Source organism: Neorhizobium sp. T25_27 (assembly GCF_002968565.1).
GTDB lineage: Bacteria > Pseudomonadota > Alphaproteobacteria > Rhizobiales > Rhizobiaceae > Neorhizobium > Neorhizobium tomejilense.
Window position 1 is genome coordinate 279,503 of record NZ_PVBJ01000002.1, and the last position, 55,127, is coordinate 334,629.

Sequence of the window (55,127 nt, forward strand, 5' to 3'; positions counted from 1 at the left end):
TATTCTGAAAGAAATGTTGGCCTGATTACACGATGTATTTCAATCGGATACGTCCCGTGCGGCCATGCGTCCCGCCGGTGTGGCTTGCATCTAATCGTTTGAACGGTAAATATGATCAGGCGCAAGACCCAGAAGTCGAACAGACTTTGATCGGACCTGCGTCGCCTTTGAATTTACTGGGTCCCTGACGCGGCCAACGGTCGCGCGGCGCAGTAACCAAGCCGGGGAGGCACTCGACATGGAACTCCTGAGCCCGCGCGAGGCGGCAGCCTTCGCGCTATCGCTTCTCGACCTGACGAATCTGCGCGACGATTGCGACAATGCAGCGATCGAGAAACTGTGCCTGCGCGCTCAGACGTCTTACGGCAACACGGCGGCGATCTGCATCTGGCCGCGTTTCGTCGTCCATGCGCGCCAGATCTTGGGCCCCGAACATCCGGTCCGCATCGCGACCGTCGTGAATTTTCCGTCGGGCGAACTTGCCGTCGCGGCGGTGGTCGAAGAGACGCGGCAGGCGATCGAGGATGGTGCCGACGAGATCGACATGGTCATTCCCTATCGCAAGCTGCTCGCGGGCGATGAGGCCGCGGTGACCGAAATGGTCGAAGCCGTCCGCGCTGCCTGCCCCGATGCGTGCCTGAAGGTGATCCTGGAGACGGGCGAACTCAAGGACAGCGCGCTGATCCGCCGCGGTTCCGAACTGGCGATTGCCGCCGGCGCCGATTTCATCAAGACGTCGACCGGCAAGGTCGCCGTCAACGCGACGCTCGAAGCTGCCGACATCATGCTGCAGGCGATCCGGGATTCGAAAAAGCGGGTCGGCTTCAAGCCTGCCGGCGGGATATCGACTGTTGCCGACGCCGATCTCTACTTCCGGCTTGCCGAAACGATCATGGCTCCCAACTGGATCATGCCGTCCACCTTCCGCTTCGGCGCATCCAGCCTGCTTGACGATATTCTCGGCGTGCTGAGCGGCGGCACCACTGTCCGCGCATCAAGCGGCTACTGACAGGATGATCCCGCAGGAGATCATCCGTCGCAAACGCGACGGAAAAGTCCTCGCCGCCGAGGAAATCGCAGCCTTCATCGGGGCCCTGACAAGAGAGGAAATCTCCGAGGGCCAGGCGGCTGCCTTCGCCATGGCTGTCTTCTTTCAGGGCATGTCCCGTAATGAGACGGTAGCGCTGACGCTTGCCATGCGTGATTCCGGGACTGTCCTGAATTGGGACGGCCTTGGCCGACCGGTGGCGGACAAGCATTCGACCGGCGGCGTCGGTGACAACGTCTCGCTGATGCTCGCGCCGATCGCTGCCGCCTGCGGCCTTGCAGTTCCGATGATTTCCGGTCGCGGGCTCGGGCATACCGGCGGTACGCTCGACAAGCTGCAGTCGATCCCCGGTTACAACGTGATGCCGGACGAGATTTTGTTCCGCAAAGTGGTAGACGAGGTCGGTTGTGCCATTATCGGGCAGACGAGCGACCTCGCTCCTGCCGACCGCCGGCTCTACGGCATCCGCGACGTGACGGCCACCGTCGAATCCGTGCCGCTGATTACAGCCTCCATCCTCTCCAAGAAACTCGCGGCCGGACTCGGCAGCCTCGTGCTCGACGTGAAGGTCGGCAACGGCGCCTTTATGGAAAGTCTGGAGGAGGCCGAAACGCTGGCCCGCTCACTGGTCGACGTGGCGAACGGTGCCGGCGTGAAGACGGCTGCGCTGCTCACAGACATGAACCAACCGCTCGCCGATGCGGCCGGCAATACGCTCGAAATCGTCAACTGTCTCGATTTCCTGGCTGGACTGAAAGTCGGTACGAGGCTTGAAGCCGTCGTTCTGGCGCAGGCCGCGGAAATGCTGGTTCAGGCAGGTGTGGCGCGTGACCTGTCGGAAGCCGAGGAGAATGCGCGACTGGCCCTGAGTTCCGGCGAAGCGATGGAGCGTTTTGCCCGCATGGTCCATGCGCTCGGCGGACCAGTGGATTTCTGCGAGCGGCCGGATGTCTATCTGCAGCGCGCGCCGGTGCAGTTGCGCGTGCCGGCGCCGCGTGATGGATACCTTGTCGCCTGCGAGACCCGCGCCCTCGGCCTGGCCGTGGTCGAACTCGGCGGAGGCCGCAAGCGGGCGGCGGATCCGATCGATCATCGTGTGGGCTTCAGCGCATTGTTGCCGCTCGGTAGCCCGGTGTCGGAAGGCGAGCCGATCGCCATGGTACATGCCAGAACTGAAGAGGATGCCAGGCGGATCGCCGAGGATGTCGCGCGTTTCTACACGATCGCTGATGCTCCGGTCGCAGCCGCGCCGGTCATCTTGAAGCGCATCGGCTGATCACTGGATCAGCTTCAGGTTCCCGCCTTCCACCTGGAAGGATTTCAGCTTCTTCAAGAAACTCATGCCGACCAGGGTGCCGGTCAGCGCCTTGTCGCGCAGCACGAAGGCATCGACGTCCTTGACGCGCACGCCGCCGATCTCGATCCGGTCGAGGACCACATGCGCCGCCTCGGTGCCGCCATTGGCGGTATTGACGGTGTAGCGGAAATCCAGGCCGTTGGCGCTGTAGCCCAGCTTGCGGGCCGTGCTCTCGTTGATCGCTACCAGGGACGCGCCGGTATCGACGAGGCCGTCGACGGATTTGCCGTTCATCCGGAACGTGCCGTTGAAATGTCCGCGCCCATCCGCTTCCAGCGTCACGCTGCCGGATGTCACGGAGACAGGGGTTGCCTTTGCGGGCGCTTCGACGGCGGCCATCGCCTCCGTCGGATGATCGGCACGCTGGATCATCGCTGGGATCTGTGTCGCCAGCAGCGCCGCAACGGCGGCAAAAATGACGGTGCGCAGGAGCATGAACAATCCTCTCGGCATGAACCGGATATCCGCTTCCTGCATAACCGGAAAACCATAAGAAAACGGCCCGCGAAATCTTCGCAGGCCGTTCATTTCAAAGCTTGGTAAGCGAATTCTAAATTAATTACTTTGTACCGTACATGCGGTCTCCGGCGTCACCGAGACCGGGCACGATATAGCCATTTTCGTCGAGATGGCTGTCGATCGAGGCCGTGTAGATCTTCACGTCCGGATGCGCCGCGCGGAAGTTGGCGATGCCCTCGGGGGCTGCAAGCAGGCAGAGGAAGCGGATGTTGTGCGCTCCGCGTTCCTTCAGCTTGTCGACTGCGGCGATCGAGGAATTGCCGGTCGCCAGCATCGGATCGACAACGATGATCAGCCGCTCTGCGATATCGTCCGGCGCCTTGAAGTAATATTCGACCGGCTGCAGCGTCTCGTGGTCGCGGTAGACGCCGATATGCGAGACTCGGGCCGAGGGCACCAGTTCCAGCATGCCTTCCAGAAGCCCGTTGCCGGCACGCAGGATCGAAGCGAAGACCAGCTTCTTGCCCTCGACGACCGGCGCCTGCATTTGCGTGAGCGGCGTCTCGATGGTTTCCATGGTCAGTTCGAGGTCGCGGGTTACCTCGTAGCAGAGCAGCATCGAGATTTCCCGGAGCAGCCGCCGGAAACCCGCCGTCGAGGTTTCCTTCTTGCGCATGATCGTCAGCTTGTGCTGCACCAGCGGATGATCAATGACAGTGACGCCGTTCATGAGCTTCCCCTTATTGTTTGCCTGTCTCTTCATTCAGGAAAAAGGCCGGTTCCGCAACCCATCAGGCGCGTATGGCCGCCTCATCCCCAGCCTCTGACCCAGCTTGTGCGTCGAACAGGGCGATCAGCTTTGCCCTTGTCTCTTCGTCCACGAAGGCAGCTTCGATCGCCATGCGCGTCATCTCATCGATCTCGTCATCCGGCATTCCCATGATCGCCGAAGCGATCTCGTATTCGCGGGCGAGCGACGTGTGGAAGAACGGAGGGTCGTCGGAATTGATGCAGACGCGCACGCCGGCGGCCTTGAGACGTTTCAGCGGGTGGCTGTCGAAATCCGGAAACACGTTCAGCGCGATGTTCGAGCCCGGGCAGACCTCCAGCACGGTGCCGAGCTCGACAAGCCGTTCCACGAGTGCCGGATCCTCGATCGCCCGGACGCCATGGCCGATCCGGGTAGGCTTCACCAGATCGAGCGCATCGGAAACGCTGAAGGCACCGCAGACCTCGCCGGCGTGGATGGTCAGGCCCAGTCCGGCATCGCGGGCGATATCGAAGGCGCGGGCATAGTCGGCGACGCGGCCCATGCGTTCCTCGCCGGCCATGTTGAAACCGGTCACCAGCGGGTTTTTCGCCCGTGCCGCATATTCCGCGGCCGAGATCACCCGGTCCGGGCCGAAATGCCGTTCGCCGGTAACGATGATCCGCGCCTCGATCCCGGTCTTTTCACGCGCCGCATGGATGCCGTCGCAGATGCCGGCAAGATAGGCATCGGCGCCGAGCCCGATCCGGTCTCCGTGATCGGGCGAGACGATGATTTCGCTGTAGATCGTGTTGGCGGCGGCGAGTTCCAGAAGATAGGTCTCGGTCAGCAGCGCGTAGTCGTCGGCCGTTCTGAACAGGCTGGCAACCGCATCGTAGCAGACGAGAAATTCGGAAAAGTCCGACCAGGCATAGGCGCCGTCACGCAACACCTTGCTCGCATCGACGCCATATTTCCTGGCTTGGCTTGCCGCCAGTGCCGGCGGCGTGGCGCCTTCGATATGGCAGTGAATCTCGGCCTTGAGGAGGTGTCTGGTCAAAGGAAGCTCCATCCGTTGGGCCCGAGCGGGATCGAGAGATGCGTGGCTATGGTTTCGGCAATGTCCGAATAGCTTGCCCTGATCCCGATCGAGCGGGAGCGGATGCCCGGCCCGAACGCCATGACCGGCACCCGCTCGCGGGTGTGGTCGGTGCCGCGCCAGGTCGGGTCGCAGCCATGATCGGCGGTGAGGATGACCAGATCGCCCGGCTTCAGCCGCCGATGGACGTCCGGCAGGGCGCGGTCGAAGGCTTCGAGCGCCGCGGCATAACCCGGCACGTCCCGGCGATGACCGTAGAGCATGTCGAAATCGACGAAATTGGTGAAAACCAGATCGCCCAGCGCCGCCTCGTCCATGGCGGCAAGGGTCGCGTCCATCAGCGCCGCATTGCCGTTCGCCTTGATGACGCGCGAAACGCCCTGGTGGGCGAAGATGTCGCCGATCTTGCCGATGGCATGCACCGAACGACCGCCCCGGATCAGCCGGTCGAGCAATGTCGGCTCCGGCGGCGGCACGGAGAAGTCACGGCGATTGCCGGTGCGCTCGAACGTCTCTGCCGTCTCGCCGAGGAAAGGCCGCGCGATCACACGGCCGATATTCATCGGATCGAGCAGCACTCGGACGGTTTCGCAGAGCCGGAGCAGCCGCTCGAGGCCGAAATGGGTTTCGTGGGCGGCAATCTGGAAAACGGAGTCTGTCGACGTGTAGCAGATAGGCTTGCCGGTACGGATATGCTCTTCCCCGAGCCGGGCGATGATTTCGGTGCCGGATGCGTGGCAATTGCCCAGAATGCCCGCAATGTCGCCCTCACGGCAGATGGCATCCACCAGTTCGGGAGAGAAGGCCTCGCCTTCGGTCGGGAAATAACCCCAATCGAACATCACGGGCGTCCCGGCGATTTCCCAATGGCCGGATGGCGTATCCTTGCCGCGGGAAATTTCGTTGGCCGCGCCGTGCAGGCCGAAGATCCGCTCCGGCATCGGCATGCCGGCGGGATAGTCGCCGCTGGCAAGCTTGGCGATTTCCAGAAGCCCGAGCGACGACATGTTCGGCAGATGCAGCGGACCTTCCCTGAGGCCCGCCCGGTCGCCGACGCCGGCCGCGCAGAACTCCGCGATATGCCCGAGCGTGTTGGAGCCCAGATCGCCATACTCGTCCGCATCCGGGGCGCCGCCCACGCCGAATGAATCAAGAACGAACAGGAAGGCACGCGCCATCGGTCACCCGGAAGTTTGAATATCGCCAGCCGACGGTTCTGCTGGCCGGCTCGAATCGGGATTCATATAGCCGCGTGCGCGTGTTGGCAAAGGGGTTAACGTCCGATGCGCTTCAGCAATTGGTGCAGTTGACGCTGTCTCCGAGGCGCTGGCGGTAGAAATACTCCCGCGCAATGGTGAGGTCCTGTACCTCGCTCGGCAAAAGACCCGGCATGAACATCAGGAGTTCGTGGTGAACTGAGACCTCCGCCCGGACGAGGAAGGAATTGGCTATGTGCATATCGGCCGGTACCTGGACCGCGGAGCCGATCGCATAGGGCCTGCCATCTTTTTCGTCCCATGACCAGGCAACGGTCGGATTGCCAGTGGCATCGAGTGTCACCCCCGTGACTTTGATGCTGAGCGTGTTGGGCGTATAGGGCGCAAACAGACTTGCGGTCACGTCCTTCATCGTCATGAGGATCGTCTTGTCGACGCTCGTTTCCCGGGTCACCAGATCGGCGATCGTGCTGGCGCTATGCGTCACCCGTTTGGAGACGCTGAGTCCGATGGTGATCTCGAAGGACGTGATATAAAGGCTGAGAAGGAGTGGCGCGATCAGGGCGAACTCCACTGCTCCGACGCCGCGCCGGTCAGCCACCAGCTGCTTGAGGCGGGTCAACATGCCCGGATATCGCGTCCGCGGCTGCCGCTTTTGCTCTTCCATCACGGATAATCCTCGGCTCGAAAGGCGGATGTTTCGACGATCAGGAAATAGTTCGGACGCCCGCCGCCCTCGGGTCGCACATTGGTGATGTAGGGCCGGATCAGATCGGTGATGACGTCCCAGCGGTAATAAGCCCGCAGCATGTTGATGCTTTTCGCGGGGCCTGGCGCATAGGCGAAGGAAGACGTATCGAGTTCGCCGAAAGCGCTGCCGGAGGTCGAACGCGGAATTGTCGTGGGAATGAGTGCAAAGGTGGCGAACGAGCGGACATCGAGCAGAAGTTTATCCGGCGTCGCGATTTCCTCCTCGCTGCACTTGATCATGATCGATATTTCGTCGCAGAAGGCGCGGCGGAATTCTGTTTGGGTCTTGTCGGTGCCGCGATTGAGCCCATAGGTGATGTTGCCGGTCCTGAGCTTGCGCGCCATCGTGTCGACGGCATTGGCGACAAGCTGTTCTCCCGTATAGGCGATGAAGGTTTCGACGATCGCGAAGACGATCAGGAAATAGGGAATGGCCAGCAACGCGAATTCGATTGCGGCAGCGCCGTCCTTGGAGCGGGCAATCCGCCGCCACGCGCTCTTGCCTCTTATAGGCATAGGCGCCCTGCTTTTGGTATCGTCATAATCCTGGCACATGGTTCCCGTCCGACAGCCCGGCTTGAGCGTGCCGATCGTATGGCCGGATTATTGAGATTCCGTTGCAGCGATCGGCCGCAGTTTAACCACCTGTCCCCGATCAGGGCGTGGCGGTGTTCTTGAACTCGGCGTGCTGCTCGCAATTGGGTGTGCAGGAAAGGATGGAACGTTCGGTTTGCCGGAAGACGCGTACCGTGTTTCCTTCGTCGATCGAAACGAGCACCCGTTCGTCGGCAATCGCATTGCCCTCGGCGTCCAGCAGCACGAGATTGGTCGTGCCGAAGCTGCGGCCGGTAAGGACGATCGTGGTGGAGTCCGCAACGGTGGCATCGGCCACGTTCGAGTTGCCGACGATGACCTTGCTGACCGGCCTGTCGAGTTTCAGCACGCGCGCGTGATTCATGAATACGCGCAGAAGGCCCTCCTGATCCTGCGCTGCAGACTGCCCCGCGCCCGCGAAGACGACACCGCAAATGGCGAGGAGTCGGACCATGACGCTACGGAACAGCATTGGAGGGGCCTTCAGGTGAGATTGTTATCTCCGCAAGGATGGCTGCGATTGGTGAATGAAGGGTTAAGTGGCACAGAAGGCGGTTCTTGATCCCCGTCTTAACCATTGCCGATTGGCCGGAATTGCAACCCGAGGAAGCGAATTTCAGCCTTCCTGCATGCAAATTAAGGCTCTGTAAAAAAATGCACATTAGCAAATTATGAGAATGGGCAGGTGGTCGCTCGAATGCAAGTTTTGTTCTTTCCTCTTCGTTTACCACGCAACCGGCAATCCTCCGTTAACCGGAAGGTAACGATGTTCCTTAAGCCGATGGCAATCGTCCCTCTGTAGGTTTCAGTCATCCGAACAACGGAAAACAGTTGTCGGGAAGTGCTGAACAACAAATGTGGAGTAGGAGAGTTCCATGACCAAGATTTTCGCTCGTTTTATGAAAGATGAATCTGGTGCGACTGCCATCGAGTATGGTCTTATCGCAGCACTCATCTCCGTTGCTCTGATCGCCGGTGCGACCACCCTCGGCGGCGCGCTGAACACCCAGTTCACCAACATCTCGAAGAAGCTTAACTGCGGCACCGGCACCGCCGCGTGCTGATTGCAGACGACAAATTTCAGAAGCCGGCTCGATCACAATCGAGGCGGCTTCGTCTTATTTCGTAGTTTAGCAGGGATTGCGGATCGCGTATTCTGCTCGTGCAAATCCTGACTGATGGCGGCGGATTCAGTAATGATCGTGATCACTCTGGCCATTCTTACAATCCTGCCGCTTTGCCTGGCGCTTGCCGCCATATCCGATCTCGTCAGCATGACGATCCCGAACCAGGTATCGGCGGTTGTTCTGGTGTCCTTTCTGGTCCTAGCGCCGCTCGTGGGGCTAAGCTGGCCGGAAATCGGCATGAATCTGGTCGCCGGTCTTGCCGTGTTCGGCGTGTGTTTCGCGCTGTTCGCCTTCAATGTCATGGGCGGCGGCGACGCCAAGCTACTGACCGCGACAGCCGTCTGGTTCGGCTTCAATCACTCGCTTCTCGTTTTCCTCGTCACCGTCGGTTATGTCGGCGGCGCGGTGACGCTTGCTTTCCTGCTCCTGCGCTCGCAGGCGGCGTCGGTCATGGCCATGGGCATCCCGCTCCCCTCATCCCTCGTCAACGCCAAGAAGATCCCCTACGGTATCGCCATCGCGATCGCCGGCTTCCTGACCCTTGAGCTTGCGCCTATCCATCTCCTGGCGGTGAAGGCGTTTCAATAGAGGTTTCAGCGATTGAAAGATCGCGTTAACCAGAATTGTAAGCTTCTCATTAACTATAATTACACCATTGGAGGCCATTCTCCGGGAAGTTAGTGTTCCCCCAAGGAATGGCCATGAAGCCCACCCGTATCATTATTCTAGCGGTTGCCGTGGTGGCGGCGGGTCTCGCCGGCATGCTCGCCATGCGCCTTTCCGGCACGAAGGCCCCCGAACTGGTGGAAACCGTCATCCAGAAGGAGCCGACGGTCAAGGTGCTCGTGACGGCTGAGAACCTGCCCGTGGGCAGCCGGCTGAACGACAAGTCGATGGCATGGATGTCCTGGCCCTCGAGCGGCATCGTCGACGGATTCATCACCGATTCCACGCGCCCGAATGCCATGACCGAGCTTCAGGGCGTCGTCGTCCGCATGCCGATGTTCAAGGGCGAGCCGATGCGCGCCGAGAAGATCGCCGACTCATCCAGCCGAATCATGTCCTCGCTGCTGCCATCCGGAAAACGGGCAGTAGCAACCGAGATCTCGGTTGCTACTGGCGCCGGCGGCTTCGTGCTGCCGAATGACCGGGTCGACGTCATCATGGTGCGCGAGAACAAGGACAACGGCAATTACATTACCGAAAACATCCTGAGCAACGTTCGTGTCCTTGCGATCGACCAGCAGGTCCAGGAAAGCGAGGACGGCAAGAAATCCGTCGTCGGCACGACGGCGACGCTGGAACTGACGCCGGACCAGACAAAGGTCATCGCCGTCGCCCAGCAGATGGCTCAGCGGCTGACGCTCGCGCTGCGCTCGGTCGCGGATTCGCAGGAGACCGACACGGTAGCCCCGGACTATTTGCTGCATGGGGGTGATGGCAAGGCGGATATCCAGGTCATCAAGTCGGGGGCGATCGTCAAGAGCACGGCGACGGCGGAGCAGGCGAAATGAACGGAGCGTTCAAGTGAGCAGTCTGAAACTCAAGATTCGTAGCTCGGCAGCGGCAGGCATGGCTTTTTGCCTCGCCTTTTCCGGCGTTTCGATGAATATCGCCCCGATCAGCCTTCAGCCGGCGCAAGCTCTGGCGGCCGAAAACAGCGTCGTGCGTATCACCGAAGGCGGGCCCGGAATACGCAAACGGCTTCAACTCGGTCTCAACAAGGCACTGGTTGTCGACCTGCCGTCCGATGCCCACGACATTCTGGTCGCCGACCCGAGCATGGCTGACGCGGTGACGCGCACCTCCCGCCGTATCTATCTGTTCGGCAAGACCGTCGGCCAGACCAACATCTTCGTCTTCGGACCCAACGGCGAGGAAATCGTCAGCCTGGACGTGGCAATCGAGCGCGATATTTCCGGCCTCGAGCAGAACCTTCGCCGGTTCCTGCCGGAATCGAACATCAAGGTCGAGATCATCTCGGACAACATTGTTCTGTCCGGCAGCGTCCGGACGCCGCAGGACTCGGCACAGGCGGAAAAGCTCACCACCGCCTTCCTCAAGGGCGGTGAGGCGACCACCCGGAACATTACGGCTCAGGGCAATAACGGTGACGCGGACATCTTCGCCGAAGCCCGACAGCAGTCCCAGATCGTCAACCTCTTGACCATCGAGGGCGAGGACCAGGTCACGCTGAAGGTGACGGTTGCGGAAGTCAGCCGGCAGGTGCTGAAGCAGCTCGGTTTCAACGGCTCCGTGACCGGCCCCAAGGGCTCGATTTCCTTCGCAAACCCCGCCAATCTCGGAAATGCCGTCGGCCTGGCTGCTCAAGGCATCATGTCCGGCAACATCGGGAATGTCGGCCTTTCGACTTATATGAACGCCATGGAACAAGCGGGCGTCATGCGCACGCTTGCCGAACCCAGCCTGACCGCCATATCCGGCCAGCAGGCGAAATTTTATGTGGGCGGCGAATACCGCCTGCCTGGCCAGCAGGAAGTCGATGGCCAGGCGGGTACTGTCACGCAGACGGTCGACACCGTCGATTATGGTATTGAACTGAACTTCAAGCCTGTCGTTCTGTCCCCCGGGCGTATCAGCCTGGTGATCGAAACCAACGTGTCGGAGCCGACCTACGAAGGCTCTGCCGTGACGGGTAACGGTGCCTCACTGCGGATCCCCGGCAACACCTACATGTCGATCCGCAAGCGCGAGGCTTCGACCACGGTCGAATTGCCATCCGGCGGCTCCATCGTCATCGCCGGCCTGGTGCAGGACAATGTCCGACAGGCAATGTCCGGCCTGCCGGGTATTTCCAAGGTTCCGGTGTTCGGGACGCTTTTCCGCAGCAAGGACTTTATCCGCAACGAAACCGAACTCGTGATCATCGCGACGCCTTATCTGGTCCGTCCCGTTGCGCGCAACGAGATCGCCCGGCCGGACGACAACTTCAATCCGGAAAACGATGCCGCGACCTTCTTCCTGAACCGCGTCAACAAGATCTACGGCCGTAAGGAACCCGTCGCGGCGGGCCAGTATCACGGCGCCGTAGGCTTTATCTACAAGTGAGCGGTCATGGACATTGAAACCCAGAAAATCTCGGCCGAAGGACAGGATGCCATGACCAAGGGTATAACCAGGTCCCATCGCGGCAGGGTCGCCGCAGCATTGGCGCTTGCCGTATCCGGCCTGCTCCTGTCGGCCTGCGGCAACAGCCAGCTCACCACGGGCTCCATCCCCGACGACTATCGCACCCGCCATCCGATCGTGTTGGCGGAAGGCCAGTCGACCCTCGATATTCCGATCGCCTCGGGTGATGTCCGCCTGACGACCGGGATGCGGGATACGGTGAAGGGCTTTGCGCAGAACTTCATGGCGTCGCCGGCCGGCGTGATGCAGATCCAGGTGCCATCCGGGTCGTATAATTCCGGTGCAGCCCAGCATCTGGCGGGCGATATTCGCCGCGAGCTGACGCGTTCCGGCATCAAGCCGCAGCGGATCCTGATGAGCAGCTACGCCGCCTCGCCGAATGGCGATGCTGCGCCGATCCGGCTTTCCTACGTGACGACTAAGGCGATGACAGGCCAGTGCGGCGAATGGCCGGCAGACCTGTCGGACAACACGTTCGGCAACAGGAACTGGTACAATTTCGGCTGTGCCAGCCAGAACAATCTTGCAGCCCAGGTCGCCAATCCAACGGATCTCATCGCCCCGCGCGCCATAACGCCGATCGACGCCACCCAGCGCGCCAAGGTCATCAGCGACTACCGCACCGGCGGCACCGCCACGACGACGCCGTAAGCCAGTGAACCGGAGAACACGATGAGCGCGATCAACTACGAAATCCGCACTCCCGGCCAGGGTGAAGGGTTTGCCGAGGACGCCGATCGTCCGGGCGATTTCGACGCGCTGCGCCCGCTGCCGCGCATCTCCATCCATTCCTTCTGCGAAAGCGACGGGATGCAGCGCATGATGGACCGCATGGCCCGCGATCGCCGCATGGCCAAGGTCAACCTGCGAGTGACCATCGGCGGCACCAGCGCTGCCGCCAACATGTTTTCGTCCACCCCGACCCCGAACCTCATCATTCTGGAAACCGACGCCGAGCCGAAGAACCTGCTCCATGAGCTCACGCCGCTTGCGGAAGTGTGCGACCCCTCGACCAGGGTCATCGTCGTCGGCCGCTACAACGACATTTCGCTCTATCGCGAGCTGATCCGCAACGGCATTTCCGAATACCTCGTCGGCCCCGTGCAGATGCCTGACATGCTGGCTTCGATCTCGGCGATCTTCGTGGATCCCGAAGCCGAACCGCTTGGCAAATCGGTCGCCTTCATTGGCGCCAAGGGCGGCGTTGGTGCCTCGACCATCGCGCATAACTGCGCTTTCGGCATTTCGAACCTGTTCTCGACCGAAACCATCCTGGCCGATCTCGATCTTCCCTTCGGCACCGCCAATATCGATTTCGATCAGGATCCGGCCCAGGGCATTGCGGAAGCCGTCTTCGCGCCGGAACGCCTGGACGAAGTCTTCCTCGATCGCCTTCTGACCAAGTGCTCCGAGCATCTCTCGCTGCTGGCGGCTCCCTCGCTGCTCGATCGTGCCTATGATTTCGATCGCAACGCGTTCACGCCGATCATCGAGCTCCTGCAGCGCAGCGCGCCGATGGCCGTTCTGGATGTCCCGCATGGCTGGACGGAATGGACGCGGGCGGTTCTGTCGGAGGTCGACGAGGTGGTGATCTGCGCGGTTCCCGATCTCGCCAACCTGCGCAACACCAAGAACATGCTCGATGCGTTGAAGAAGCTTCGCCCGAACGACCGCGCGCCGCATCTGATCCTCAACCAGGTCGGCATGCCGAAGCGCCCGGAGATCGCTCCGAACGATTTCATCGAACCATTGGAGATCGAGCCGATCGCCATCCTGCCGTTCGACGTGCTGTTGTTCGGCAATGCTGCCAATAGCGGCCGCATGATCTCCGAAATCGACGCGAAGTCGCCTGTCGCCGAAACCTTCTCCCAGATCGCCCATATCGTCACGGGTCGCGTCGCAATGAAGAAGGTGAAGAAGGGTGGCCTCGGCAAGATGCTCGGCATGCTCGGGCGCAAGAAGGCATAACACCAGGAAACCGGTATGTTTGGAAAACGCGGAAACGAGGGATTTGGGAAGAGCGGCAGCGTAGCGCCGCCGCTGCCGGCGGCACCTGCGCCTGCCGCGGCGCGGTCCGCCGCTCCGGAAGTCCTTGCCGAGCCGGTGCGCGATCCGGTTACCCAGCGGCAGCAGATCTCGTCGCCCCCGCCGCTTGCGCCGCAGTCCACCGCCCGCAAGCGCCCGGCGCGCACGGAACTCTATTACGACACCAAAAGCCAGGTCTTCTCGGCGCTGATCGATACGATCGACCTTTCCCAGCTTGCCAAGCTCGATGCGGAAAGCGCGCGCGAGGAAATCCGCGATATCGTCAACGACATCATCACCATCAAGAATTTCGCGATGTCGATCTCCGAGCAGGAGGAACTGCTCGAGGACATCTGCAACGACGTTCTGGGTTACGGCCCGCTGGAGCCGCTGCTCGCCCGCGATGACATCTCCGATATCATGGTCAACGGCGCCGGGCAGACCTTCATCGAAGTCGCCGGCAAGACGATCGAATCCGAAATCCGCTTCCGCGACAATTCCCAGCTCCTGTCGATCTGCCAGCGCATCGTCAGCCAGGTCGGCCGCCGCGTCGACGAGTCTTCGCCGATCTGCGACGCGCGCCTGCCGGATGGATCGCGTGTCAACGTCATCGCGCCGCCACTCGCCATTGACGGACCGGCGCTCACCATTCGTAAGTTCAAGAAGGACAAGCTGAACCTCGACCAGCTCGTCAGGTTCGGCGCGATCACCCCGGAAGGCGCCGTGCTTCTGCAGGTCATCGGCCGCGTCCGCTGCAACATCGTCATTTCCGGCGGTACCGGTTCGGGCAAGACGACGCTGCTGAACTGCCTGACCAACTATATCGACAAGGAAGAGCGGGTCATCACCTGCGAGGACACCGCCGAACTGCAGCTGCAGCAGCCGCATGTAGTCCGGCTCGAAACCCGTCCGCCGAACATCGAGGGCGAGGGCGAGATTACCATGCGCGACCTCGTCAAGAACTGCCTGCGCATGCGGCCTGAGCGCATCATCGTCGGCGAAGTGCGCGGACCTGAAGTCTTCGACCTGCTTCAGGCGATGAACACCGGCCACGACGGATCGATGGGCACGATCCACGCCAACACGCCGCGCGAATGCCTGAGCCGAATGGAATCGATGATTGCCATGGGCGGTTATTCGCTGCCGGCCAAGACCGTGCGCGAGATCATCAGCGGTTCGATCGACGTCATCATCCAGGCGGCCCGCCTGCGCGACGGTTCGCGCCGCATCACCCAGATCACCGAGGTGATGGGCATGGAAGGCGACGTGATCATCACCCAGGACCTGATGCGTTACGAGATCGACGGCGAGGACGCCAACGGCCGCCTGATTGGCAAGCATATGTCGACCGGTATCGTTAAGCCGCATTTCTGGGACCGCGCCCGTTATTACAACGAGGAAAAGCGCCTTTCTGCCGCGCTTGACGCGATGGAAAAAACCAAGAGCTGAGGAGCAGGGTTCCATGTTCGGGCTGGATATCAATGTCGTGGCGATCATCGCCCTCGTGGCGGTCGCCGCGGCGGCGGTCTGTTACGCGCTGTTGTTCTCTCGCATGGAAGTGGAAAAGAAGGCCGACAGCCGGCTCAACCGGGTGAAATCGGCGGAAACCGATCTCAACAAGGTCAAGGCCGCGCGCGACCGCGTGCAGGAGCTTTCCAAGCGCCGCAAGTCCATGCAGGATTCGATCAAGGACCTGGAGAAGAAGCAGGAAGAGAAGAACAAGAAGATGGCCGACGGCAGCTTGAAGGCCAAGCTACCCCAGACCGGCCTGTCCCTGACGATGGGCCGCTTCTATATGTTCAGCGTCCTTTTCGGCGTCTTCGTTTTCCTCGTGGCCCTGATCGCCGGCCTGCCGCTGCTCGGCGCCGTCGGTGCCGCCTTTGTCAGTTCGGTCGGGTTGCCGCGCTGGATCATCGGTTTCCTGGTCAAGCGTCGCCAGAAGAAGTTTCTCGATGAATTTCCGAATGCGCTCGACGTCATGGTGCGATCGATCAAATCCGGCCTCCCGCTCAACGATTCAATGCGGCTGATCGCTTCGGACGGCCAGGAACCGGTGAAGACGGAATTCCGCCGCGTGATCGAATCCCAGCAAGTGGGCTTGAGCATTCCGGAAGCCTGCACGCGCATGATGATGACCATGCCGCTGCCGGAGGTGAATTTCTTCGCGATCGTCATCACCATCCAGGGTCAGGCCGGCGGCAATCTTTCCGAAGCGATCGGCAATCTTTCCAAGGTGCTGCGCGAGCGCAGGAAAATGAAGGCCAAGGTGCAGGCGTTGTCGATGGAAGCCAAGGCTTCGGCGGTGATCATCGGCGCTTTGCCCTTCATCGTCTCGCTGCTCGTTTATCTCACCTCGCCTCAGTACATCTCGATCATCTTCACCGATCCGCGCGGGCACCTGATCCTTTTGTTTTCCGGCGTCTGGATGTCGATCGGCATTTTCGTCATGCGCAACATGATCAACTTCGACATCTGAGGGGATTGAGCGATGGGACTGGCAACGACGCTCACCGACCCGACCACACTGCTCGCCATCCTGGTGGCCGTGGCGGTTTTCGCGACCCTCTACACGCTGGCGAGCCCGTTCCTCGAAAAGGGAGACCTCGACAAGCGCATGAAGGCGGTTTCCACCGAGCGTGAACAGATCCGCGCCCGCGAACGCGCCCGGATGAATTCCGAACAGTCGAAGACGTCGCTGCGCGCACAGAACAATCAGTCGGTCCGGCAGATCGTCGAGCGCTTCAATCTGCGCAAGGCGCTGGTGGACGACAACACTGTCAACAGGCTTCGTGCTGCCGGCCTGAGGTCGCAGAACGCCCTCAACATGTTCCTGCTGGCCCGTTTCCTGCTGCCCTTCGTGTTCCTCGCAGGCGCCATCGTCTGGATTTTCGTGCTCGGCAACCTCGCCACCCGGCCGTTCCCGATCCGGATGCTGGCGGCGATCGTCGTCGCCTATATCGGTTTTTATGCACCGAACATCTACATTTCCAATCGGGTCAAGAAACGCCAGCATTCCATCAAGCGGGCCTGGCCCGATGCGCTCGACCTGATGCTGATCTGCGTCGAATCGGGGATTTCCATGGAGGCGGCGATGCGCCGCGTGGCCGAGGAGATGGCGCAGGCGTCGCCGCCTCTGGCCGAGGAAATGGTGCTGACGACGGCCGAGCTCTCCTTCCTGCAGGATCGCCGCACCGCGCTCGAAAATCTCGGCATCCGCACCCAACTCGATATCGTCAGGGCGGTTACCCAGGCGCTGATCCAGGCGGAACGCTACGGTACGCCGATTGCCTCGGCGCTGCGTGTGCTTGCCCAGGAAGGCCGCGACGAGCGGATGAACGAGGCGGAAAAGAAGGCGGCCGCCCTGCCGCCGAAGCTGACCGTGCCGATGATCCTGTTCTTCCTGCCGGTGCTGATCGCCGTCATCCTCGGCCCCGCCGGCATCCAGGTCGCCGACAAGTTTTGATGACGTCGGCAGCAAGCGCCGAGGCGACGGTGAACGGCACCTGAATTCCAGCTTCAGACCGCATTCAGCGGCGATAGATCAATATCCCCTCATCGAGCGAAAGTTCCGTCCGATTACGAACGCGGATCGGAGCGCTCACGTGATTTTGGAGGATACCCGATGCTGGCAAGACTTTGCGTGAACCTCGTCCTGATCGGCGGAATCATCACGGTGATTTCGCGCCTCATCTGAAGGCGTACCGATGGAGGGCCATCCCGAAAACAGGAAAACCGGCGCAAGGCCGGTTTTTTGTTGGGATGACGGTAGCCCGGTCAATTCGTCTTGGGCTTGCTCTTGCCGTCCTTGTCGGCGAGCTTTGCCCAGGCATTCTGCTGGGATAACATCGAACGCAGATAGGTGACGTTGGCGTCCGCCTGCTGCTGCGAGAGTTCCCGGCGGGCGATCTGTTCGGCTTCCGCGAAACGGCCCTGCAGGCCGACCACCAGCGCCAGGTTCTGGCGGACGCGGCTGTCGGCGGCGGGCTGGCCGGCGGCATTGCGCATGTAGGTTTCCGCTGTCTTCAGGTCACCGGAAAGCACGTAGGACATTCCCAGATTGGACATCACGCTCGGCTCGTTCGGCTGGGTCTCGAGCGCCATGCGGTATTTCTGGCGGGCCTCCGCCGAGCGACCGAGCTGGTCGAGCACGGCGCCTTCGGCCGAATAGAGCCGCCAGTCCGGATGATCGGGGGTCTGGGCGCGATTGATGGTTGCGAGCGCCTGTTCGAGCTGGCCGGCACCGGCCTGCGCCTTGCCATAGGCCGCCAGCACGTCCCGATCGGCCGGGTGGGCGATAGCCACCTGCTGCATCACGGCAAGCGCCTGCGCATTCTTGCCGGTCATTCCGAGCACCGTCGCGTATTGCAGCCCGATCTGCTTGTTCTTGGGATCGCGGGCATAGCTCGCACCGACAGACTTCTCGGTGCTGGCAAGATCGTTCGCGTTCATGCCGTCCATGGAGGCGGCCGAGGCCCTCGGGATCGAGCTCGTCGTTTCTACATCCCGCTTCGTCGCGCAGCCGGTGACAGAGAGAACGGCGAGAATAGCGAGGGCGGCAGTCTGGGCGAGGCGGGTCTTGCGAAGCGTCACGGCTGCGGAAGCGGTCATGGGGTGCGGTCTCGTTCGGTCCGGTGCCACGTCTTCCGAATAGGGAGCGGGCATATAGCGCATTTCCACTCCAGCAATAAACTGTTAACCCTAACAGATCGTTAAGACGAGCGATTCCAGCAGCTTCCGAAGGCTCCCCATGACTCCTTATCAGTATATCGAACGCCCCTCTCCCTTCAGCGCGAAAGGGGCGGCGACCAGGCCAATCCACGCCGTGACCCCCTCTGACCTGGAGGCTGGGAAGCTCGATGCGGCGGCACTCGCCTGGGCGAAGGCGGCGGGTTTCAAGGCGGAAGCAGGCGCAGTGCTTCTGTTGCCAACGGCCGGCGGTGAGGTGGGCAGCGCTCTGTTCGGCCTTGGCAGCGATCCTGCCGAGGCGCCGTTCATTACCGGAAAACTCTCGAAGCTCTTGCCGGCGGGTGACTGGCATGTCGAGACCTCGGCGCTTGGCGATGCACATCTTGCCCTCGGTTATGGCCTCGGCACCTACGGCTTTAGCCGCTACAGGTCCGACAAGCCGAAGGACGTGCGGCTTGCGATCCCGGCCACGGCCGATGCCGCCGATGTCGAGCGCCAGCTCGCCGGCGTTTTCCTGGCCCGTGACCTCATCAATATTCCGACCAACGAGATGGGGCCGATCGAGCTGGAAGCTGCCTTCCGGGCGCTTGGCGAACATTACGGCGCAACCGTCACCTCCATTGTCGGTGAGGACCTGCTCGCTCGGAATTTCCCGCTCGTCCACACGGTCGGCCGCGCCAGCGTCTCACCTCCGCGCCTGCTCGAGATGCGTTGGGGGCAGAAGGGCCATCCGCGCGTCACCCTGGTGGGCAAGGGCGTCTGCTTCGATACCGGCGGCCTCGACATCAAGGGCGCCGCCAACATGGCGCTGATGAAGAAGGACATGGGCGGTGCCGCGAACGTCATGGGACTTGCCCTGATGATCATGGATGCGGGTCTTGAAGTGGACCTGCAGATTCTGGTGCCGGCGGTCGAGAACTCCATTTCCGGCAATGCCTTCCGCCCCGGCGATATCTACAGGAGCCGCAAGGGCATCACCGTGCAGATCGATAATACCGACGCCGAAGGCCGGCTGGTCCTTGCCGACGCGCTTGCCTATGCGGACGAAAACCCGCCGGACCTGATGGTCGACATGTCGACGCTGACCGGAGCCGCCCGCGTCGCGCTGGGCACCGAGCTTGCGCCCTATTTCACCGACGACGAAGCACTTGCCGGCAAGCTGATGGATGCGGGCCGTGCTGAAGCCGATCCGATGTGGCGCCTGCCGCTGTGGATGGGCTACGACAAGGATATCCGCTCCCGCGCCGCCGATATCACCAATTCGCCTTCGGGCGGCATGGCCGGCGCGATTACCGCAGCGCTTTTTCTCAAGCGCTTTGTCACCGCCACCAGGAGCTGGGTGCATTTCGACATTTACGGCTGGGTGGCCGCCGAAAAGCCGCAGGCACCGGTCGGCGGCGAGGCGTTTGCGATCCGCGCGCTCTACCGCACGATCCGCGACATGGCGGCGAAATAAACCGGCTCCGAAACAAACCGGTAAGAACTTCGGCCTAAAATCCGTCGGATTGTGACGCGAGGCCGGATTTTTGAACCGAGGTGGTGATGCCGGTTGAACTGACCGCCACGGAAGCGCTGGGCCTCTGGCACCGGGTATCGCTGGAGCAGGTGCGCCACGACGGCCGCGATCTGACATTGCGCCAGATGTCCATTCTGCTGCATATTTATCTCGTGCCGCCGCCGCACACGGTGCGCGGGCTGGCGGCGACGCTCGGCGTCACCAAGCCGGTCATCACCCGCGCGCTCGACACGATGGGCGAGATGGGCCTGGTGGACCGACAGCGCGACGAGCGGGATCGCCGCAACGTAGTGATCAAGCGCACGGTGGCGGGTGCGCTCTATCTGGAAAAGCTGGGCGACCTGATCATCCGGGAAGGCCGCCAGTGATGGGTTTGCCGCGAAGCGCCCGAAGGGAATTTTGAGATGACCAAGCTGCTCGACAGACGCCTGCATGCCTTCCGGCCCGACCTCGCAGACGAGACGCTGAAGGGCAGCGTCGAAGCAGGCCAGTTCGTCCGCGGCGAACCGGCACGCATCGCCGTGCCGGTGGCCCAGCTCCGCCCGGCACCGGACCTTGCCCGCGGCATCGATACCGAACTTTTGTGGGGCGAAACCGTCCGCGTCTTCGACCGTGCCGATGGTTTTGCCTGGGTGCAGGCCGATCAGGACGGTTATGTCGGCTACCTGCCGGAGGCTATGCTCGGAAGCCCGGAGGAACCCAGCCACCGCATCGCCGTGCCCCGCACCTTCCTGTATCCGGAACCGGAGCTCCGCAAGCCGCCGGTTGGCGCTCTGTCCATGGGCAGCCGCGTCACCGTCGTCGGCGAGGCGGAAACCCGCGGCACGCGTTATTTCGTCTTGGCGAGCGGCGAGGCGGTGATCGCCCGCCATTGCCTCCCCATCGCCGAGACCTTGGGTGACGATTACGTCGCCGTCGCCGAAAAATTCATCGAGACGCCCTATCTCTGGGGTGGCCGTTCCGGTTTCGGTCTTGATTGCTCGTCGCTCGTGCAGCTTGCCCTGATGATGACCGGCCAATTTGCCCCGCGCGACTCCGATATGCAGGCCTCGATCGGCAAAGAGATCGGCCAAGGGGAACTTCGCCGCGGCGACCTCGTTTTATGGAAGGGTCATGTCGGCATCATGGAGAGTGCCGAGACGCTTCTCCATGCCAACGGCCACACAATGAGCGTCGCCCGTGAGAATTTCGAGGCGGCTGTTCAGCGGATCGGCTGGCTTTACCAGCAGCCCACCGGCTATCGCCGCCTGGATAACCGCCGATGATCACGCAAACGTGGTCCCCGGCCCATGGATTGGACCTCCTGCCGTCCATATCTGTGAATCATCCGCCGTTTACGTGGATGAGGAGTCGATTGATGTTCAAAGGTGCATGGATACTGCCGGCCGTGATGCTCGTGGCGCTGCTTGTCGCCGCGGTGGTTCCGGCTGAGGTATTCGCGGCCGAGCCCCGGGCCTTCCCGAAGGATGTGCAGACCTACTTCCGTAACCTGCCCGGCGTCGTTCCGGAGGAGGAACACGCGAAGAAACAGGCCTACGAATGCACCAGCGATATCGAGAACGTCTATCGCAGCCGTGGCGGTTTCGACATTCTCTATGGCGACGTGATGCCGACCCGGATCTATCGCTGCAAGACGCCGAGCGGCGTAACCTATACTGGCACGCGCATGCCCAATACCCAGTGGGTCCCCGGTCTCCATCCGCACCATCTTCCCGAATAAGGCAATCTTTGTTCAAAGGCGGCATGGCGGAAGACCGTATCTTGCGATGTCGGGCCTGGGCACTCTTGGCCCATTGACGACCCGCCGCCGCTGCCCCACTACTTTCTGACATACTGAACTTGGTACACCGGGAGGATGCAGGGTGTTCCACGCAAGCATGAATTTTGCGCTCGGCGAGGAGGTCGACGCTGTTCGTGAGACGGTCCACCGTTTCGCGCAGGAAAAACTCAAGCCTCGCGCCGACGAAATCGACCGCAGCAACGAATTTGCCCGCGACCTCTGGCCCGAACTGGGGGCGCTCGGCCTGCTCGGCATCACCGCCGATCCGGATTTCGGCGGCACGGGCCTCGGTTATCTGGCCCACGTCGTGGCCGTCGAGGAACTGGCTCGTGCCTCGGCCTCCACATCGCTCAGCTACGGTGCCCATTCCAACCTCTGCGTCAACCAGATCAACCGCAACGGCAATGCCGACCAGAAGGCGCGTTACCTGCCGAAACTCTGCTCGGGAGAGCATGTCGGCGCGCTCGCCATGTCGGAACCCGGCGCTGGTTCCGACGTCGTCTCGATGAAGCTCCGCGCCGAGAAGCGCGGCGATCGCTATGTCTTGAACGGAACCAAGATGTGGATCACCAACGGTCCGGATGCCGATGTTCTGGTGGTCTATGCCAAGACCGATCCGGCCGCCTCCTCCAAGGGCATCACCGCCTTCCTTGTCGAGAGGGATTTCAAGGGGTTCACGACGGCCCAGAAGCTCGACAAGCTCGGCATGCGCGGCTCCAACACCTGCGAACTGGTGTTCGAGGATTGCGACGTGCCGGCCGAAAACGTCATGGGTTCCGAAGGCGGCGGCGTGCGCGTGCTGATGTCGGGGCTCGACTACGAGCGCGTCGTGCTTTCGGCCATCGGCATCGGCATCATGCATGCCTGCCTCGATGTGGTGATGCCGTATGTCCACGAGCGAAAGCAGTTCGGCCAGCCGATCGGCGAGTTCCAGTTGATCCAGGCCAAGGTCGCCGACATGTACACGGCGATGAATTCCGCCCGCGCCTATGTCTATGCCGTCGCCGCTGCCTGCGATCGCGGCGCCGTGACGCGCCAGGATGCCGCCGCCTGCTGCCTCTATGCCTCCGAACAGGCGACCCAGCAGGCACTGCAGGCAATCCAGATCCTCGGCGGCAACGGTTATATCAACGACAATCCGACCGGCCGGCTGCTGCGCGACGCCAAGCTGATGGAGATCGGCGCCGGCACGTCCGAAATCCGCCGTATGCTGATCGGCCGCGAGCTCTTCAAGGAAACCGCCTGATGGCTGTCATCCGGTCTGCGGTCAACCTGAGGAGCGAAGCCGCCGAAGCGAACCGCGCTGCGATGCAGGCAAAGCTTGCCGAGGTCGAGGCGGCGGTAGCGCTCGCCGAAGCCGGCGGTGGCGAGGAAGCGCGGGCGCGGCATGTGAAGCGCGGCAAACTGCTTCCCCGCGAACGCATTGCGCGTCTGCTGGATCACGGTTCACCCTTTCTCGAAATCGGAGCGACCGCCGCGCAGGGGCTTTACGGCGGGGCGAGCCCATCGGCCGGCATCGTTACCGGCATCGGCCGCGTCGAGGGCTGCGAGGTGATGATCGTCGCCAATGACGCCACCGTGAAGGGCGGCACTTACTACCCGATGACCGTCAAGAAACACCTCCGTGCCCAGGAGATCGCCGAGGAGAACCGTCTCCCGTGCGTCTATCTGGTCGATTCCGGCGGCGCCAACCTGCCGAACCAGGACGAGGTATTTCCCGACCGTGATCACTTCGGCCGCATCTTCTTCAACCAGGCCCGAATGTCGGCGAAGGGCATCGCCCAGATCGCCGCCGTCATGGGTTCCTGCACCGCCGGCGGCGCTTATGTGCCGGCGATGTCCGACGAGGCGATCATCGTCAAGGACCAGGGCACGATCTTCCTCGCCGGCCCGCCGCTGGTAAAGGCTGCCACGGGCGAGGAAGTCTCGGCCGAAGATCTCGGCGGCGGCGATGTCCACACAAGGCTGTCCGGCGTCGCCGATCATCTCGCCCGTGACGACGCCCATGCGCTCGCGCTGGTCCGGCGCGCCGTCGCAGGGCTGAACACCCGCAAGCCGGATACCGTGGTGCTGGCGACGCCCGAGGAACCGCTTTACGATCCGGAGGAAATCGCCGCGATCGTTCCGTCGTCGCTCAGCACCCCCTACGACATCCGCGAAGTGATCGCGCGGGTGGTGGATGGCTCCCGTTTCGATGAATTCAAGGCGCGGTTCGGCATGACGCTGGTCTGCGGTTTTGCCCATGTCTTCGGGGTCCCCGTCGGCATCATCGCCAACAATGGCGTGCTGTTTTCCGAAAGCGCCCAGAAGGGCGCGCATTTCATCGAGCTCTGCTCGCAGCGAAAAATCCCGCTGGTCTTCCTCCAGAACATCACCGGCTTCATGGTCGGCCGCAGATACGAGGCGGAGGGCATCGCCAAGCACGGCGCCAAGCTGGTGACGGCGGTTGCGACCACGTCCGTGCCCAAGATCACGATCCTGCTTGGCGGTTCCTTCGGCGCCGGCAACTACGGCATGGCCGGTCGCGCCTATTCGCCGCGTTTCCTGTGGACCTGGCCGAACAGCCGGATTTCGGTCATGGGCGGCCCGCAGGCCGCAGGCGTACTGGCCACTGTCCGGCGCGAGGCGATCGAGCGCGGCGGCAAGACGTGGGGCGCGGATGAGGAGGCGGCCTTCAAACAGCCGGTACTCGACCAGTTCGAGGAACAGAGCCATCCGCTTTATGCCGCCGCGAGGCTCTGGGACGACGGCATCATCCACCCGGCCAGGACACGCCAGGTCCTGGGCCTGAGCCTCTCCGCCGCCCTCAATGCTCCGATCGAGGATACACGCTTCGGCGTGTTCCGGATGTGAGGGTTGGCTTGATGCAGCAGAGCACATCCAAAGACCCCCTCTGGCCTGCCGGCCATCTCCCCCACAAGGGGGGAGAAGACTCGCGGCAAGGCCTCGCTTCAAATCCACCACCGGTGCGGCGGGGTAAGCCCCTCCCCCTTGTGGGGAGGGGTTGGGGAGGGGGCTACTCGTCCTGGTATCTCGGGGCCGCCCAATGCTGAGAAAAGTCCTCATAGCCAATCGCGGCGAGATTGCCTGCCGCATCATCCGCACCTGCCACCGGTTGGGTGTCGCGACCGTCGCTGTCTATTCCGACGCCGACCGTGACGCGCTGCATGTGTCGCTTGCCGGCGAGGCTGTGCATATCGGCCCGTCCCCCGCCGCCGAAAGTTACCTGCGCGGCGAGACGATCATCCAGGCGGCGCTGCGCACCGGCGCCAACGCCATCCACCCCGGTTACGGCTTCCTCTCGGAAAATCCTGATTTCGCCGATGCGGTGACATCTGCCGGCATCCGGTTCATTGGCCCATCGTCCGATGCCATTCGCGCCATGGGCCTCAAGGACGCCGCCAAGGCGCTGATGGAAAAGGCGGGCGTGCCGGTCGTCCCCGGCTATCACGGCGCCGAGCAGGATCCCGACTTCCTCTCCAGGGAAGCGGAGCGCATCGGCTTCCCGGTGCTGATCAAGGCGCGCGCCGGGGGTGGCGGCAAGGGCATGCGGCGGGTCGAAAGCGCGGCCGACTTCGGGGAAGCGCTCGCCTCGGCGCAGCGGGAGGCTTTGGCCGCCTTCGGCGATCCCGCCTGCCTGATCGAGAAATACATCGCCCATCCACGCCATATCGAGATCCAGGTTTTTGGCGACGACCACGGCAACGTCGTGCACCTCTTCGAGCGCGACTGCTCGCTGCAGCGCCGCCACCAGAAGGTCATCGAGGAAGCGCCGGCCCCCGGCATGCCGGAGGAGATGCGCCTTGCCATGGGCGAGGCGGCAGTCAAGGCGGCGATGGCGATCTCCTATTCCGGTGCCGGCACGATCGAGTTCATCGCCGATGCGTCCGACGGGCTGAAGGCCGACCGCTTCTGGTTCATGGAGATGAACACCCGGCTGCAGGTGGAGCATCCGGTGACCGAAGCGATCACCGGCGTCGATCTCGTCGAATGGCAGCTTCGGGTTGCGTCCGGCGAGCCTCTTCCGCGCAGCCAAGACGAGCTTTTCATCAGCGGCTGGGCCTTCGAGGCGCGGCTTTATGCGGAGGATGCCGAGCGGGGTTTTCTGCCCGCCACCGGCAGGCTTGCCCATCTCGACCTGCCGGAGGAACTGGCGCGGGTGGACAGCGGCGTGCGCGCCGGCGACCGCATCTCGCCCTTCTACGATCCGATGATCGCGAAAATCATCACCCGAGGCCCCGATCGCCAGACAGCGCTCTCGCTGCTGTCGGCCGCCCTTGCCGAAGTTCGCGCCACCGGCGTGACCACCAATGCTGCATTTCTTCGCCGGCTAACGATCCAGCCGGATTTCGTCGAGGGCTTGCCCGATACCGGCCTCATCGACAGGCATCTGGCGGAATTGACAATCGGCCAGTCCCCGTCTCGCGAGGCCATGGCCTTGGCCGCTTTGAAGCTATCCGGTGCCCTGGAGCCGAAGAGTAGAGGCGATCCCTGGGACCGCTTATCCGGATTCCGGTTATGGGCCGAAGCCTCCGATTTCGTCGAATTGGACTACCGCGGCCAGCACGTGCCGGTGTCGTTCGGGTCGATCGGAGAGGGCGTCTATGCGGCCACGGTCGATGGCAAGCCGGTCGATTTCCGTCTCTCTCGCCTGGACGCCGAGGCTTGTCTTCTGGAGGCCGCCGGCCGGAAACATCGCGTCCATCTGGTCTCCGGCGAACGTGACGTAACGATTTTCGGCGATGGCGAGAACTGGCACTTCGGCCTTATCGATCCCCTTGCCGGTGAGGATGAGATTGCCGCCGGCAGCGATCGCATCGTCGCGCCCATGCCGGGCCTCGTCAAACTCCTTCGTGCCACGCCGGGAGCCTCGGTCACAAAGGGCGAGGCCCTTGTCGTGATGGAAGCCATGAAGATGGAATTGACGCTTGCCGCGCCGCGCGACGGGACGATTGCCGATGTCCTGGTGTCGCAGGGCGAACAGGTGATCGAAGGCGCAGTGCTGCTGATCCTTGAGCCGGAGCCGGAGCCGGAGCCGGCGCCCGAAGCCGGGGAGCCGAAGGATGGCTGATTTCGTCCGCATCCATGAGATGGGGCCGCGAGACGGCCTGCAGAACGAGAAGGGGCTCATTTCCACCGCCGACAAGATCCGGCTGGTCGACCTGCTTTCGGCGTGCGGTTTTGAAAAAATCGAGGTGACGAGCTTCGTGCGCGCCGACTGGGTACCGCAGATGGCCGACGCCGCCGAGGTCATGGCCGGCATTACCCGCCGTCCGGGGACGCTGTACACCGTGCTGACGCCGAACGTGCGGGGATATGCGGCGGCCGTCTCGACCAAAGCGGATGAAGTCGCCGTCTTCGCCTCGGCGTCGGAAGGCTTCAGCCACCGCAACATCAATTGCAGCATCGCCGAGAGTTTACAGCGGTTCGCGCCGCTGATCGACAGTGCCCGCCGCGACGGCATCCCGGTCCGCGCCTATGTCTCCTGCGCCGTCGATTGCCCCTTCGACGGTCCGACGCCGCCGGCGCAGGTGGCGCGGGTAGCAACGGAGCTTCATGCGCTGGGCTGCGGTGAGGTGGCGCTGGCCGATACGATCGGCACAGGCACGCCGGACCGGGTCGCAGCCATGCTCGATGCGGTCTTGAAGCACCTGCCGGCGGCACATCTCGCCGGGCATTTTCACGACACAAACGGCCGGGCGCTGGACAACGTCACCGTCTCGCTCGAAAAAGGTCTGCGCGTTTTCGACGCCGCCGCCGGCGGCCTTGGCGGCTGCCCTTATGCGCCGGGAGCGGAGGGCAATGTCGCAACGGGCAAGACGGTCGATCATCTGCATGCGTTGGGGTTCGAAACTCGCATCGACCGCGACAGGCTGACCGAGGCAGAGGCTTTTGCCCGCAGCCTGAGGGGAGCACGCTGATGGGCGCTTACGACACGCTGACGCTGGAACGGGATCTCCGCGGGGTGGTGACACTGACGCTCGCCCGGCCCGAGAAGCACAATGCCATGAACGCACGGATGATCGCCGATCTGGCCGACGCGGCCGGCAAGCTCGCAGCCGACGATGCGGTGCGCGTCGTGGTTCTCGCATCCGCCGGCTCCACATTTTGCGCCGGAGGCGACCTGCAATGGATGCGCGACCAGGCGGCGAGGGATCGCACCGGCAAGATCGAGGGGGCGAGGGAACTTGCTCTCATGCTGAAGGCGCTCGACGACCTGCCGAAACCGCTGATCGGCCGGGTGCAGGGCAATGCCTTCGGTGGCGGTATCGGTCTGATGGCCGTCTGCGACATCGTGGTCGCGGCTGACAGCGCCTGGTTTGCGCTCACCGAAACGCGGCTCGGCCTGATCCCCGCCACCATCGGACCCTACGTCGTGCGCCGGATCGGCGAAGGCCATGCCCGCCGCCTGTTCCTCAACGCCCGCCGCTTCGATGCGGTGACGGCCCGTGAGATCGGTCTCGTTTCAATCGTTCGCACCGCCGACGAACTCGATACGGCAGTGGAAGAGGAGGTCTCGGCTTTCCTCGATTGCGCTCCCGGTGCTGTCGCCAGCGCCAAGAGCCTTGTGCAAAGTCTCGCCCGCCAGGCGATCGAAGATCCGGTCGGCTACAGCACCGGCTTGCTCGCCGACCGTTGGGAAAGCGCCGAAGGCCGCGCCGGCATCGAGGCCTTCCTCAATCGCCGGCCGATGCCTTGGGCGGCTCCCAAGGCAGGCGGGGATTAGTCCCGGATCGGCTCCGGGACCAGTCGAGCGTTATTGTTTCGGAATACCCGCCTTCTGGATCACGTCCGACCATTTCTGGATGTCGGCCTTCAGGCGGTTGCCGATTTCCTCAGGCGTGCTGGATCGGGCTTCGACGCCCAGATCCGCGAACCGTTTCTTGAGGGCAGGGTCGGCCAGGACTTCGACCAGCGTGGCGTTCAGCTTCTTCACTGCTTCCGGCGGCGTGCCCTTCGGCGCGAAGATGGCGTTCCAGGAGGTCACGTCGAAGCCCCTGACGCCTTCTTCCGCGGCGGTCGGGACGTTCGGCGAGAGGCTGGAGCGCGACGGGCCGGATGAGGCGATAGCGGTCGCCTGGTTCTGCTGCAGGGCAGCCTTCAGCGCAGTCTGGCTGTCGACGATCACGTCGAGTTCGCCGCCGAGCAAGGCGACCTGAAGATCCGGCGTGGCCTTGTAGGGAACGATCGTGAAATCGATGCCGGATGTCGACTTGAAGAGTTCAGCGGCAAGATTCTGGCTGCTGCCGACGTTGATCGTCCCGACATTGAGCGCGCCCGGCTTGGCCTTCGCGGCTTCCAGCACATCCTTGAGGGTTTTGAACTTGCCGTCCGATTTGGTAACGAACACGAAATCGAAATAGGCAAGGCTCGATACCGGCACGAAATCGGTGACGGGATCGAATTGCAGGTTCTTGAAGAGCGGAACGCTGATCGCGGTGCCGTTCGAAAGCAGGGCGAGCGTGTAGCCGTCTGCCGGAGCGTTCAGCGCCGCCCGTGCCGCAACGGAGCCGCCCGCACCCGGCTGGTTCATGATGACGATCTGCTTGCCGAGCTTCTTGCCGAGCGACTCGGCAACCAGGCGTGCCGTAATGTCGGCAATCCCGCCGGGGCCGAACGGCAGAACCAGGGTGATGTCCCTCGACGGATAGGCGTCCTGCGCCATGGCGCCGGCCGGCAGCATCAGGGTCAGGGCGACAGCCAGAGATTTCGTCCATCGCACCGGCTGTCGGAACCGGCCCGCCGATCTCCCCGTAATTTTGTAATCCATTTTCTCCTCCTCCTCTAAGGCCGCTCAGGCAGCGAAACCGTATAAACGTGCGGGATTGTCGACGAGCAGCCGCCGCTGGTCCTCTTCCGTCAGTGCGAACTTCGGCACAAGATCCACGAGGTCGGCCTCGTCGACGGGCTCCTTGAGGTTCGGATGCGGGAAGTCCGTGCCCCACAGGGTCCGGTCGGGGCTTGCCGCCATCAGCGCCTTCGCAAAAGGCACCGCCGTATCGAACGGAAAGCGGGAGATTCGCTCCGACCCGCAGACCTTGATCCAGCAGTTTTCCCGCCGCACCAGTTCCAGCAGCGTCTGAAACGCCGGCTGGTCGGTGCCGAGGCTGGTGTCGACGCGACCCATGTGGTCGATGACGAAGGGCACCGGCAGTCGAGAGATCATGTCGGAAAGCGGCACGATGTCGGCGGCGTCGAGATGCAGCACCACATGCCAGCCGCGGCCCTTGATACGATCGATCGCCCGGTTGAAGACCTCCATATTTGGCGCGCCGCCGAGGTGTCGGACGAAATTGAACCGCACGCCGCGCACGCCGCCATCGTCGAGCGTCTGGAAGGCGCGGTCGTCAAAACTGTCGTCGACGATGGCGACGCCGCGGTAACGATCAGGCCGCCAGGCGATCGCGTCGAGCATGGCGCGGTTGTCGGTCCCGTGGCAGCTCGCTTGAACGATGACGGCGCGGTCGATGCCAAGCCGGTCGTGGAGCTTCGCCAGGGCCCCTTTCGGTGCGTCGTCCGGCGTGTAACTGCGGTTCGGCGCATAGGGAAAAACGGCGCCGGGGCCGAACACGTGGCAGTGGGCGTCGCAGCTGCCGTCCGGCAGCCTGAAATCCGGCTTGCGCCGGGCAATGTCGGCCCCGTGGCTCTCCTGCAGATTCCGGATCATTTTTCCTCCGTCGCGTATTTCAAGGCAGCCGTGGATTGCCCGACTTCGGCCCCAAGACTTCTAAAGCTCGCATAGCTCGCCTCGACGATCTGGTTGACGGCGGCTTCCCGGTCGTTTCCGTCGACCGTTCCGCTCGAAAGACGGGTAACGCGGTCGGGATTGATGAGGGCGTAATAGAGGGAGCCGAGCAGGAACTGGCTGCGCCAGATGAGCCCCTCCAATGGCGCGCCCGGCACGCAGTCGGCGAGAGCCTTGATGAAGGCGCGGCTGGTCTCGTCGAACGCGTCCGCGATGATCGCCTGGGCGTCGGGATTTCCCTCTGCCGACAGGACCGCCCGCATGCGGGTGAATTCGGCACCGCCGCCATCACCCTCCGAGGAGGAAACGAAGGCCGGCACGACATAGGCGCGCAGGATTGCCGTCAGCCGCTGATCTGCATCGCTGATCCGCAGCGCTTCGCCCAGCAGTTCGCGGCGGCGGGCGTTCATCGGCACCGTGTGGCGCTCGTAGACCTCACGCAGCAATTTCGCCTTCGAGCCGAAATGATACGTCAGGCTGCCGACATTGGCTCCGGACGCCTTGGCGATGTCCCGCAGCGAGACGGCATTGTAGCCGCTGCGGGAAAACAGGGTGACGGCGTTTCTGAGCAAGGCTTCCCTCAAGTTCGGTCGCATCGAGCATCCATTATCAACTGTACGCCCAATTTGTACAGTTGTACAAATTGGGCGTCAACCGGAATTGCGCGCCGGGAGGGCCGAGACCATCTCGCGGCGAGCGCTGGCTCCGGGAACCGATCCCGCCGAGGAAACGAGCTATCGTTGTGGAAGCATGAAGCCGCCGAAAAACGCGGCCAGCTCCGCATGGGCATCGAGCGGCAGGACATGCGCGACATACTGGTCCGGCCGCACCAGGACCATACAGCCCTGTTCCCGATCGATGCCGCGCATGTCGAAAATGTCATGGCCGCTCTTGAGGTCCGGGCAGAACATCTTTTCGTAGTCGCAAAGCCCGTAACGGCCTTTCCGGGGCAGCAGGAAATTCGGCATGGTTTCGACCGCAAGCGTGCGGTGGGCCTGCTGGAAGATGGCGCGGAAATCGATCACAGAGTCGATATCGGTACTGGAAGGTGTATGTCTCTTCACCGGCGAGGAAGGCGAATCCGCCAGGAAATCGCAAAGCGCCCGCAGGCGCGAGGAGGGTGCCGCACGATCCTCCGCTCCGGCGAAGGCATAGATACGCCAGCGACCGTCCGCCTTCGCGACGTGGCCGAGCTGCATCGGCTTGGCATCGACCAGCCGGATCACCGGCGCCGAATGGAACCGCGTGCCGATCGTCAGCCCCTTGGCGAGATGCTGATGGGTCGATTGGCCGGTCAGCACCGACGGCATGTATCGGGTCGCCGTGCCTGCCGTATAACGCCCCGATCGAACGAAGTATTTCTGGACTTCCGCCGGCTCGACGCCCTCGCCGTCCGGATCTTCCGGGGATTTCAACGGTGCGCTCAGCATGGCCGACCATTCGCGGTCGAAATCGATCAGTTCCTTGGCAATGGTCTGGCGTTCGGCGGAATAGCTGTGCAGCAGCTCCGGCCCGCTCCGCCCCTGCAGTACGGCGGCCAGTTTCCAGCCCAGGTTGAACCCGTCCTGCATCGAGACGTTCATGCCTTGGCCGGCTTTCGGGCTATGCGTATGGCAGGCATCGCCGGCGATGAAGACGTGAGGCAACCGGTCGCCACTCCCGTCCTCCGGCACGTCGTCGAACCTGTCGGTCAGCCGTTGCCCGATCTCGTAGACCGACCACCAGGCGACCTCCTTCACCTCGAACGTGTAGGGATGCAGGATCCGCTGCACGGCCGCGATCAGCTTGTCGACGGTGATGTTCCGGCTCGCAACCCGCTCGTTCTCGTTGAGCTTGTCCAACTCGACATAAATGCGGACCATGTAGCCGCCTTCGCGCGGGATCAGCACGATGCTGCCTTCGCCGGCGGACTGGATCAGCGCCTTCAGGCGAATGTCGGGAAAATCGGTAACGGCCAGCACGTCCATGACGCCCCAGGCGTGATTGGCGGAGTCGCCATGCAGCGCCCGCCCGATCGATTTGCGCACCGTGCTGCGCGCCCCGTCGCATCCGACGACGTAGCGCGCCTTGATGCTCTCGATCTCACCTTCATGGGAGGGATCGAGACGCTCAAGCCTCGCGGTCACCGAATAATCCGAAGCGACCGGGTTTGTCTCGACGTCGATCAGGCGCCGCGAATAATGGGGTTCGAGCCTGGTCGGCGATTTGCGCATGACGTCGAGGAAGAAATCCTGCACCCGCGCCTGGTTGAGGATCACATGTGGGAATTCGGAAAGCCCATCCTCGGTATCGTCGATCCTGCCGCTGCGGATGATGTTTTCGCGTTTTGCGTCATCGGGCTTCCAGAACGAGGTCTCGTTGACCCAGTAGGATTCCTGGAGCACCCGCTCGGCAAAACCGAAGGCGTGGAACATTTCCATGGTGCGGCAGGCGATACCGTCCGCCTGGCCGCGCAGCAAGGGGCCGGATCTCTGGTCGACGATGCAGGTCCTGATATCGGGAAAGGCAGACAGTTGCGCCGCGAGCGTCAGGCCCGCTGGGCCGCAGCCAACGATCAGCACATCGACTTCGGCGGGAAGCGGTCCCTTGTCGGCTGGCGTGCTCTGTCGATCCTCCGGGTGAAAGATTTCCGGGTCGCCGGGCTCGAACCCATTCAGATGGAATTGCATGGAACCGGTTTCCTCCGCATGTTTCGCTGGGCGCCCGCGGAAACGGATTCGGCGGGTTCAATATTGATCAGTATACTGATCATCAGTATACATGTCAAGGTCGCGGCGATTTTGGAGAATCTGGTGAAAGACAATGACGATATGCCGGGCCATCTCGCCCGCCGGTTTCAGCAGATCGCGGTGGCGGTCTTCCATGCCGAGGTGGAGCAAGCCGGGTACGACCTGACACCTGTCCAATATGCGGCGCTCGCGGCGATCAGCACCAATCCCGGGATTGATCAGGTGACGCTCGCCGGGCTGATCGCCTACGACCGCACGACCATTACCGGGGTCATCGACCGGCTGGTGCAGAAAGGCCTGCTGGTGCGCAATGCCAGCACCAGGGACAGGCGCGCCCGCGAATTGCAGATCACCGACGAGGGTCGCAAGACCTTGAGCGGCGTCGCGCCGGTGGTCGAGGCGGCGCAGGAACTCATGCTGCGCGGGCTGACGGCAGAGGAGGGCGACGAATTGCTGCGGCTTTTGCGCAAGGCGATTGCCGCCGGCAACGAGCTGAGCCGCGCACCGTTGCGCGATGTTTCGGACGCCGCCAAGACCAAGCCGGCCACATGACCCGTTACGGACGCCGTTTCGAGCGAGGCGCTCCTCGGCTGCCGGGCAAGCGGCATACTCAATCCCGCTCGGTTAACCTTTTGTTGACCATATTGGTCGAGCCTCCGCTGTTGGCACGCCAGCCGTAACTTGGATACAGCAGGGAGAAGAGCATGACGCTCGTGACATTGCCCAACAAGATCGTGCGAAACAGCCACCACACCGTTCTGGTGATGCGCGACGGCAGCACATGCCAGGCCGTCTGCGTCGTCAACGATGGCAGGATCGGCGACGTCTGCTCCAAGCTAGGCCTTATCGAAAGCATCGCCAGCAGCAAGCTCGATCACGGCGAAGTGGCGTTCGACGGCCGCGTCTGGATCACCCATTCCGACATGCCGCGTCCACTGCATGCGAGCCGCCACTAGGTGTTATCCGCGAGCGAACGAAACATCCGGCCCCCGAGCATACCCAAGGGCCGGATATCGGGGAGGTATCAGCGGAAGAGGTCGAGAATACGTTTCGACTGTTCGTTGACGATGCTGAGGCCGATCGTCTGGAGCTGCTGCTGCACCTTCGTGGCGGCGAGCTTTACGGCGCTCTCTTCCATGTTGGCATCGACGAGGCGCCCGACGCCGCGGTCGATCGCATTCTGCAGCTTGGAGAGGAATTCCGTGTTGGCGCTGATGCGGCTCGACGTGGAGCCGAGCTTGGCACCGGCGGAGGTGAGGCTCGAAAGCATGCTGTCGGTGGCCGAGATCATGCCGTCCAGTTCGTCTTCAGTCGTCGAATTGGAGATCTTGATTTCGCTGGCGGTTGCCGAGCCCTGCGATCCCGTATCGAGGAGGTAATATTCGTAGGCGGTGCCGTTGTCGGTGGTGCCCGAATAGGCCTTGGTCAGAAGGCCGTCGGCAGCGTCGCCGCTGCTTGCCAGCGTCGTCGAGGCGGTATCGAAATCGATCGTGTTGAGGCCCGTGGTGCCGTCCGGGTTGGTCGATGCGGACGCCAGCAGCGACTTGACGCCCGGCGTCCCGGCGGAACGCAACCAGTTCTCGCCGTTGAAGGAGGACGATTCGGCGACCGTGCCCAGTTGCTCCTTGAGCTGGCTGATCTCCGCATTGATGGCGTCGCGATCCACGCCCGGCGAGCGTGCAAGGATGAGTTTCGCCTTGATCTCGGAAACGAGGCTGGTTGCGGCCTCCATGCCGAGCGATGCGGTATCGGTCATCGCGGCGGCAAGGCCCGATGCGTCCTCGACCGCCGAGAGGGACATGCCCGTCGAACGCATCGACGTGGCGATCGACCAATAGGCGGCGTTGTCGGATGCGGTATTGACGTTGCGCCCGGTCGCCACCTGGATCGTGTTACGCTCCAGCGCCTTGGCGGAGCCGGTCAGCAATAGCAGCGCAGAGGCCGCCGACTGATTATAAGAAATGCTGCTCATGAAGCGTCTCGCAGGTGGGAAGGACACGTTACGGGCTCAGGCAGTGAAGATCGGCGTCATGCCCTTGAGCTGTCGCCGCGTTGGCGCACGAACCCATCACCTGCAATCACCTTGCACGAGCGAGATTTCAAAGCATTTGCAGGATTTATTAAGGTTTTAATGATTGGCGGGTTTTTTGAGGCGCGGGCGATATGGCGGCGGCCTGACTGCGCTCCCAGCCAGTAAAGATCAAATCTCGCCGTCAGAATTGGCGGTACTTTGCCAGCGGCAAACCGTGTTTCGCGACATACTCATTGTCAAACCGAATGGCTTCCGCATTCTCCAGCCGCCAAAGGCGCTCGCGCTCGGCCTTAATAGCCTTGGTGATACCTTCTTCAGCCGCCCGCGACATGTCTATCTTCAGCGCGCGAGCCTGCGAATAATGCCGCTGTCCAGCGAAAGCCGAGTTGATTTACGAGCGGAGGGGGACATTCGACTCTCCAGAGTTGACGCGCAAATGATATGCGCATGAACTCTGGATAGAAGGATCAATCGTCCTTCATCTTCAACGCCGCGATGAACGCTTCCTGCGGGATGTCGACCTTGCCGAACTGCCGCATGCGCTTCTTGCCTTCCTTCTGCTTGTCGAGCAGCTTGCGCTTGCGGGTGGCGTCGCCGCCGTAGCATTTGGCGGTCACGTCCTTGCGCATCGCCGAGATCGTTTCGCGGGCGATCACGTTGCCGCCGATCGCCGCCTGGATCGGGATCTTGAACATGTGCCGCGGGATCAGGTCCTTGAGCTTCTCGCACATGTCGCGGCCGCGCTTTTCGGCAGCGGAGCGGTGAACCAGCATCGAGAGCGCATCGACCGGCTCGCCATTGACCATGATCGACATCTTCACGAGATTGCCCTCGCGATAGCCGTGCAGATGGTAGTCGAACGAGGCATAGCCCTTGGAGATCGACTTCAGGCGGTCGTAGAAATCGAACACCACTTCGTTGAGCGGCAGCTCGTAGGTAAGCATGGCGCGCTTGCCGACATAGGTGAGTTCGGTCTGGATGCCACGGCGGTCCTGGCAGAGTTTCAGGATGCCGCCGAGATAATCGTCGGGGGTCAGGATCGTCGCCTTGATCCACGGTTCCTGGATTTCCGAGATCTTGACCACGTCCGGCATGTCGGCCGGATTGTGCAGCTCGCGCTCGGAACCATCGGTCATCGTCAGCTTGTAGACAACCGAAGGTGCGGTGGCGATCAGGTCGAGGTCGAACTCGCGCTCCAGGCGTTCCTGGATGATTTCCAGATGCAGAAGGCCGAGGAAGCCGCAGCGGAAACCGAAGCCGAGTGCTGCCGAGCTTTCCATTTCGAAGGAGAACGAGGCGTCGTTGAGGCGCAGCTTGCCCATCGCAGCGCGCAGGTCCTCGAAATCGGCCGCATCGACCGGGAAGAGGCCGCAGAACACCACCGGCTGGGCCGGCTTGAAGCCCGGAAGCGCATGCGCCGTCGGCTTCTTGTCCTCGGTGATCGTGTCGCCGACGCGCGTATCGGCCACTTCCTTGATCGAGCCGGTGAAGAAACCGATCTCGCCCGGGCCGAGACTGTCGACGGCGAGCATCTTCGGGGTCAGAACGCCAACGCGCTCCACCTGGTATTTGGCGTCGGTGCCCATCATGCGGATGGTCTGGCCCTTGGTCAGCACGCCGTCGAGAATGCGTACCAGAACCATGACGCCGAGATAGGTATCGTACCAGCTGTCGACCAGCAGCGCCTTCAGCGGGCCTTTTTCGCCGAGCTCGCTCTTCGGCGGCGGCAGCTGGTGGACGATCGCTTCCAGCACATCCGGAATGCCGAGGCCGGTCTTGGCCGAGATCAGCACGGCCTGCGACGCATCGATGCCGATCACTTCCTCGATCTGTTCGCGGATGCGGTCCGGTTCGGCCGCCGGCAGGTCGATCTTGTTGAGGACGGTGACGATCTCGTGGTTGTTGTCGATCGCCTGGTAGACGTTGGCGAGCGTCTGTGCCTCGACGCCCTGGGATGCGTCGACGACGAGAAGCGAACCTTCGCAGGCCGAGAGCGAACGCGAGACTTCATAGGCGAAGTCGACGTGGCCGGGCGTGTCGATGAGGTTGAGGATATAGGTCTCGCCGTTATTCGCCTTGTAGTGCAGGCGCACGGTCTGGGCCTTGATGGTGATGCCGCGTTCGCGCTCGATATCCATCGAGTCCAGCACCTGTTCCGACATGTCGCGCTCGGCAAGGCCACCGGTCGTCTGGATCAGCCGGTCGGCGAGCGTCGACTTGCCGTGGTCGATATGCGCCACGATCGAGAAGTTGCGGATATGGTCAAGCGGGGTGCGGGCGGAATTGGTGCTCATGGTCGCGCATATAGCAGCGCGAATCCCTGCCGCAAAGCGGAAAGATAACCTTTCGTTGAGGATAAAGCCCGGCAGCGCGGGCTATTTGGCAGGCTTTTCGGTCTCCGGACCGGTCATGACGGAGGCGTTCGGAAGCTGGGCGCTTCTGAGCCCGACGTTCTCCCGCTCGTCGGCGGGCACGCCCACGCGTTCCTTGAGGCGCCAGATCACGTAAGTGCCGTAGGCGATAGCCACCAGTATCACGGCGTAGATGAAGGTGTGCTGGCCGAAAGCCGGGGTGAGCAGCGTCACCCCGAGTGGCACGATGGTCGCCGCCGTCGACCAGGCGACCAGCAGCGTCGAGGAGAGCGGCACGAAATCGCCGGGGTCGGCCCGGTCGTTGGCATGCGCGTTGGCGACCGAATAGACCGTCTCGACCGCGCCGCCGAAGACGAGGAAGACGAGCATCAGGACGATCATCATCGAGAAGGAGACGAACAACGCCGCGGTGCCTGCCGCGACGATCAGCGCGCAGGTGATCAACAGCACGAAACGGCGGTCGATGCGGTCCGACAGCATGCCGAGCGGATATTGCACGAACAGCAGGCCGGTCTGCATCACCAGCATCAAAAGCGCGACGTCTGTCTGCGCCACGTGGCTGGTGGTGGCGTAGATCGGCACGAAGCCCTGGATCACCATGGAAAGGCCGCCGGACGCGAGCACGCCGATCAGCCCGACGGGTGAGATGCGCCAGGCCATCTTGATGTCGACATTGACATTGGCCGGCGCCGGCGGGTTGGGCAGGCGGGTCAGCCCGATCGGCAGGATGGCGAGCGCGGTGACGAAGACGACGGCGAGCGGCGCCAGATTGCCGTCCGTCGGGATGCGACCGAACAGCCAGGCGCCGGCGCCGAGGCCCAGCACGAAGGCCATGTAGAAGAAGGACATCGCCCGGCCGCGCCACTCGTTGGAGGCGGCGTGGTTGAGCCAGCTCTGGGCGATGATGAAATTGACGTTGGAGGCCGCCCCGTAAACGCCGCGTGCCAAAACCCAGTAGATCGGCGGCGGGTTGGTGGCGATCAGCACGGCGGCGATGATCACCATCGCCATCGAGCAGGAGAACAGCCGCGCATGGCCGACCCGGCGGATCAGCGGCCCGCCGACGAGGCAGCCGATCAGGCCGCCGAAGGCGAGCGTCGGGACGGCGGCACTGGCGGCCCAGGAGGAGCCTGTGTCCGTCAATACGAAAGGAACATAGGCGGACATGATGCCGCTGCCGATAGCGGCGATCGTCATCGAAACGACGATGCTGGCGATCGACAGAGGCGACGCCGTCTCGGATGTCTGGCCGTTCATTTCGTCCCCCCGCAAAGCGCCGGCCTTGGCGGTTTCCGCCGACTTGAAGCCCGATACTGCTCCATAGCCGATCGACCATGACAGGAGCTATCGCGGAAGCGCCATCGCTTGTAAAATTCGATGGTTCCATCATCTTCACTCTTGATTCCATTATAAGAGAATGCAATTCTCAAATTATGGAAACGACGGACCACGATATAGAGAACGCGATCAGCGAACGGCTGAAGAGCCTACGCGCTCGCGCCGGATTGACGCTGGACGAACTCGCGAACCGCTCGGGCGTCAGCCGTGCGATGATTTCCCGGATCGAGCGGGCGGAGGCGAGCCCGACCGCGGCGCTGCTGGCAAGGCTGTCGGAGGCGCTCGGCCTCTCCCTCTCGGCATTCTTCGCCGATGACGAGCCGCAGAACTCGCCGCTCAGCCGCAGGGCGGAGCAGAAGCTCTGGCGCGATCCGCATACGGGCTATCTGCGCCGCTCGGTCTCGCCATCGGGCACACCGTCGCGCGTCGATATCGTCGAGGTGGATTTTCCAGCCCATTCGCGGGTCAGCTTCCCGCCGCGGGAGGAAAGCCGGGTGATGACCCAGCACGTCTGGCTCTTCGAGGGCGTGCTGGAAATGGTCATCGGCGAGACCGTCCATACGCTTCATCCCGGCGATTGCCTCTTCATGGATATCGGCGCCGCCTTCGACTTCCACAATCCATCCGACAAGCCGGCCCGGTATGCCGTCGTCCTTGACCGCGGCCGCTAATTCTTTTCAAGACGCCAGGAGCCTTTTCAAGATGACCGTCACCATTCGCATCCTCAATGCCGGCGAAACCCGCGCCACAATAGCCGATCTCTCCGAGACCCTGTCCGACTGCGTCAACGGCGGGGCTTCGCTCGGCTTCATGCTGCCTTTCGAGCCGAAGGATGCGGTCGGCTATTGGCAGGAGATTGCCGATGCGGTCGAAAAAGGTGGCATCATCCTCGCGGTGGCCGAAGTGGAGGGCAAGGTCGTCGGCACTGTGCAGGTGGGCCTTGCCTCAAAGCCGAACCAGCCGCATCGCGGCGACCTGATGAAGCTCCTCGTGCATCGCTCAGCCCGCGGGCTCGGCCTGTCGCGCAGGCTGATGGAAGCGGTGGAAGCGGAAGCCGCACGGCGCGGCCGTACGCTTCTGGTGCTCGACACCGCGACCGGCAGCGACGCGGAAAAGATCTATCCGCGCTTCGGCTGGGAGCGGGTCGGCGTCATCCCGGATTATGCCATGTGGCCGGAAGGCGGTTTCTGCGCCACCACGCTGTTTTACAAGCGGGTTGCTTGAAGTCATTGATCTTTCACTTGGATGGATCAGCATTTTATGCGAGCTATCGTCCAAATGTTGCGGGAGGTGTCGCATGCGGTCGCTCGTATATGTCCTGGCCGGCCTGTCGCTGCTCCTGAGCGGCGCGATCTTCGGTTTCTTTTATGCCTGGGTATGCTCGACTATGTGGGGGCTTGATGCGGCCGATCCGGTGGTCGCCATCGAGGCGATGAAGGCGATGAATTCATCGGTGCGCAACATGGTGTTCGCGCCGGCCTTTTTCGGCACCAGCCCGCTCCTGCTCATCACAGGGCTTCTGGCGTTCTTTTTGGGGTTGCGAGGCCCGGCTGCGGCTTTCGCGCTGGCGGCTGTTGTTTATTTGATAGGCGGTCAAGTGCTCACCATGACCATCAATGTACCGATGAACGAGGCGCTGGCGGCAATCGCGATCCCGGCCGATGCCGACGGCGCGCGGCGCGTGTGGCAGGACTACTCGCAACCCTGGCAGTATTGGAACGTCGTCCGCACCATCGCCAGCGGCGTCTGCCTCCTGCTTGCGGGGCTCGGGATTGCGTTACTTGGACGGGAAGAATCCAGGCGCCGCCGGTTTGGTTGAGTCCAAGAAAAACCGCCGAAACTCTTCTACCCCACCTCGCTTTCTTCTTGCAAATCACGTCATATGCACTGGCGCCGATTGATCCGGCGCTTCTGAAGAGGGGCTTTATGTTTATACTCAATTCTGTGTCGGCCGTGCGCCGTGCAGCCGTGCTGACGCTTGTCCTGGCCACTTGCTCGGGAGCCGGCCAGGCCGTGTCTGCCGACGTGAGCTTCGTGATGCGCAACGAGCATCCGAACGCCGTCGAGGTCGAGCTTTACAGCCAGGACCGCAAACATGTCTGGCCGGGCGGCAACCAGATCTACTATCTGGATGACGGCGAATCCAAGCAGATCCATCTCTCCTGCAAGCAGGGCGAGAACATCTGCTACGGTGCCTGGGTCTCCGGCGACAAGCAGACCTATTGGGGCACCGGTCCGGGCAACAAAGAGAGCTGCGAAGATTGCTGCTATGTCTGCGAAGGCGGCGAGACCGAGGAAATCAACCTGGTCGAGTAGGCAGGGGCCGAAACAGGATCGGCCGCGCTGTCGGCCGATCCATTCCTTTCAGCGGAATTCTTTAGTGACCGCAGCGGCTGCAAACGGGGCGATGGCGGTTTTCAGCGCCATTCCGGCTGTCCAGTGAACAGCCTGCCAGCCGAACATGCGTGCAGCTTCCACATTTTCCAGCGTGTCGTCGAGGAAGACGATGTCCTCGGGCGGGGCGCCTGCTTTTTCGGTGGCGAGACGGAAGAAATCCTGCGCCGGCTTGCGATGGCCGAATTGGGCGGAATAGAAAATGCCGTCGAAATAGCGGCGGAGGCCCAACTCCTCCATCAGATAAGCAGCGCGCCGATGTTCCTGGTTAGTGGCAAGATAAAGCGCTACCCCAGTGTCGCGAAACTGCGCGAGGTCCTCGATCAGTTTCCGGTCCAGCCGGGAATCGTTTTCGAACCAGTAGCGGAGCAGCGCTTCCGCTTCAAGATGCGGCGCTATCTCCCGGAGCACCGTCGTCAACCGCGGTTCGATCGGCTCGCGGCCGGTGACAATATCCGGCCAGAAGGGCTTGAAGAATTCCCGCTGCCATAGGTCGAGCCGCAGGCCGAGATCACGTTCGAGATCGGTTGCAAATGGCATACCGTCATCTGGCCGCCCATGGACGAGCACTCCGTCGACATCGACCATCAAAATTTTCATTGCTTATTTTCCAGATCTGAAACGGGCATAGTTTTGGCCGCCGCTTCCTACCGGTGGATGATAGCCGGATGATGACGTTCAGCGGACAGCATTGCCCGATCCGCTGAACAACGAAAATCGAAGAGCACGCTTTTCGCTCAGCGGCGGGCCTTGAGGCTTCGCTCGAAAGCCGAAACGATCATGCCGGTCAGTTCCCGGTGAATATCGGCTCGCGTTCGGCTGGAGTTCTCGTCGCAGATCGGATCGGGTTCTCCGACGGATTTCAGGAACTCGGCCGCACCCGGTTTGCAGACGGGCAGGAAGCTGAAATGGTTGGCGCCGTTCACCTGCGCATAGCTGGCGTTCGGGGCCTGTTTCGCCAGCGCGTCCGAAAGCACCGCGACCGGGATTTGTCCGGCGCTGCCGAGATTGATGAAGGTCACCGGAATATCGACGGCTTTCACGCTGCCAGCCGTGAAAGCCGTCGCAAGACCGGGATCGACCATGACAGCTGCAGTGACGCGAGGATCGCGGTTCGATCGTTCGAAGCGTGTCCTGTCGATGCTTTCGAGATCGAATTTTTTGACCGTGACCTGTTCGCCATCGGCAAAACCACGCCCGCCTCGGAACCAGGTGCAATCCATCATCGCCGGATAGTCATCGCAATACCGTTTGTAGGCATCGAAATCGGCACGTGCGCCAGCAAGCTCCATTGCCGTACTGCCGCCGAGCGAGAAGCCGAGAACGCCGATATGCTCGGTGTCGAGTGCCGCCTTCCAGGGGGCTTCGCCGGTCAATGCGGTGATGATGTCGGAAAGGTCCTGAGTGCGTTCCCAGATCTTTGGCGTCGCGGCCGGCGTGGAATCGCCGCTCGTGGTGCCGGGATGGTTGGGACCGGCGACGATGAAGCCCGCCTCGGCGAGCCTGGTGGCAATCCAGGCCATGCCTTCGGCGCGGGAGCCGGAGCCATGGGACAGCAGCACGAGCGGAAAGCGACCGCTTTCGAGGGACGCGTTCTTCGATGCAGGCGATCCCTCGAAAATCCGGTTGTCGCCGATGGACGTCGTTTCGCCGTCGCCCTTTGACGGATACCAGACGGTTACCGCAAGTGCCCGGTCGTGTTCAGGCGAAACCACGCTGATCTTCCGGACGCCGACAGGGTCAGCGGCAAGGGCGAGGGAACTGCTGATACCCGCCAGCAGAAGAGCAAAAAGGCGAAGGGTGGGTCGCATGGGAGCCTCGTTCGATCTGAGAAAGAAGGCTGACCTGGCAGGAGGATGGCATATTGACGACCTCGATCACGTTCGAGGTCGTCCTCGAACGTGATCCTGTCCTGTCGCCTCAAACCTTGGCACGCTTTTCCGTCAGGAAATAGAGGAAGGCGATGACCGGCAGGGCAAGGCCGAGCGAGGAGGCGAGCAGCCAGCCGCCTTCGGCAAAGGCCCAGGCGCCGACGGCAGAGCCGATCGCGCCGCCGCAGAAGAAGGTCGCCATGTAGAGGCCGTTGAACCGGCTTCTCAGGTCTGCGCCGAGATTGTAGATCGACCGCTGGCCGATCACGAGCGTCATCGTCACCCCGAAATCGAGCAGGATGGCGGCAAGCGTTAGGAGCGCAAGCGCTACGACCGAGCCTTCCGGTGCGATATGGGTGATCAGGAAGGCGACGGCGACGGCGGCGATGCCGAATACCGTCGCAGGCTTCCCGAGATTCCGGTCGGCAAGGCGTCCGGCGATCGGCGAGGCGATGGCGCCCGCGACGCCAGCCAATGCAAAGAGTGCGATGCCGGCCTGGCTGAGGTGGAAGGCGGGGCCGGCGAGGACCAGCGGCGTCACCGTCCAGAACAGACTGAAGGTGGCGAACTGGCAGGCCTGGTAGAATGCCCGGCGGCGCAGGACCGGCTCGGTTGCATAAAGGCGACCCATCGATGCGAGCAGGGCGAAATAGGAGAGCTTGGTCTGCGGCATCCGCTTCGGCAGGCGGGCGGCAAGCACGAAGCCGAGCCCGATCATGACAGCTGCCGATAGGAAGAACACGACGTGCCAGGAGGAGAGCTCGGCAATGAAGCTCGAGACCGGCCGGGCCATCATGATGCCGATCATCAGCCCGCTCATAACATTGCCGACCACCCGGCCGCGATTAGCGTCGTTCGCCAGGCTGGCGGCGAACGGCACGATCATCTGTACGGCGGTCGAGCCGACGCCGATCGCCAGCGACGCGGCGAGGAACGGAATGGATGCGCTCGACAGGCCGGCGCCGAGCAATGCCACGGTGGCCACGCCGATCATGGTGAGGATCAGCCGGCGGTTTTCGAGAAGGTCGCCGAGCGGCACCACCAGCAACAGGCCGAGGCCATAGCCGATCTGCGTCAGCGTCACGATAAGGCCTGTCGCATGCGCCGGAAGACCGATCGAGGCAGCGATCGGGCCCGCCAGCGGTTGGGAATAATAGAGATTGGCGGCGATGAGCCCGCAAGCCGCGGCCATCACGAAGGTCATCGCGGCGGATAGTCCCGATGCAGCCGCCGGAGTGGCCATCGTTGCGGAATTGGTGGTCATTATATGCTCCTTGGGAGGAAGGATCGGATAAGAATCAGTCGAGAAGTTTCATGGCCGTATCGACCACGGAAAAGGCGCGGTCGCGGTTCGGGCCAGTCTTGCCCAGCACCCTCAAGCCCTGGGTGACGGAAAGCAGAAGGCGGGCAGTGGCGGCCGGATCGATCGCTGCCGGGATCGATCCGTCTGCCTGGCCTTCGCGGATCAGGGTATCGAACAGGGCTTCGCTGCGGGCCATGGATCGGCCGACCCGTTCGGCGGCCTCGGTGTCGTAGACCGCAAGTTCGATCGCCGTTCCGACGACCAGGCAGCCGCGCCGCCCGCTTACGCCATGCGAGGCTTCGGCATAGAAGCGCAGCATGCGGGAAACCTTGTCGCGGCCGTTTGCGCCTTCGGCCAGCTCCTGGTCGAGAAGCGCGTTGCGGACCTGCTTGTAGCGGTCGAAGCTCGCCAGAAAGATCGCTTTCTTGTCCTTGAACGCCTTGTAGAGACTGCCGGCGGCAAGCCCCATGGCGTCCTTCAGTCCCGAAATCGAGGCGGCGTGATAGCCTCTCTCGGAAAAGACGACGATCGCCTTGTCGAGCGCTTCTTCGATCTCGAATTCGCGGGGGCGGCCCGGCGGGCGCATCGCGGTGTTGATATCCATGATGTCGGCTTGATTAGGAAACGATCGTTCCCCAATAGGGCCATGTTTGCTCTTCGTCAAGAGAAAAGCCCTCTCGTGAATGCCGCTGCCGGCCTTTGCGGCGCGGTCCGACAAACTAAAAGGGGAACACTTGGCACACCGGACGGTTACCTTTCTGTCACCAACCCCAAAGCTGGAGGCAGATATGAGCAAGAGTGACGTGAAAGAGGCCGTAAAACGCGCCGAACGCCAGGTGGAGAACACCAGTGCCGGTGGCCACCTCGGCGGCACCTATTACGGCCAGAACCCGGACGGCAAAACGGCATCGACGAATACCAATGTCGGCAAGAACCGCCCCAACACCGGCAGCAGCTAGGACGTCACCACGATCAACAGATTTGGAAAGCCCCGCCGCGTGCGGGGCTTTTTGTTGTAGGCTCCAAAATCCGGTTGCGAAAAAAAATCGGTTGGGTCTGTCGGGGAAGAGGGGAGCCGAACGTCCTCGGTTCAAGGATGGGCATCGCGATGCTGCGAAATCTGTCCGGATTTCGGAACCTGTGACCTAGGGGAATAGACATGAGTAGCAATTATCGTTGGGTGATCGTCGCTGCCGGCGCCTTGATGGGCTGCGTCGCCGTCGGCACGATGTTCTCGCTGGCCATCTTTATCGAGCCGATCGCCAAGGCGACCGGCTGGTCGCGTGCCGGCATTTCGAGCGCCATGACGCTCAATTTCGTCGTCATGGGCCTCGGCGGCTTCATGTGGGGCACGTTGAGCGACCGATTTGGCGCCCGTATCGTCGTGCTGATCGGGGCCGCACTTCTCGGTCTGGCGCTGGTGCTCGCCAGCCAGACGCAAAGCCTCATCGCCTTCCAGCTGATCTATGGTTGCCTAATCGGGCTTTCCGCCAGCGCTTTCTTCGCTCCGATGATCGCCGTCACCATGTCCTGGTTCGACGAGCATCGCAGCCTGGCGGTCTCGCTGGTATCGGCTGGCATGGGCATGGCGCCGATGACCATTTCGCCCTTTGCACGCTGGCTGATCACCGCCTATGACGACTGGCGCCTGGCGATGCTCTTCATCGGCATCGGCGCCTGGATACTGCTCCTGCCGACGGCCTTCCTGGTCCGCAATCCGCCGGCCGTGGCCGCCCCCGGCGGCGGCGCCTCCGAGCCCCAGGCCGAAGGTGCCGGCATGCCGCTGTCGCGGGTGTTTCGTTCGCCGCAGTTCCTGGTGCTCGGTTTTACCTTCTTCGCCTGCTGTGCTGCCCATTCCGGCCCGATCTTCCACATGGTGAGCTATGCGATGTTTTGCGGCGTGGCGCCGATGGCGGCGGTCAGCATCTACAGCGTCGAGGGCGCGGCCGGCCTCGGCGGCCGCATTCTGTTCGGCGTGCTTGCCGACCGGCTAAGCGTCAAACCGGTGCTGATCGGCGGGCTGATGATCCAGGCGGTTGTCATCGCAGCCTACACGATGGTGACCGATCTCGGCCAGTTCTACACCTTGGCGGTGATCTTCGGCGGTACCTATGGCGGCGTGATGCCGCTCTATGCGGTGCTGGCGCGGGAGTATTTCGGGCCGAAGATCATGGGCACCGTGTTCGGTGCGGCGACCATGCTGTCGAGCCTCGGCATGGCCTTCGGACCTCTGGCCGGCGGCTGGGCCTTCGATCATTTCGCAAATTATGACTGGCTGTTCTTCGGCTCGGCACTGGTCGGCCTCGGGGCAGTGGCGATCGCTCTCGCCTTTCCGCCGCTGCCGCGCCAGCCGGCGCAGCTCCAGGCGGCCTGAGCAACTCCCGGACTGTGAGCCACACAGCAAAAAGCCCGGAAAATTCCGGGCTTTTTGAAATTCAGTGATCGGCTGGGGCCTTGCGGCCCTTGGCTCGAGCCGGGGCCGGAGCAGGCTCCGCAGCTTCGCGTTCGAGACGAAGCTGCCTCAATTTCTCGGTTTTCTTTTCCCGCTGGGTCGCTTCCGCACTAATGATAGAGCGCGCGGTGTGATCTGTCGCAGCGGCTTTGTCACGCGCGGAAAGCTTGGTGGGATTGAAGAATTCGTCCTTGGTGGCGGCCATAATATCCTCCTTCCTGATGGGATGTCCGTGCGGCTGACAAATTATCCGCGCGCCGGACGGACCACTTTCTTGGGAGCCGGCAGGAGGCCTTCGCGCTGCATCTTCTTGCGCGCCAGCTTGCGGTAGCGGCGAACGGCTTCAGCCTTTTCGCGTACCCGCTTTTCGGAGGGCTTCTCGTAGGCGCTGCGCGCCTTCATCTCGCGGAAGACGCCTTCGCGCTGCATCTTCTTCTTCAGCACCCGGAGTGCCTGCTCGACGTTGTTGTCTCTGACTAGAACCTGCAAACTAAATCCTTTCCATTGCGGGCAGATCCCGCGTTCGATCAAAGTGTTGAATCACTTGCCAATGCGAATGCTCGACGGCTTCAGCCACGGTCCGCTCGGAGCGTCGGCGCAAGCCTCGTCCTTCTTGGCGGACGATGCGGTCTCGGAAGTGTCGATATCACTTTCAACGATCCGGCGCTCGAAATTCTCGCTGCCGAAACGTACCCTATATTGGTTTTCACCGCGATCGGCGGCCGGCAAAAGGCCCACGACGCGGCATGTCCGGTCGCCAGTGGCGGTCCGGGTAAGGCCTGCCTTGAGGACGATGTTATCGCCTATGGCATAGACATTTGCGCTCATCGTGTTCTCCTTGAACCGGCCGAAAGCCGGGGCAAAACAAAAAGGCCGGGCGTTACCCCGACCTCTTCCCGTCATTCAAGCCGTCGCTGCCAGTACATCCGTGGTCAGCCGAGGCGAATGACATCCTTATGCGGCCCGGAGGTTGTCGGCGGAGCTCTTGCCGGACTTGCGGTCGCGAACAATCTCGTAGGAGATCTTCTGACCTTCCGTCAGGGAAGACATGCCGGCACGTTCAACAGCAGAAACGTGAACGAAAACGTCCGTCGCGCCGTCATCAGGCTGAATGAAGCCGAAACCCTTGGTGCTATTGAACCACTTTACGGTGCCAGTATTCATAACGATTTCCTTTCAATCGTTAGAGATTGCGGACAGTATTCCGTCCGCTTTGATCGATATTTGAGAGGAAATCTGACTGAGCACCAGGCCCGTGAACAAAGGTCGCAAGCAATTTTCGATAGCGTCAATATAAGCTTTATCCGTTGATAATCAATGCTGCCACGGAGATTTAATTTTCCGGGCGCTCAACGGCAATGCCGATCTGCTCAATCAACGACATGATTTTACAATGCAATATTGAAAATAGCAACCGCTTTGGCCGGTTTGGAAGCCGATGCTGACGCATTGGCGACCGTTTTTCAAACGCCAAGCCCGGAGGGTCGCTCCGGGCTTGGGGCATGTCATACGATGGGACGGTCAGAGCGCGCCGGCGCGCTGCTGCGTCATCATATAGGTATCGTAGGAATATTCGGCGATCTGGGCCCAGAGATAGGCGTCCTTCTTGAATGCCTGCTGGCTGTCGTAGATCTTCTTGAAAGCCGGGCTCTTGGCCGAGAGTTCGGCATAGGTTTCCATTGCCGCCTTGAAGCAGACGTCCATGATCTCGCGGCTGAAGGGCTTCAGGATCGCGCCTTCGGCGACGAGCTTCTTCAGCGCGGTGGCGTTGTGGGCATCGTAATTGGCAAGCATGCTCATGTTCGCCGCGGCGCAGGCGTCGGTGACGATCTGCTGGTAGCTTTTCGGCAGGCCCTTGAACTTTTCGAGATTGAAGAAGGCATGCATGGCCGGGCCGCCTTCCCACCATGCCGGGTAGTAGTAATATTTGGCGACCTTCACGAAGCCGAGTTTCTGGTCGTCATAAGGACCAACAAATTCCGTGGCGTCGATCGTGCCCTTTTCGAGTGCCGCATAGACGTCGCCGCCGGCGATCTGCTGCGGCGTGACGCCGACCTTCTGCATCACCTGGCCTGCGAGGCCGGCAATCCGCATCTTGAGGCCCTTGAGGTCATCGATCGTGTTGATTTCCTTGCGGAACCAGCCGCCCATCTGGGTGCCGCTATTGCCGGCGGGCAGGGCATAGAGGTTGCGCGGGGCCAGGAACTCGTTGATCAGGTCGTTGCCGCCGCCTGCCGTGAACCATGCATTGGTCATGCGGGCGTTGAGGCCGAAGGGAATGGCGGTGCCGAGCGCAAACGCCGGATCCTGGCCGATGTAATAATAGGAGCAGGTATGGGCCATTTCGACCGTACCGTTGGCAACCGCGTCTGCCGCCTGCAGCGGCGGCACGATTTCGCCGGCCCCGAATGTCTGGATGGTGAACTTGCCGTCAGTGGCGTTCCTGACGCTGTCGGCGATCTGGTTGGCGGCGTTGAAGATGATGTCGAGGCTCTTCGGGAAAGAAGAAGTCAGTCGCCAGTTGACCCTGGGGCTTTCCTGGGCAATCGCCGGGGCGGCAAGCGCGGTTGCGGCAGCGGCGCCGACCCCGGCCGTGGCGGCCTGCTTGAAGAAATGTCTGCGATCCATGAAATCCTCCTCGAAGCGAAGTGCGCGCGGCCTGTCCGGGCTCTCGGTTTGCTCATAATCCTTTCATTTCGGGAACGGCAAGGAAATTCCAAAAAGTCGCACTGACGCCCGGTCGATCTCGAGGCCGACCGGGCAATTGCGCTCAAGACGTCCAATTCACCAGGGAAGAGTTTGGTCGTCGAAGAAATAGCCGGCCGTCGGGCCGTCTGGACCCAGCGTGGCAAGCCGCACCGGCGCTTCCGCCGCCTGTTCGACGGTGCGATAACCCGAATGGCCGTTCATGTCGGTCTTGGTGTAACCCGGATCGGCCGCATTGACCTTGATACCGAAGGGCGCCGCCGCCTTGGCGAACGCCACGGTAACCGCATTGAGCGCCGTCTTGGACGAATTGTAGCCCAGCGCATTGATGGCGTAGAACTGGTTTTGCGGGTCGAGCAGAGCCTGGAGCGAGCCGAGTTCGCTGCTGAGCATGACGACACGTCCTGCGCCGGATGCCTTGAGCAGTGGCAGCGCCGCCTGGGTGATACGGATCGGGCCGAACGTATTCACCTCGTAAACCGCTTTTACGACATCGATAGGCTCGTCGAAGGGCTGGTGCGTAAAGCTGTCGGCGATGCCGGCATTGTTGACGAGCGCGTCGAGATGGTCTGTCTGGCGGCTGAGTTCCGCGATGGCCGAGGTGACGCTTTCGTCGCTGGTGACGTCGAGCTGCAGGACATGCGCGTCGAGCCCTTGGTCGCGCAGTTTCTGCGCCGCTTCTTCGCCGCGGCCGACATCGCGGCTGCCGAGCCAGACGCGATATCCCTCGGTGGCGAGCCGTCTTGCGATCTCGAAGCCGATGCTCCTGTTGGCGCCGGTGACGAGTGCTGTCTTCTGTTTGGTCATGGGCAATGCTCCTGTGGTTGCAGGCCACAGATGGAGGCATGTCCGGTCCGGACGTGAGCCAAGAACTGCCGATTTCTTGCCTAATCCTCCCGACTGCGGATCTTGCATCGGCGGCAGCTCTTGCGCCCGCGGCAGTCTGTTGGCATCTCAAGGGTCATGACGAAACCCATGGATGAAATCCGCGATCTGGTCTCGCGACATGCTGTCGGCCGCCGCACCGAAACGGCGGTGCCGCGCCTCGTCATCATGAAGGGAACGAACCCGACCAGCATGCTGCCCGGCGTATACGAACCGATGCTTTGCCTTGTTCTGCAGGGATCGAAATGCGTGGTGATCGGCGACCAGGCGATGCATTACGACAGTGCGAGCTACTTCGTCTCCTCCGTCGAAGTGCCGGCCTCGGGGCAGATTGTCGATGCGAGCCCCGAACAGCCCTACCTTGCGCTCAGTCTGACGCTCGACATGGCCGCAATTGCCGAAATCCTGATCGACATGCCGGACGACGCCGTTGTCTGCTGCGGCGCCTGTTTCGGGGTGAGCCCCGTAACGCCGGAACTCGCTGAGGCCTTCCTGCGCTTTGCGCGGTTGATCGAACGGCCGCAGGATATTCGTGTGCTCGGTCCGCTGATCGAGCGGGAAATCCTCTATCGATTGCTGCAAGGGCCGCAGGGGGCAGCGATCCGCCAGCTGGTGCGGCCGGAGAGCCGGCTTGGCCATATCCGCAGGGCGATCGGTCATATCCGCACGTATTTCGATGCGCCGCTCAGGGTCGACGAATTGGCGCGGGTTGCGGGCATGAGTGCTTCGGTCTTTCATCGCCACTTCAAGGACGTGACTGCCATGAGCCCGATCCAGTACCAGAAAAGCATCCGCCTGCACGAAGCCCGTCGCCGGTTGCTGGCCGAAGCGGGCGATACGGCGCGGGTCGCCTTTTCAGTGGGATACGAGAGCGTCACCCAGTTCAGCCGCGAATATGCCCGCCAGTTCGGCGCCTCGCCGGCCCGCGATGTCGGCCGCCTGCGGGACAGGATGGTTGGCGATGCCGAACTGGTCGAAGGCTGAAAAGTGAAAAGCCCGGAGGTTCGCTCCGGGCTTTGATGCTCAACCTCAATCGATGATTACAGCGTGCCCTTGCGCTGCTGCACCATCATGAAGGTGTCATAGCTGTATTCGGCGATCTGGTTCCAGAGATAGCCTTCCTTCTTGAAGGCCTGCTGGCTGTCATAGATCTTCTTGAAGGCGGCGTTCTTGGCGTTGAGTTCGGCATAGACTTCGAGCGCAGCCTTGTAGCTGGCTTCGAGGATTTCCGGGCTGAACGGCTTCAGGACGGCGCCTTCCGAAACGAGCTGGCGCAACGCTTTGGCGTTGCTGGTGTCGTAGCGCGAAAGCATGTTCTGGTTGGCATTGGCGCATGCATCCTTGATCATGCGCTGGTAGCTCTTCGGAAGGGCGTTGAACTTGTCCTTGTTCATGAAGGCGTGGACGGCCGGGCCGCCTTCCCACCAGGCCGGATAATAATAGTACTTGGCGACCTTCACGAAGCCGAGCTTCTGGTCGTCATAGGGACCGACGAATTCCGTGGCGTCGATTGTGCCCTTTTCGAGCGCCGCATAGACGTCGCCACCAGCGATCTGCTGCGGCGTGACGCCGAGCTTCTGCATCACCTGGCCTGCGAGGCCTGCAATACGCATCTTCAGCCCTTTGAGGTCCTCGATCGTGTTGATTCCCTTGCGATACCAACCGCCCATCTGGGCACCGGTATTGCCGGCCGGCAGCGCGAAGAGATTGTAGCCGCCAAGGAAGTCGTTGAGCAGCTCGTTGCCCCCGCCGACCGAGAACCATGCATTGGTCTGGCGGGCGTTGAGACCGAACGGAACGGCGGTGCCGAGCGCAAACGTCGGGTCCTTGCCGATATAATAATAGGCGCAGGTATGCGCCATTTCGACTGTGCCGTTGGAAACGGCATCGGCGGCCTGCAGAGCCGGCACGATTTCGCCGGCGGCGAAGGTGTGGATCGTAAAGTTGCCGTCCGAGGCTTCCTTGACGCTTTCGGCGATGTCGGTGGCGGCGGACCAGAGGATGTCGGTGTTCTTGGTGAACGACGAGGTCATGCGCCAGGTGATCTTCGGAGATTCCTGGGCAATGGCAGGCGCTGCGAGCGCGGTCGCTGCAGCGGCGCCCACGCCGGCGGTCGCGGCCTGCCGGAAGAAGTTTCTGCGGTTCATCGGATTTGTGCCTTCTAAACTTTGGGAGGTGCCCGGATTTTGGCCCGCGCGGCGCAGCTCATAGTCCTTTCGTTTCGGGAACAGCAAGAAAAAAATCCAGAAGATTACGCTGCAGCGCAGCAAATCTTTCCGAATATTGCGCCAGCCGTTCCCACCGCCTTTAGATCGCAGGGAGAGCATAAATCCCTTGAAGTTTTCAGACGACGCTTTAGTTTAGAATTATTCTAATAGAGGTTTTCATGCTCGCCCGTCTCCTTACCAATTCCAAGCGCCCATTCGCCTCCCTCGACGAGAAGGAAATCCTGGCGCTCGCCATCGCTTCGGAAGAGGAGGATGCGCGGATCTATCTCGCTTATGCGGACAATCTCAAGGATCAGTTTCCCGCATCCGCCAAGGTGTTCGAAGATATGGCGGAGGTCGAGCAGACCCATAAGAACATGCTAATCGAGATGTTTCGCTCACGCTTCGGCGAACGCATCCCGCTGATCCGCCGCGAACATGTGCGCGGTTTCTACGAACGCAAACCGGATTGGCTGACCCGCAACCTGTCGCTCGACACTATCCGGGAACAGGCGGAAGCCATGGAGCGACAGGCTTTCCGGTTTTATACCGAAGCGGTAAAGCAGGTTTCTGACGCCTCGACGCGGCAATTGCTCGGCGACCTGGCGATTGCCGAACAGGGGCATGAGGATATCGCCCGCATGCTCGGCGACAAGCATGTGACCGACGACGTGAAGACGGAGGAAGACGAGACCGCCCGCCGCCAGTTCATCCTCACCTATGTGCAACCGGGTCTCGCCGGGCTGATGGACGGTTCGGTCTCGACGCTGGCGCCGATCTTCGCGGCGGCCTTCGCAACGGGCGACACCTGGTCGACCTTCCTGATCGGCCTGTCGGCCTCGGTCGGTGCGGGCATTTCCATGGGCTTCACCGAAGCCGCGCACGACGACGGGAAGATTTCCGGACGCGGTTCGCCGATCAAACGCGGGTTTGCCTCCGGCATCATGACGGCGCTCGGCGGCCTCGGCCACACGCTGCCTTACCTCATCCCGCATTTCTGGACCGCGACCATCGTCGCCGCGATCATCGTCTTCTTCGAACTCTGGGCGATCGCCTTTATCCAGAACCGCTACATGGAAACACCGTTCCTGAGGGCAGTCGTCCAGGTGGTGTTCGGCGGGTCGCTGGTGCTCGCCGCAGGCATCCTGATCGGGAATGGGTGAGAAGCGATCGGGCGGAGCCCGAGCAATCGATCCGGTGAATCGATTGCAGCTTCGAACGCCCTGAGCCCAAAGCGAAGGGCCGGGATCCGGTGCGGCAAACTCCCTGAGATCAAACGCGCGGTCGGGAAGCTGCTGGCAAGAGCGTCACGCCGCCGCTTGCGGCGCCCTGACCCGTGGCACCTCGAGCGAAAACACCGCACCGCCGTCGTTGTGGGTAGTGAAATGCCCGCCGAGTTGCTTGACAAAATTGGCGATCAGCTTGCTGCCCATTCCGCCGGCCCGATTGAAGGCCTCGATGCCCGGCCCGTCGTCGCGAATGACAAGGCTCAGATTGTCGCCGTCTTCGCGGAGTTCGACGGAAAGACTGCCGCCTTGACGACCGGCAAAGGCATATTTGAACGAGTTTGAAACGACCTCGTTGATGATCATCCCGAGCGGCAAGGCCTGCTCGCGATCGACGGTCAGCGGCTGCAGCCTGAGGTCGAGCACGACGGGCGTCTCGTAGCCCGAGGCGATGTCGGTGATCAGCTTGGTAGCGTAGGGCGCCACCTCGACCTGTTCGAACTGATCGTTCTGGTAGATCTGCTCATGCACGGCGATCATCGCCGCGATGCGTCTCGTCATGTCGTCGCGCGCGTCGACCGGCAAGGCCTGCAGCCGCACGAGCGCCAGCACCGCCTGGAGATTGTTCTTCACCCGGTGATGAATTTCTCGCAGCAGGAAGCGGTTGCGCTCCACCGCCTGCTCCAGTTCTTCGTTGCGGGCCGAAGTGCGATAGAGAAGGCGGTTGATCCAGAGGGCGCCGAGGACCAGCAGCGCCATCAACGGCAGCATGACCAGCGTGTCCGAAAGGAGATTGCGCCAGAACTGGTCGAGAATTTCCTGCCGTGCGATGGCCGCAAGGGCGATGAGCGGCCAGCCGGAGACCTTCCAGAAGGCGACGATGCGGGCATGGCCGTCGATCGGCGAGACCGGACTGTGGTAGAAGCCGGTGGGCATTTGGCGCGTCATCGGGTACCACGCGGTCGTACTGAGATCGATCGGGCGCGTTGTCGCCGGCCGTCGGGCCATCAGCCACCCGTCATCCCTGATGATCAAAATCGTAGAGTTCGGCCCGAGCCCCATCGACGCCCAGAAACCGTCCAGGCTCTCGTTCGGGATGGTAATGCTGGCAATGCCCCGGAAAATACCGTCTTGCTCGATCCGCCGCGCGACGGTGAAGGATGGCTTGCCGGCAGTTTCGTTTTCGAGCAGTCGGGTGAAAGTCAGCTCCTGGCCATCCCTCAGCCTGCTGAAATATGCACGCGCGCTGTGATCGTCGGATGCATTTCCAGGTGCATTCCCGCCGACACTGGAAAAGCGGACCACGCCGG

58 protein-coding genes and 1 pseudogene (2 of these 59 running past the window's edge) are annotated in these 55,127 nt (G+C 62.3%); 31 read left to right on the forward strand and 28 right to left on the reverse strand.

Going from position 1 to position 55,127, the window contains the following annotated elements; translation table 11 throughout:
• The 3 genes from C5J24_RS08120 to deoA all read left to right on the forward strand — a co-directional run.
• Positions 1–25, forward strand: partial view of a purine-nucleoside phosphorylase gene (locus C5J24_RS08120; RefSeq protein ID WP_105417102.1) — the final stretch only. The gene continues 764 nt to the left of window position 1, outside the view; the window shows 25 of its 789 coding nt (coding positions 765–789); the start codon falls outside the window, past its left edge; it ends in the stop codon at positions 23–25.
• 213 nt (positions 26–238) lie between these two features.
• Positions 239–1,009, forward strand: coding sequence for a deoxyribose-phosphate aldolase (gene deoC, locus C5J24_RS08125; RefSeq protein WP_105417104.1), 771 nt, complete (start codon positions 239–241; stop codon positions 1,007–1,009).
• Positions 1,010–1,013: 4 nt separating this feature from the next.
• A complete protein-coding gene (deoA, locus tag C5J24_RS08130) occupies positions 1,014–2,324 on the forward strand; it encodes a thymidine phosphorylase (RefSeq protein WP_105417105.1) in 1,311 nt (436 codons plus the stop codon).
• Here deoA and C5J24_RS08135 read toward each other — a convergent pair whose 3' ends face one another.
• The 7 genes from C5J24_RS08135 to C5J24_RS08165 form a co-directional block, all read right to left on the reverse strand.
• Positions 2,325–2,840: a TIGR02281 family clan AA aspartic protease gene (locus tag C5J24_RS08135; RefSeq protein ID WP_105402485.1), complete on the reverse strand. Its 516-nt coding sequence runs from the start codon at positions 2,838–2,840 to the stop codon at positions 2,325–2,327.
• Between the two features lie 124 nt (positions 2,841–2,964).
• Entirely contained in the window at positions 2,965–3,594 is a 630-nt protein-coding gene (gene upp, locus C5J24_RS08140; RefSeq protein WP_046667258.1) for a uracil phosphoribosyltransferase, read from the reverse strand.
• A 61-nt stretch (positions 3,595–3,655) separates the two neighbouring features.
• Entirely contained in the window at positions 3,656–4,672 is a 1,017-nt protein-coding gene (locus tag C5J24_RS08145; protein WP_105417107.1) for an adenosine deaminase, read from the reverse strand.
• Positions 4,669–5,889 carry a phosphopentomutase gene (locus C5J24_RS08150; protein WP_105402362.1) on the reverse strand — a complete coding sequence of 407 codons (1,221 nt, stop codon included), beginning with the start codon at positions 5,887–5,889 and terminating at the stop codon, positions 4,669–4,671. The genes C5J24_RS08145 and C5J24_RS08150 overlap by 4 nt, the downstream gene beginning before the upstream one ends.
• A gap of 112 nt (positions 5,890–6,001) precedes the next feature.
• On the reverse strand, positions 6,002–6,595 hold the full coding sequence (locus C5J24_RS08155) for a TadE/TadG family type IV pilus assembly protein (RefSeq protein WP_105417109.1): 594 nt from the start codon (positions 6,593–6,595) through the stop codon (positions 6,002–6,004).
• Positions 6,595–7,233, reverse strand: a complete 639-nt coding sequence (locus C5J24_RS08160) for a TadE/TadG family type IV pilus assembly protein (protein WP_105417111.1) — start codon at positions 7,231–7,233, stop codon at positions 6,595–6,597. The genes C5J24_RS08155 and C5J24_RS08160 overlap by 1 nt, the downstream gene beginning before the upstream one ends.
• Positions 7,234–7,333: 100 nt before the next feature.
• Positions 7,334–7,744 carry a pilus assembly protein N-terminal domain-containing protein gene (locus C5J24_RS08165; RefSeq protein WP_245437312.1) on the reverse strand — a complete coding sequence of 137 codons (411 nt, stop codon included), beginning with the start codon at positions 7,742–7,744 and terminating at the stop codon, positions 7,334–7,336.
• Positions 7,745–8,147: 403 nt separating this feature from the next.
• On the opposite strand from C5J24_RS08165, the gene C5J24_RS08170 reads away from it, so the two are divergent.
• From C5J24_RS08170 to C5J24_RS08210, 9 genes are all read left to right on the forward strand, one after another.
• Positions 8,148–8,336, forward strand: a complete 189-nt coding sequence (locus tag C5J24_RS08170; RefSeq protein WP_105417113.1) for a Flp family type IVb pilin — start codon at positions 8,148–8,150, stop codon at positions 8,334–8,336.
• Positions 8,337–8,474: 138 nt separating this feature from the next.
• Positions 8,475–8,987, forward strand: a complete 513-nt coding sequence (locus C5J24_RS08175) for a prepilin peptidase (protein WP_105417636.1) — start codon at positions 8,475–8,477, stop codon at positions 8,985–8,987.
• Between the two features lie 113 nt (positions 8,988–9,100).
• Entirely contained in the window at positions 9,101–9,913 is an 813-nt protein-coding gene (gene cpaB, locus C5J24_RS08180) for a Flp pilus assembly protein CpaB (RefSeq protein WP_105417637.1), read from the forward strand.
• A 13-nt stretch (positions 9,914–9,926) separates the two neighbouring features.
• Positions 9,927–11,468, forward strand: coding sequence for a type II and III secretion system protein family protein (locus C5J24_RS08185; RefSeq protein WP_105417115.1), 1,542 nt, complete (start codon positions 9,927–9,929; stop codon positions 11,466–11,468).
• 6 nt (positions 11,469–11,474) lie between these two features.
• On the forward strand, positions 11,475–12,200 hold the full coding sequence (locus tag C5J24_RS08190; RefSeq protein ID WP_205836925.1) for a CpaD family pilus assembly protein: 726 nt from the start codon (positions 11,475–11,477) through the stop codon (positions 12,198–12,200).
• A 21-nt stretch (positions 12,201–12,221) separates the two neighbouring features.
• Positions 12,222–13,517 carry a CpaE family protein gene (locus C5J24_RS08195; protein ID WP_105417117.1) on the forward strand — a complete coding sequence of 432 codons (1,296 nt, stop codon included), beginning with the start codon at positions 12,222–12,224 and terminating at the stop codon, positions 13,515–13,517.
• A 15-nt stretch (positions 13,518–13,532) separates the two neighbouring features.
• Complete coding sequence (locus C5J24_RS08200; RefSeq protein ID WP_105417119.1) at positions 13,533–15,023, forward strand: CpaF family protein; 1,491 nt, start codon at positions 13,533–13,535, stop codon at positions 15,021–15,023.
• Positions 15,024–15,036: 13 nt separating this feature from the next.
• Positions 15,037–16,050, forward strand: coding sequence for a type II secretion system F family protein (locus C5J24_RS08205; protein WP_105402369.1), 1,014 nt, complete (start codon positions 15,037–15,039; stop codon positions 16,048–16,050).
• A 12-nt stretch (positions 16,051–16,062) separates the two neighbouring features.
• On the forward strand, positions 16,063–17,037 hold the full coding sequence (locus tag C5J24_RS08210; protein WP_105417121.1) for a type II secretion system F family protein: 975 nt from the start codon (positions 16,063–16,065) through the stop codon (positions 17,035–17,037).
• Between the two features lie 311 nt (positions 17,038–17,348).
• On the opposite strand, the gene C5J24_RS08215 is transcribed toward C5J24_RS08210, so the two are convergent.
• Entirely contained in the window at positions 17,349–18,182 is an 834-nt protein-coding gene (locus tag C5J24_RS08215; protein ID WP_105417123.1) for a tetratricopeptide repeat protein, read from the reverse strand.
• Between the two features lie 139 nt (positions 18,183–18,321).
• Here C5J24_RS08215 and C5J24_RS08220 point away from each other — a divergent pair, with 139 nt between their 5' ends.
• From C5J24_RS08220 to C5J24_RS08260, 9 genes are all read left to right on the forward strand, one after another.
• Positions 18,322–19,716, forward strand: a complete 1,395-nt coding sequence (locus tag C5J24_RS08220; protein WP_105417125.1) for a M17 family metallopeptidase — start codon at positions 18,322–18,324, stop codon at positions 19,714–19,716.
• An 86-nt stretch (positions 19,717–19,802) separates the two neighbouring features.
• Positions 19,803–20,144 carry a helix-turn-helix domain-containing protein gene (locus C5J24_RS08225; protein ID WP_037079769.1) on the forward strand — a complete coding sequence of 114 codons (342 nt, stop codon included), beginning with the start codon at positions 19,803–19,805 and terminating at the stop codon, positions 20,142–20,144.
• Between the two features lie 36 nt (positions 20,145–20,180).
• The gene (locus C5J24_RS08230; protein ID WP_105417127.1) at positions 20,181–21,041 is read left to right on the forward strand and encodes an NlpC/P60 family protein; all 861 of its coding nucleotides are present in this window, start codon (positions 20,181–20,183) and stop codon (positions 21,039–21,041) included.
• A gap of 92 nt (positions 21,042–21,133) precedes the next feature.
• Entirely contained in the window at positions 21,134–21,496 is a 363-nt protein-coding gene (locus C5J24_RS08235) for a hypothetical protein (protein ID WP_105417129.1), read from the forward strand.
• Positions 21,497–21,638: 142 nt separating this feature from the next.
• On the forward strand, positions 21,639–22,802 hold the full coding sequence (locus C5J24_RS08240; protein WP_105417131.1) for an isovaleryl-CoA dehydrogenase: 1,164 nt from the start codon (positions 21,639–21,641) through the stop codon (positions 22,800–22,802).
• On the forward strand, positions 22,802–24,409 hold the full coding sequence (locus C5J24_RS08245; RefSeq protein ID WP_105417133.1) for a carboxyl transferase domain-containing protein: 1,608 nt from the start codon (positions 22,802–22,804) through the stop codon (positions 24,407–24,409). The genes C5J24_RS08240 and C5J24_RS08245 overlap by 1 nt, the downstream gene beginning before the upstream one ends.
• 193 nt (positions 24,410–24,602) lie before the next feature.
• Positions 24,603–26,627, forward strand: coding sequence for an acetyl/propionyl/methylcrotonyl-CoA carboxylase subunit alpha (locus tag C5J24_RS08250; RefSeq protein WP_105417135.1), 2,025 nt, complete (start codon positions 24,603–24,605; stop codon positions 26,625–26,627).
• Complete coding sequence (locus tag C5J24_RS08255; protein WP_105417137.1) at positions 26,620–27,477, forward strand: hydroxymethylglutaryl-CoA lyase; 858 nt, start codon at positions 26,620–26,622, stop codon at positions 27,475–27,477. The genes C5J24_RS08250 and C5J24_RS08255 overlap by 8 nt, the downstream gene beginning before the upstream one ends.
• Positions 27,477–28,283, forward strand: a complete 807-nt coding sequence (locus C5J24_RS08260; RefSeq protein WP_105417139.1) for a crotonase/enoyl-CoA hydratase family protein — start codon at positions 27,477–27,479, stop codon at positions 28,281–28,283. The genes C5J24_RS08255 and C5J24_RS08260 overlap by 1 nt, the downstream gene beginning before the upstream one ends.
• A 30-nt stretch (positions 28,284–28,313) precedes the next feature.
• Here C5J24_RS08260 and C5J24_RS08265 read toward each other — a convergent pair whose 3' ends face one another.
• The 4 genes from C5J24_RS08265 to C5J24_RS08280 all read right to left on the reverse strand — a co-directional run bounded on the left by C5J24_RS08265 (position 28,314) and on the right by C5J24_RS08280 (position 32,971).
• Positions 28,314–29,327 (reverse strand): tripartite tricarboxylate transporter substrate binding protein, encoded by a 1,014-nt coding sequence (locus C5J24_RS08265; protein ID WP_105417141.1) that lies wholly within the window; start codon positions 29,325–29,327, stop codon positions 28,314–28,316.
• A gap of 24 nt (positions 29,328–29,351) precedes the next feature.
• The gene (locus C5J24_RS08270) at positions 29,352–30,224 is read right to left on the reverse strand and encodes an amidohydrolase (RefSeq protein ID WP_205836926.1); all 873 of its coding nucleotides are present in this window, start codon (positions 30,222–30,224) and stop codon (positions 29,352–29,354) included.
• Positions 30,221–30,898 carry a TetR/AcrR family transcriptional regulator gene (locus C5J24_RS08275; protein WP_105417143.1) on the reverse strand — a complete coding sequence of 226 codons (678 nt, stop codon included), beginning with the start codon at positions 30,896–30,898 and terminating at the stop codon, positions 30,221–30,223. The genes C5J24_RS08270 and C5J24_RS08275 overlap by 4 nt, the downstream gene beginning before the upstream one ends.
• 138 nt (positions 30,899–31,036) lie before the next feature.
• Positions 31,037–32,971: an FAD-binding monooxygenase gene (locus tag C5J24_RS08280; RefSeq protein WP_105417145.1), complete on the reverse strand. Its 1,935-nt coding sequence runs from the start codon at positions 32,969–32,971 to the stop codon at positions 31,037–31,039.
• Positions 32,972–33,094: 123 nt separating this feature from the next.
• On the opposite strand from C5J24_RS08280, the gene C5J24_RS08285 reads away from it, so the two are divergent.
• Together C5J24_RS08285 and C5J24_RS08290 are read left to right on the forward strand one after the other, a co-directional pair.
• Positions 33,095–33,583 (forward strand): MarR family winged helix-turn-helix transcriptional regulator, encoded by a 489-nt coding sequence (locus tag C5J24_RS08285; protein ID WP_105417640.1) that lies wholly within the window; start codon positions 33,095–33,097, stop codon positions 33,581–33,583.
• Between the two features lie 152 nt (positions 33,584–33,735).
• A complete protein-coding gene (locus C5J24_RS08290; protein WP_046667282.1) occupies positions 33,736–33,987 on the forward strand; it encodes a hypothetical protein in 252 nt (83 codons plus the stop codon).
• A 68-nt stretch (positions 33,988–34,055) separates the two neighbouring features.
• Here C5J24_RS08290 and C5J24_RS08295 read toward each other — a convergent pair whose 3' ends face one another.
• The 4 genes and pseudogenes from C5J24_RS08295 to C5J24_RS08310 form a co-directional block, all read right to left on the reverse strand.
• Complete coding sequence (locus C5J24_RS08295) at positions 34,056–35,003, reverse strand: flagellin (RefSeq protein ID WP_105417147.1); 948 nt, start codon at positions 35,001–35,003, stop codon at positions 34,056–34,058.
• A gap of 241 nt (positions 35,004–35,244) precedes the next feature.
• Positions 35,245–35,474, reverse strand: a pseudogene (locus C5J24_RS08300) (type II toxin-antitoxin system CcdA family antitoxin).
• A 56-nt stretch (positions 35,475–35,530) separates the two neighbouring features.
• Entirely contained in the window at positions 35,531–37,357 is a 1,827-nt protein-coding gene (gene lepA, locus C5J24_RS08305) for a translation elongation factor 4 (protein ID WP_046630233.1), read from the reverse strand.
• An 81-nt stretch (positions 37,358–37,438) separates the two neighbouring features.
• Positions 37,439–38,692 carry an MFS transporter gene (locus C5J24_RS08310; RefSeq protein WP_105402385.1) on the reverse strand — a complete coding sequence of 418 codons (1,254 nt, stop codon included), beginning with the start codon at positions 38,690–38,692 and terminating at the stop codon, positions 37,439–37,441.
• A 176-nt stretch (positions 38,693–38,868) separates the two neighbouring features.
• Here C5J24_RS08310 and C5J24_RS08315 point away from each other — a divergent pair, with 176 nt between their 5' ends.
• The 4 genes from C5J24_RS08315 (at position 38,869) to C5J24_RS08330 (ending at position 41,089) form a co-directional block, all read left to right on the forward strand.
• Complete coding sequence (locus tag C5J24_RS08315) at positions 38,869–39,444, forward strand: XRE family transcriptional regulator (protein ID WP_205836927.1); 576 nt, start codon at positions 38,869–38,871, stop codon at positions 39,442–39,444.
• Positions 39,445–39,475: 31 nt separating this feature from the next.
• Entirely contained in the window at positions 39,476–39,997 is a 522-nt protein-coding gene (locus C5J24_RS08320) for a GNAT family N-acetyltransferase (RefSeq protein WP_105417149.1), read from the forward strand.
• Between the two features lie 73 nt (positions 39,998–40,070).
• A complete protein-coding gene (locus C5J24_RS08325) occupies positions 40,071–40,592 on the forward strand; it encodes a DUF1772 domain-containing protein (RefSeq protein ID WP_105402387.1) in 522 nt (173 codons plus the stop codon).
• A gap of 107 nt (positions 40,593–40,699) precedes the next feature.
• The gene (locus C5J24_RS08330; protein ID WP_105417151.1) at positions 40,700–41,089 is read left to right on the forward strand and encodes a hypothetical protein; all 390 of its coding nucleotides are present in this window, start codon (positions 40,700–40,702) and stop codon (positions 41,087–41,089) included.
• Between the two features lie 48 nt (positions 41,090–41,137).
• On the opposite strand, the gene C5J24_RS08335 is transcribed toward C5J24_RS08330, so the two are convergent.
• The 4 genes from C5J24_RS08335 to C5J24_RS08350 form a co-directional block, all read right to left on the reverse strand.
• Positions 41,138–41,767 (reverse strand): HAD family hydrolase, encoded by a 630-nt coding sequence (locus tag C5J24_RS08335; RefSeq protein ID WP_105417153.1) that lies wholly within the window; start codon positions 41,765–41,767, stop codon positions 41,138–41,140.
• 137 nt (positions 41,768–41,904) lie between these two features.
• On the reverse strand, positions 41,905–42,978 hold the full coding sequence (locus C5J24_RS08340) for a serine aminopeptidase domain-containing protein (RefSeq protein WP_105417155.1): 1,074 nt from the start codon (positions 42,976–42,978) through the stop codon (positions 41,905–41,907).
• Positions 42,979–43,087: 109 nt separating this feature from the next.
• Positions 43,088–44,281 carry an MFS transporter gene (locus tag C5J24_RS08345; protein WP_105417642.1) on the reverse strand — a complete coding sequence of 398 codons (1,194 nt, stop codon included), beginning with the start codon at positions 44,279–44,281 and terminating at the stop codon, positions 43,088–43,090.
• Positions 44,282–44,336: 55 nt separating this feature from the next.
• Positions 44,337–44,945 (reverse strand): TetR/AcrR family transcriptional regulator, encoded by a 609-nt coding sequence (locus C5J24_RS08350; RefSeq protein ID WP_105417157.1) that lies wholly within the window; start codon positions 44,943–44,945, stop codon positions 44,337–44,339.
• A 184-nt stretch (positions 44,946–45,129) separates the two neighbouring features.
• Here C5J24_RS08350 and C5J24_RS31800 point away from each other — a divergent pair, with 184 nt between their 5' ends.
• Both C5J24_RS31800 and C5J24_RS08355 read left to right on the forward strand, forming a co-directional pair.
• Positions 45,130–45,300: a hypothetical protein gene (locus tag C5J24_RS31800; protein ID WP_172723891.1), complete on the forward strand. Its 171-nt coding sequence runs from the start codon at positions 45,130–45,132 to the stop codon at positions 45,298–45,300.
• Between the two features lie 200 nt (positions 45,301–45,500).
• Entirely contained in the window at positions 45,501–46,715 is a 1,215-nt protein-coding gene (locus C5J24_RS08355) for an MFS transporter (protein WP_105417159.1), read from the forward strand.
• 61 nt (positions 46,716–46,776) lie between these two features.
• On the opposite strand, the gene C5J24_RS08360 is transcribed toward C5J24_RS08355, so the two are convergent.
• From C5J24_RS08360 to C5J24_RS08385, 6 genes are all read right to left on the reverse strand, one after another.
• On the reverse strand, positions 46,777–46,998 hold the full coding sequence (locus C5J24_RS08360; protein ID WP_046603001.1) for a hypothetical protein: 222 nt from the start codon (positions 46,996–46,998) through the stop codon (positions 46,777–46,779).
• Between the two features lie 41 nt (positions 46,999–47,039).
• Entirely contained in the window at positions 47,040–47,282 is a 243-nt protein-coding gene (gene rpsU, locus C5J24_RS08365; protein ID WP_038548258.1) for a 30S ribosomal protein S21, read from the reverse strand.
• A gap of 51 nt (positions 47,283–47,333) precedes the next feature.
• Entirely contained in the window at positions 47,334–47,621 is a 288-nt protein-coding gene (locus C5J24_RS08370; protein WP_046630247.1) for a hypothetical protein, read from the reverse strand.
• 126 nt (positions 47,622–47,747) lie between these two features.
• On the reverse strand, positions 47,748–47,957 hold the full coding sequence (locus tag C5J24_RS08375) for a cold-shock protein (protein ID WP_007770461.1): 210 nt from the start codon (positions 47,955–47,957) through the stop codon (positions 47,748–47,750).
• 357 nt (positions 47,958–48,314) lie between these two features.
• On the reverse strand, positions 48,315–49,421 hold the full coding sequence (locus C5J24_RS08380) for a TRAP transporter substrate-binding protein (RefSeq protein WP_105417161.1): 1,107 nt from the start codon (positions 49,419–49,421) through the stop codon (positions 48,315–48,317).
• 156 nt (positions 49,422–49,577) lie between these two features.
• A complete protein-coding gene (locus C5J24_RS08385; RefSeq protein WP_105417163.1) occupies positions 49,578–50,306 on the reverse strand; it encodes an SDR family oxidoreductase in 729 nt (242 codons plus the stop codon).
• A gap of 168 nt (positions 50,307–50,474) precedes the next feature.
• Here C5J24_RS08385 and C5J24_RS08390 point away from each other — a divergent pair, with 168 nt between their 5' ends.
• Entirely contained in the window at positions 50,475–51,368 is an 894-nt protein-coding gene (locus C5J24_RS08390; protein WP_245446577.1) for an AraC family transcriptional regulator, read from the forward strand.
• A 56-nt stretch (positions 51,369–51,424) separates the two neighbouring features.
• Here C5J24_RS08390 and C5J24_RS08395 read toward each other — a convergent pair whose 3' ends face one another.
• Positions 51,425–52,531, reverse strand: coding sequence for a TRAP transporter substrate-binding protein (locus C5J24_RS08395; protein WP_105417643.1), 1,107 nt, complete (start codon positions 52,529–52,531; stop codon positions 51,425–51,427).
• Between the two features lie 239 nt (positions 52,532–52,770).
• Here C5J24_RS08395 and mbfA point away from each other — a divergent pair, with 239 nt between their 5' ends.
• Positions 52,771–53,754 carry an iron exporter MbfA gene (gene mbfA / locus C5J24_RS08400; protein WP_105417167.1) on the forward strand — a complete coding sequence of 328 codons (984 nt, stop codon included), beginning with the start codon at positions 52,771–52,773 and terminating at the stop codon, positions 53,752–53,754.
• Positions 53,755–53,898: 144 nt separating this feature from the next.
• Here mbfA and C5J24_RS08405 read toward each other — a convergent pair whose 3' ends face one another.
• Positions 53,899–55,127 carry the 3' portion of a sensor histidine kinase gene (locus C5J24_RS08405; RefSeq protein ID WP_172723892.1) on the reverse strand. It continues 352 nt past the right edge of the window, so the window shows 1,229 of its 1,581 coding nt (coding positions 353–1,581); the start codon falls outside the window, past its right edge; the stop codon is at positions 53,899–53,901.

Excerpts from the sequence above, each read along its gene's own strand:
- deoC (WP_105417104.1), top strand. The coding sequence starts at position 239 with ATGGAACTCCTGAGCCCGCGCGAGGCGGCAGCCTTCGCGCTATCGCTT.
- deoA (WP_105417105.1), top strand. The coding sequence starts at position 1,014 with ATGATCCCGCAGGAGATCATCCGTCGCAAACGCGACGGAAAAGTCCTC.
- C5J24_RS08135 (WP_105402485.1), bottom strand. The coding sequence starts at position 2,840 with ATGCTCCTGCGCACCGTCATTTTTGCCGCCGTTGCGGCGCTGCTGGCG.
- upp (WP_046667258.1), bottom strand. The coding sequence starts at position 3,594 with ATGAACGGCGTCACTGTCATTGATCATCCGCTGGTGCAGCACAAGCTG.
- C5J24_RS08150 (WP_105402362.1), bottom strand. The coding sequence starts at position 5,889 with ATGGCGCGTGCCTTCCTGTTCGTTCTTGATTCATTCGGCGTGGGCGGC.
- C5J24_RS08155 (WP_105417109.1), bottom strand. The coding sequence starts at position 6,595 with ATGGAAGAGCAAAAGCGGCAGCCGCGGACGCGATATCCGGGCATGTTG.
- C5J24_RS08160 (WP_105417111.1), bottom strand. The coding sequence starts at position 7,233 with ATGTGCCAGGATTATGACGATACCAAAAGCAGGGCGCCTATGCCTATA.
- C5J24_RS08165 (WP_245437312.1), bottom strand. The coding sequence starts at position 7,744 with ATGCTGTTCCGTAGCGTCATGGTCCGACTCCTCGCCATTTGCGGTGTC.
- C5J24_RS08170 (WP_105417113.1), top strand. The coding sequence starts at position 8,148 with ATGACCAAGATTTTCGCTCGTTTTATGAAAGATGAATCTGGTGCGACT.
- cpaB (WP_105417637.1), top strand. The coding sequence starts at position 9,101 with ATGAAGCCCACCCGTATCATTATTCTAGCGGTTGCCGTGGTGGCGGCG.
- C5J24_RS08190 (WP_205836925.1), top strand. The coding sequence starts at position 11,475 with ATGGACATTGAAACCCAGAAAATCTCGGCCGAAGGACAGGATGCCATG.
- C5J24_RS08195 (WP_105417117.1), top strand. The coding sequence starts at position 12,222 with ATGAGCGCGATCAACTACGAAATCCGCACTCCCGGCCAGGGTGAAGGG.
- C5J24_RS08200 (WP_105417119.1), top strand. The coding sequence starts at position 13,533 with ATGTTTGGAAAACGCGGAAACGAGGGATTTGGGAAGAGCGGCAGCGTA.
- C5J24_RS08205 (WP_105402369.1), top strand. The coding sequence starts at position 15,037 with ATGTTCGGGCTGGATATCAATGTCGTGGCGATCATCGCCCTCGTGGCG.
- C5J24_RS08210 (WP_105417121.1), top strand. The coding sequence starts at position 16,063 with ATGGGACTGGCAACGACGCTCACCGACCCGACCACACTGCTCGCCATC.
- C5J24_RS08215 (WP_105417123.1), bottom strand. The coding sequence starts at position 18,182 with ATGACCGCTTCCGCAGCCGTGACGCTTCGCAAGACCCGCCTCGCCCAG.
- C5J24_RS08220 (WP_105417125.1), top strand. The coding sequence starts at position 18,322 with ATGACTCCTTATCAGTATATCGAACGCCCCTCTCCCTTCAGCGCGAAA.
- C5J24_RS08225 (WP_037079769.1), top strand. The coding sequence starts at position 19,803 with ATGCCGGTTGAACTGACCGCCACGGAAGCGCTGGGCCTCTGGCACCGG.
- C5J24_RS08230 (WP_105417127.1), top strand. The coding sequence starts at position 20,181 with ATGACCAAGCTGCTCGACAGACGCCTGCATGCCTTCCGGCCCGACCTC.
- C5J24_RS08235 (WP_105417129.1), top strand. The coding sequence starts at position 21,134 with ATGTTCAAAGGTGCATGGATACTGCCGGCCGTGATGCTCGTGGCGCTG.
- C5J24_RS08245 (WP_105417133.1), top strand. The coding sequence starts at position 22,802 with ATGGCTGTCATCCGGTCTGCGGTCAACCTGAGGAGCGAAGCCGCCGAA.
- C5J24_RS08250 (WP_105417135.1), top strand. The coding sequence starts at position 24,603 with ATGCTGAGAAAAGTCCTCATAGCCAATCGCGGCGAGATTGCCTGCCGC.
- C5J24_RS08255 (WP_105417137.1), top strand. The coding sequence starts at position 26,620 with ATGGCTGATTTCGTCCGCATCCATGAGATGGGGCCGCGAGACGGCCTG.
- C5J24_RS08260 (WP_105417139.1), top strand. The coding sequence starts at position 27,477 with ATGGGCGCTTACGACACGCTGACGCTGGAACGGGATCTCCGCGGGGTG.
- C5J24_RS08265 (WP_105417141.1), bottom strand. The coding sequence starts at position 29,327 with ATGGATTACAAAATTACGGGGAGATCGGCGGGCCGGTTCCGACAGCCG.
- C5J24_RS08270 (WP_205836926.1), bottom strand. The coding sequence starts at position 30,224 with ATGATCCGGAATCTGCAGGAGAGCCACGGGGCCGACATTGCCCGGCGC.
- C5J24_RS08275 (WP_105417143.1), bottom strand. The coding sequence starts at position 30,898 with ATGCGACCGAACTTGAGGGAAGCCTTGCTCAGAAACGCCGTCACCCTG.
- C5J24_RS08280 (WP_105417145.1), bottom strand. The coding sequence starts at position 32,971 with ATGCAATTCCATCTGAATGGGTTCGAGCCCGGCGACCCGGAAATCTTT.
- C5J24_RS08290 (WP_046667282.1), top strand. The coding sequence starts at position 33,736 with ATGACGCTCGTGACATTGCCCAACAAGATCGTGCGAAACAGCCACCAC.
- C5J24_RS08295 (WP_105417147.1), bottom strand. The coding sequence starts at position 35,003 with ATGAGCAGCATTTCTTATAATCAGTCGGCGGCCTCTGCGCTGCTATTG.
- lepA (WP_046630233.1), bottom strand. The coding sequence starts at position 37,357 with ATGAGCACCAATTCCGCCCGCACCCCGCTTGACCATATCCGCAACTTC.
- C5J24_RS08310 (WP_105402385.1), bottom strand. The coding sequence starts at position 38,692 with ATGAACGGCCAGACATCCGAGACGGCGTCGCCTCTGTCGATCGCCAGC.
- C5J24_RS08315 (WP_205836927.1), top strand. The coding sequence starts at position 38,869 with ATGGAAACGACGGACCACGATATAGAGAACGCGATCAGCGAACGGCTG.
- C5J24_RS08320 (WP_105417149.1), top strand. The coding sequence starts at position 39,476 with ATGACCGTCACCATTCGCATCCTCAATGCCGGCGAAACCCGCGCCACA.
- C5J24_RS08325 (WP_105402387.1), top strand. The coding sequence starts at position 40,071 with ATGCGGTCGCTCGTATATGTCCTGGCCGGCCTGTCGCTGCTCCTGAGC.
- C5J24_RS08330 (WP_105417151.1), top strand. The coding sequence starts at position 40,700 with ATGTTTATACTCAATTCTGTGTCGGCCGTGCGCCGTGCAGCCGTGCTG.
- C5J24_RS08335 (WP_105417153.1), bottom strand. The coding sequence starts at position 41,767 with ATGAAAATTTTGATGGTCGATGTCGACGGAGTGCTCGTCCATGGGCGG.
- C5J24_RS08340 (WP_105417155.1), bottom strand. The coding sequence starts at position 42,978 with ATGCGACCCACCCTTCGCCTTTTTGCTCTTCTGCTGGCGGGTATCAGC.
- C5J24_RS08345 (WP_105417642.1), bottom strand. The coding sequence starts at position 44,281 with ATGGCCACTCCGGCGGCTGCATCGGGACTATCCGCCGCGATGACCTTC.
- C5J24_RS08350 (WP_105417157.1), bottom strand. The coding sequence starts at position 44,945 with ATGGATATCAACACCGCGATGCGCCCGCCGGGCCGCCCCCGCGAATTC.
- C5J24_RS31800 (WP_172723891.1), top strand. The coding sequence starts at position 45,130 with ATGAGCAAGAGTGACGTGAAAGAGGCCGTAAAACGCGCCGAACGCCAG.
- C5J24_RS08355 (WP_105417159.1), top strand. The coding sequence starts at position 45,501 with ATGAGTAGCAATTATCGTTGGGTGATCGTCGCTGCCGGCGCCTTGATG.
- C5J24_RS08360 (WP_046603001.1), bottom strand. The coding sequence starts at position 46,998 with ATGGCCGCCACCAAGGACGAATTCTTCAATCCCACCAAGCTTTCCGCG.
- C5J24_RS08370 (WP_046630247.1), bottom strand. The coding sequence starts at position 47,621 with ATGAGCGCAAATGTCTATGCCATAGGCGATAACATCGTCCTCAAGGCA.
- C5J24_RS08375 (WP_007770461.1), bottom strand. The coding sequence starts at position 47,957 with ATGAATACTGGCACCGTAAAGTGGTTCAATAGCACCAAGGGTTTCGGC.
- C5J24_RS08380 (WP_105417161.1), bottom strand. The coding sequence starts at position 49,421 with ATGGATCGCAGACATTTCTTCAAGCAGGCCGCCACGGCCGGGGTCGGC.
- C5J24_RS08385 (WP_105417163.1), bottom strand. The coding sequence starts at position 50,306 with ATGACCAAACAGAAGACAGCACTCGTCACCGGCGCCAACAGGAGCATC.
- C5J24_RS08390 (WP_245446577.1), top strand. The coding sequence starts at position 50,475 with ATGGATGAAATCCGCGATCTGGTCTCGCGACATGCTGTCGGCCGCCGC.
- C5J24_RS08395 (WP_105417643.1), bottom strand. The coding sequence starts at position 52,531 with ATGAACCGCAGAAACTTCTTCCGGCAGGCCGCGACCGCCGGCGTGGGC.
- mbfA (WP_105417167.1), top strand. The coding sequence starts at position 52,771 with ATGCTCGCCCGTCTCCTTACCAATTCCAAGCGCCCATTCGCCTCCCTC.